Genomic DNA, 44060 nt, shown 5'->3' with positions numbered 1-44060 from the left:
CGCAGAATCCCAGGATCCCGCTACTTCAGGTGTCCACCAACAGAGGCTAACCCCAACGGCGGGAGCCGGGAAGGTGCCCAGCGCCGCCTCCAGTGGGTGGCTGGCTGCGTTCGGGGACGCCTCAGCGGCGTCGGCGCCGGGACGATGTGCCGAACACCCCGCGGAGCAGTTCCCGCCCGAGCTGGGTGCCCATGGAACGCGCCATGCTCTTGAGCCCGCCGCCCACCGCGCCACCCAGAACCGCCCCCAGATCGCCCATGCCGCCGGACTGCGGCTCAGGCTGGCGGGTGCGCGGTGCCCGCGGTGCCGGCGGTTCCTGGGACTGCGGCGCCGGCGCGGGCCTGCTGCTGGGCCGGCCCAGGATGTCTTCCTCGATCCGCCGGGCTTCGGCGTCGATGTCATAGCCGGCCGTGGGAGCGGGTGCGTCGGACGCCGGTGCGCCGGCTGCGGGCTCAGAAGCTGCCGGGCCGGTGGACGCCGCGGCCTTGCCGTTGAGCTTCTCGTAAGCCGACACGTTGTCCACCGCGGTCCCGTACTTGCCCAGCAGCGCAGAGCCGGCCACGGTGCTCCGGACGAGGGCCTCGTCGCTGGGGCCCATCAGGGACTCGGGGGCGCGAAGCCGGGTGAGGGCCACGGGGGTGGGCGCACCTTTTTCGTTCATGACGGTGATGACGGCCTCACCGATGCCCGCGGACGTCAGGGTTTCCTCGAGGTCGTAGTCGCTGACCGGGAACGTGGACACCGTGGCCTTGAGCGCTTTCGCGTCCTCGGGGGTGAACGCGCGGAGGGCATGCTGGACCCTGTTGGCCAGCTGGCCCAGGACGTCGGCGGGGACATCCTTGGGGGTCTGGGTGACGAAGAAGATGCCCACACCCTTGGACCGGATCAGCCGGACGGTGGTGGTGATCGCGTCCAGGAAAGCCTTGGTGGCCCCGTTGAAGAGCAGGTGCGCCTCGTCCAGGAAGAACACCAGCTTGGGCTTGTCCAGGTCGCCGGCCTCGGGCAGGTCCTCGAACAGGTCGGCCAGCAGCCACATCAGGAACGTGGAGAACAGCATCGGTTTGGTCTGCAGGGTGGGCAGCTCCAGGCACGTGACAACGCCGCGCCCGTCCGGAGCGGTCCGCAGCAGTTCCGCGGTATCGAACTCCGGCTCGCCGAAGAACTTCTCCAGCCCCTGCGCCTCAAGGTTTACGATCTCGCGCAGGATCACCCCCGCCGTCGCCTTGGACAGGCCGCCGAGCTCTTCGAGCTGGTCCTTGCCTTCGTCCGAGGCCAGGAACTGGATGACGGCGCGGAGGTCCTTGAGGTCGATCAGCTCCAGGCCGTTCTTGTCCGCGAAGTAGAAGACCAGCTGCAGGCTCGATTCCTGGGTGTCGTTCAGCTCCATGATGCGCGAGAGCAGGATGGGCCCGAAGGAGGTCACGGTGGCGCGGACCGGGACGCCGTTGCCGTCGCCGCCCAGCGCGAGGAACTCCACCGGGAATGTCCTGCCCTCCCACGGCTGGCCGATGCTGTCCGTGCGGGCTTTGAGTTTGTCACTGCCGGTGGCGGCAGTCGCCAGGCCGGAGAGGTCACCTTTGATGTCGGCCAGGAAGACGGGCACGCCGGCGGCGGACAGCTGTTCGGCCATCATGTGCAGCGTTACGGTCTTTCCGGTCCCGGTGGCGCCGGCCACCAGCCCGTGCCGGTTCATCATGGCCAGCGGCAGCCGCACCGGCGCGTCCTTGTGCAGCTCGCCGTCGATGATGGCGGCCCCCAGCTCGATGGTGGCACCTTCCAGCGTGTAGCCCTTCTGGATGGTGGCAAGCTTCTCTGCTGTGGTTTTCGTGGTCATGGCGCCAGCTTAGCGGCGGTCGGCCCTGCCGTCCCGGTACCTCAGTTTCCCGGCAGGTCCTTGGTGAATGCGAGCGGCCCGATGGTTTCCGGGTCTGCGTCGAGGTCGAACAATGCCTCGTAGCCGGTGTCCAGGTACAGGTGTTTGGCCTCCGGCTGCCGCGGCCCGGTGGTGAGGTACAGCCGGGTGTAGCCGCGGTCGGCGGCCAGCGCCTCGAGCTCAGCCAGGACCAGCCGGCCCAAACCACGACGGCGGTGTGCCGAGGAGGTCCAGATGCGTTTCAGTTCCGCGGTGGTGGCGTCATACCGGCGGAACGCGCCGCCGGCGATCGACTCGCCGCCCTCCTGGATCACCAGCAGGGCGCCGTGCGGTTCCTCGAACTCGGCCGCGGGGTAGCGGTTCAGTTCCTCGGCGGCAGCGGTCCGCCCGAACAGGTCCCCGTAGCGGGTGTCGTATTCGACGGCGAGTTCGTCCAGGAGCGGCCGCACGCGGGGATCGTGCATGGGCAGGTTCAGGACTGACAAGGCGGCGCGGTCCAGGGGAACACGGTTCAGGGGCCGGCGGCGGAGATCGGGTTCTGCGGTCATGGTCTTAGGTCCTTCCGGCGGCGGCTGGTTCCAGGGTTGCCGCCAGCTCCCGGGCGGCGCGCAGCAGGGTCCGGGCCAGCGCGTCGTTTTCCCGGAACGGTGCCGCGTTGGTGTTGGGACGCGCGAAGGCACCGGCACCCCAGCCCGAGGTTCCCGGGCCGACGGCGAAGAGGGTGGACCGCGGGTTCCCGCCGGCGTCCACCACCTGGCGGCGCGACGAGACCAGCAGCTTCCCGGTGGAATGGATCCCGTCCGCGGCCAGCAGCTGCTGCTCGCTGCCCAGCCCGCTCCGGTAGAGCGAAGAAAGCACCGGATTGAGCGAGCGGGCCACCGACGTGGACGGCAGCCGGGCCTCGATCAGCGCCTTGGCCGATACGGACACTTCCGACTGCGGGGACGATGCACGGAACGTTCCGGTGGCTTCGTCGGCGGTGACCTCCAGGCCCGGGCCCAGGAACTGCAGCAGGCCGGCCCGGTGCAGCGCAATCATCTGGCGCAGCCGGTGCGGCGGAGGCCCGGAGTCCACGAAACTGAAGAAGCCGTGCCACCAGCCGTGCACCGTCTGCTGGGACCGTGCGTTCAGCCTCTCCGGCGGAACCACGCGGCCCACCTCCATGTACACGTGCAGCAGGGCAAGGAACAGGGCGAGCGTCTCGGGATGGTCGGGGCTGTCCCGCAGCGCCAGATCCTGCCCGATGTATCCGGCCACGGCATCCTGCAGGTCCTGGTGGCCGGCAAAGCGGACGCCGTCGAAGGGCCGGTCCAGCCGCTCCAGGTCCAGGTGCAGGCTGGAGTCGGGGACCGCCGCCGCAACGAGCGATGCACGCCCAGGGCTGTACCAGTCGAGCCCTTCATACGAGGCGGCGAACTCCTCCCACCCCATGGCACCCCGTTCCGGGCTGCCGGTCAGGATTTCGCGGTAGTAGCAGTACCCGGCCTCCTTGGCGATGAGCGGCCAGAGGTGCTCCCGGAAGTCCAGTTCGCCGTGCTGCTGCAGCAGCGACTGGACGGCGTCCGCGGTGAAGAACCGCAGCGGCCCCGGAGCCTGGCCGCGCAGGGAAGCCGAAATCTTGGAATGGTAGGGAACGCCGCGGCGCGACCCGGCCCACAGCCGCGGTTCCCGTCCGGACGGAAGGTAGCGCAGCCCGCCGTCGGACGCCTCCTGGAACCTTCCGCCGCGTCCCTCCATGAGCAGGACCAGCAGGTCCACGAAGGCCAGGCCCATGCCGGAGACGATCACGTCCTGGCCCGGGGCAAGGGGGGAGTAGTCGACGTCGGTGGTATAGCTGGGTGCCGCGTGGTAGCCGCCGTGCCGGCCGGCGAAGTCCGCGTACCCGGCGGACACGGCATCCGGCCGGGAATCGGTGTGGCCCAGGGCGGTCACCACGACGTCGGCATCGAGGGTCCGCCCGTTGGCCAGCTCCACGCCGTGGCCGCCGCCGTCCCGCGCAGTGATGCCGGTGGCGGTGGTGCGGTGGACCGTCACGCTGCGGCCCAGCGACCGGGACGCCCGGCGGAAGAACCACTCCAGGTACTGGCTCTGCAGCTGCCGGGTGGGGAAGGTGGCGCCGTTGAGGGACCGCAGCTGGTCCCACAGCTGCTGCGGGAAATCCGGAACATCGGTGATGGACCCGTCCAGGACGCCTGCAGCCCATTCGGCCAGGCCCGGTCCCGGTACGGCGGGGCCGGCGCAGTCCACGGACCCGTCGGTGAACATGGTGATGTCCGCGGCCATCGAGTTCAGCAGGAGCCCGGGGTCCTGGTCGTACCGCCAGATCCGGCCCGATCCGGGGACGTACGGCTCCACCACATGGATCTGCAGCGGCCCGTTGAAGACCTCCGGCCGGTTGGCGGCGATCCGTTCCAGCACGCCCGCGGCGCGCGGTCCGCCGCCGATGAAGACGAGGGCCGGGACGTTCGCTGGCATGGGTACTCCTGACGGCGGGGGCGGGGGTTGAGTGCCCATGCTAGGCAGCCGTGACGACGGCGGTCGAGCACCTGGTCACGGCCGTTAACTCCGCGTCACAGCGCGTCAAGGGACGCAAAAAACCGACGCATGACGCCGTGCGAAGCCGCGTGAAGTATTGCAACCTGGCGCCTTGCTGGTCCGTTCCGGCCGGTCCTAGATTTGCAGCCAGCAACCCGGGGCACGCGGCTCCGGCCCAACCACAGAAGCGAGGTGGCACATGAGTTCAACGGCAACGAAGGTGGCGCAGTCAGCAGAGCCGGAACAGTCAGCACAGCCAGCCGCCCGCCCCGCGGTGGATTACTCCGGCTATCCCGTGGTGGCAGCCAGGCACCCGTGGCGCTGGGTGGGGACGGCCGTCGTCGCGCTCGGTGTCCTGGCCGTGGCATGGTCGCTGGCCACCAACCCGCGCTGGGAGTGGGGCGTGGTGGCGCAGTGGTTCACCGCGCAGTCCGTGGTCAAAGGGCTGGTGGAAACACTGAAGCTGACCGCCATCTCCGGCGTCCTCGGGTTCGTGCTGGGCTTCATCCTGGCGCTCATGCGGCTCTCCGCGTCACCGCTGCTGGTCTCGGTGTCCTGGACGTTCTCCTGGATCTTCCGGTCCACGCCTCTGCTGGTCCAGATGCTGCTCTGGTACAACCTGGGCTACCTCTACGAGAAAATCAGCCTGGGAATCCCGTTCACGGACGTGCGGTTCTTCGAGGTGCAGACCACCACACTGATCAGCCAGTTTGCGGCAGCAGTGCTCGGCCTGACCCTTAATCAGGCCGCCTACTCGGCCGAGATCATCCGCGGCGGCATCCTCTCCGTGGACCAGGGCCAGCTGGAAGCCGCTGCCGCCCTGGGCATCCCGGCATGGCGCCGCTCCACCCGGATCGTGCTTCCGCAGGCCATGCGCGCCATCCTGCCCACCGCGTTCAACGAGGTTATCGGCCTGGTCAAGGGCACCTCGATCGTCTACGTCCTGGCCTACTCCGAGCTCTTCTACACGGTCCAGGTCATCTACAACCGCACCCAGCAGGTCCTGCCGCTGCTGCTGGTGGCCACGCTCTGGTACATCGTGATCACGTCCGTGCTGAGCGTCTTCCAGTACTACATCGAACGGCACTACTCCAGGGGCGCCGTGCGGAACCTGCCGCTGACGCCCCTGCAAAAGGCCCGCAAGTTCTTCGCCACCCATGCGGCGGCCCCCACCCGGAGGAATCCCTGATGACTGACACGCTTACCGCCACCCGCGGCCTGGTGGAGATCACCGCGGTCCGCAAATCCTTTGGCACCACAGAAGTCCTCAAGGGCGTCAGCCTCACGGTCGAACCCGGCGGCGTGGCTGTGATCGTGGGCCCCTCCGGCTCCGGCAAATCCACCCTGCTGCGCACCATCAACCACCTGGAAAAGGTGGATGGCGGGCACATCACCATCGATGGACAGCTGGTGGGCTACAAACTCCGCGGTGACCGGCTGCACGAGCTGCGCGAAAAGGAGATCCTGAAGCAGCGCACCGAAATCGGCATGGTGTTCCAGAACTTCAACCTGTTCCCGCACTTCACGGCCCTGGAGAACGTGGCGGAAGCCCCCGTAGTAGCGCAGGGCAAGTCCAGGGAGGAGGCCCGCCGCCGGGGCATGGAACTCCTGGACCGGGTGGGCCTCAAGGACCGCGCCGGCGCGTACCCGCGCCAGCTCTCCGGCGGCCAGCAGCAGCGCGTCGCGATTGCCCGCGCGCTGGCCCTGGACCCGAAGATCCTGCTGTTCGATGAGCCCACCTCCGCATTGGACCCGGAGCTGGTCAACGAGGTCCTGGACGTCATCCGCGAACTCGCCACCTCCGGCACCACGCTGATTATCGTCACCCACGAGATGGGCTTCGCCCGCGACGTGGCGGACACCGTGGTGTTCATGGACCAGGGCCAGATCGTGGAACAGGGCACCCCGCAGGACATTTTCAGCAACCCCCAGGAACCGCGCACCCGGAGCTTCTTTTCCAAGGTGCTCGAACCGGCCTTCAACATCTAAAGGACCACCCCCATGGCTTACCCAACCCGCGGCGCACGCCGCAGCCGCGCACTCGCGGTGCCTCCCGCCGTCGTACTTGCCGGCACTGTACTCCTTGGCGCAGCCGCGCTCGCAGGGTGCGCCGATCCCGGGGCCTCCGCCGCCGGCAACCCCAGCGGAGGGGCGCAGACGGCGGCGCGCAACGGCGTCGTGTACAACACCTCCCCGGACCAGCAGCGGATCCGGGCAGGGAAAGACGCGGCGCTCGCCGCCAAGGTCCCCGCGCTGATCGGCCAGGACGGCAAGCTGACCGTGGCCACCACCGCCGGGTCCATTCCGCTGTCCTTCCACGCCACGGACGACAAGACGCCCATCGGCTCCGAGCTGGACATTGCCCAGCTGGTGGCGGACAAGCTGGGCCTGGAGCTCGACGTGCAGGTGACATCCTGGGAGAACTGGCCGCTGAAGACCCAGTCCGGCGACTACGAGGCCGTGTTCTCCAACGTGGGCGTCAACAAGGAGCGGGTGAAGCTGTTCGACTTCGCCAGCTACCGGGCCGCGTACATGGGGTTCGAAGCGAAGAAGACCGCCACCTATGACATCAAGGGTGCGGATGACATCTCGGGGCTCAAGATCTCCGTGGGGTCCGGAACCAACCAGGAGAAGATCCTGCTGGCGTGGAACAAGGAGCTTGAGGCAAAGGGCAAGCCGCCGGCCACGCTGCAGTATTACTCGTCCGACGCCGACACCATCCTGGCGCTGTCATCCGGCCGGACTGACCTGAACATCGCGCCGTACCCGTCCACGGTGTACCGGGAAAACACCCGCGATGACCTGAAGGTGGTGGGCAAGGTCAACGCCGGCTGGCCCTCAGAGACCCTGGTGGCCGCCACGACGCTGCGGGGCAACGGGCTGGCACCGGTCATCTCCGAGGCCCTGAACTCGGTGATCACGGACGGCTCCTACGGGAAGGTGCTGGAACGCTGGGGCCTGTCCGAGGAGGCGCTGCCGGAATCCAAGACCATTACCCAGGAAACGTTTGGAGTTGCGAAATGAGCACGTCTACTGACACGGCACTTAAGGCCTTCGACACCGACTGGCAGGAATGGCACGCAGCGCACGAGCGGCAGCGGGCCCACCCGCACGGTTTCCTGGCCGTGACCCACCTGCACTGGCTGGGCAGCGAATCCGCGCGGCTGGACGGGGCCCCGGGCACCTGGAGCGTGGAGGCCGACGTCGTCCGCGTAGTTTTGAAACCCGGTGACAGCCTGCAGCAGGACGGCGAGGAGTTGAACACCGCCGCCGGGGCCACGCTGGAGTTTGGCCCCATCGAGGAGCGCGGCGGGATCAACCTGGCGTCCGGCGATACGGTGATCGAGCTGGCCAAGCGGGGCGGTGAGTACATCGTGCGGCCGCGTCACCCCGAAAACCCGCTGCTGCAGGCCTACCAGGGGACGCCCGCCTACACGCCCGACGCGGCCTACGCGGTGCGGGGGACGTTCGTGCCGTTTGAGGCGCCGCGGCCCACCACGGTGGGTGCCGCCGTCGAAGGAATCCAGCACGTCTACGAGGCGCCGGGCGAGATCCGCTTCAAACTGGCCGGGCAGGAACTGGCGCTGACCGCGTTCAACGGCCATGCCCCGGGCTCGCTGTCCGTGCTGTTCACGGACCAGACCTCGGGCAGGACCACGTACGCGGCCAACCGCTCGCTTTCGGTGGTGCCCTCCGCGGACGGCTCCGTGCTGCTGGACTTCAACCGGGCCGTGAACCTGCCCTGCGCCTACACCGATCTGGCCACCTGCCCGTTGCCGCCCGCCGAAAACCGGCTGCCCGTGTCCATCGAGGCCGGCGAAAAGATTCCCTACGAACGTCAGGACCAGCAGTGAGTACCTCTTTTGCCAGGCCAGGTTTCCTTGCCATCGAACTCGACGGCGCCGGCTGGGAGGGCGCTGACCTCGCCCGTGCCGTGCTGGCCGCGGAGTCGGCTGGCTTCCACGCCGCAACCTTCACTGACGCGCCGGTGCCCGGCCGGGTGAATGCCGTCCAGCGCGCAGCCTTTGCGGGACCACTGACCCGCACCATTGCCCTGGTGCCGGAGGCGGATACCGTCTATACGGAGCCATTCCACATTTCCACCCAGCTGGCCAGCCTGGACTACGTGTCCGGTGGCCGGGCCGGGTGGATCGCCACCGCCGCCGAGGACCCGGAAGCGGGCGCCGCCGTCGGGCGTTCTTCCGTCACCGGTGCCGCGCTGGGCCACGAGGCTGCAGCATCCATCGAGGTGTCCCGGCGGCTGTGGGATTCGTGGGAGGACGACGCCGTGATCCGCGACGTTCCCACCGGGCGGTATATCGACGTGGACAAGCTGCACTACATCGATTTTGATACGGCGGTGGATTTCGAGACGTCCGCCGGTTTTGCCGGTGCCGCCTATTCCGTGAAGGGGCCGTCCATCATTCCGCGGCCACCGCAGGGGCAGCTGCCGGTGCTGGCTCCGGCCTCGTTGGTGGGGGAGGAGGTTCCGGTGGAGGCCCTGGACGGCGTGCTGGTCACCGCACCCACGGTGGAACTTCTTGCGGCCGAAGTCCGCGACGTCCGGGCCCGGGTGGGTGCGTCCGTTGCGGTTGTCGCCGAGTTCGGCGTCGTGCTGGATTCCCGCGGGCAGGCCGCGGCGTCCAGGGATGCAGCGTCCGACCACGCGGCTTTTGCCGGAACGGCGGCGGCGCTCGCAGACTTCCTTGCCGACCTCCTCCGGGAGGCCGACGGCGTGCGGCTGCATCCGGCGTCGCTCTTTGTTGAGCTCGAGGAACTGGGCCGCCTGGTGCTGCCGGAACTGCGGCGCCGCGGGGCGCTGCGCCCGGTGGTTCAGGACGGGACGTTCCGTGACCTGCTGGGGCTGGAGCGTCCGGCCAGCCGCTACGCCACCGTGTCCGCCGTGTCCGCCGCGTCCGCCGGCGCCGCAAAGTAAGGGGAAAATTCATGACAAAGCACACCCGTGCTAAATCCGACCCGGCAATGCCGGATGTGTTCAAACCCACGGGGCAGATCCAGTTCGGTGTCTTCTTCCAGGGCGTGAACTCGGGCACCATCTGGAAGGCGCCGGAATCCGGCTCGCAGACGGACTTCGAATCGTTTCGCCGGATTGCCCAGACCGCCGAACGGGGCCTGTTTGCCGCGTTCTTCCTGGGGGAGGGGCTGCGCCTGCGTGAACACCTGGGCCGGCCGCATGCGCTGGACGTGGTGGGCCGGCCGGATGCGCGGACCATGCTGGCCGCGCTGGCGTCGGTGACGACGAACATCGGCCTGGTGGCCACCCAGAACACCACGTACAACGATCCCGCAGACCTGGCGCACCGGCTCGCCTCGCTGGACCTGATCTCCGGGGGCCGCGCTGCATGGAACATCGTGACGACGGACAACGCCTGGACCGGAGCGAACTTCCGGCGCGGGGGCTACCTTGACCACGCCGACCGGTACAGGCATGCCGAGGCATTCGTGGAGACGGCCAAGCGGATCTGGGATTCGTGGGAGACGCCGGACGGGGCCGCTCGGCGGGTGGTCCACGAGGGGCAGCACTACACGGTGGACGTGACGCCGCGGCTGCCGCGCAGCCCCCAGTACCGTCCGGTGCTGTTCCAGGCCGGCGACTCGCCCGAGGGCCGGAACTTCGCGGCCCGGCAGGCGGATTTGATCTTCTCCGCCCACCCGAAGTTCGACGACGCGGTGGAGTTCCGCAAGGACCTGGTGGAGCGGTCGCTGGCTGCCGGCCGCGGCGCGAATGCGGTGCAGATCATGCCGGCGAGCGAGTTCATCCTGGCTTCCACCGCTGCCGGGGCTGCGGAGAAGAAGGAGTGGGTGCGGAGCCTGCAGATCGGCCCGCAGCAGGCCATCGCCTACCTGGAGCAGTTCTGGGGCCGCGAACTGTCCGGGTATGATCCTGACGGCCCCCTGCCGGAGATCGATCCGGTCGTGGAGGAGACCTCCGAGACCCGCGGCAGCGGTTTCCACGGGGCGAAGGCGCGGCAGCTGGCGGACCAGTGGCGGGCGGAGGCCAAGGACAAGGGTCTCTCCATCCGCCAGTTCGTCACCTCACGCACCGCGCGGATCGATTCCACGTTCACTGGCTCCTACTCGGCGGTTGCGGACCATCTGGCGGAGTACGCCCGGGTGGGCGCCGTGGACGGGTTCAACATCTCGCCGTGGCTGGTTCCCACCGGCCTGGATGACATCGTGAACCACCTGGTGCCGGAACTGCAGGAACGCGGCGTGTACCCCACCGAGTACCGGGGCAGTACGCTCCGCGAGAACCTTGGGCTGGAAACGCCGGTGCGTTCATCTGATGTGGCTGCTGAGGCGGTGCGCGCCTGATGCGGTGGGCCGGTTTCGCTGGGAGGGACGACGACGGCGCTGAGGTGAGTGCCGCCGTCGACCCTTCCGTGGGTGGTGTCACGCTGCAACTGACGGTGTGGGAGCAGTGGTTGTAGCGCCTTGTGCTGTTGCCAGGGGATGCACAGCGTCTTCACAGTGACGGACCATCAAGGGCATATGGTCGTAGGGTTTCATCGGAGCATGACCCTTTCACGCAAGCCCGGCCAGGTTGGAATACGACCAGCCGCATCCCGACCACGACCGGGGGCTGGAGTTTGATCTGTCGTTGCCCTATGGTTGGGGCAGCTACGGTCATTGGCCGGGTGAAGCTCCGTTGCGGAGGCGCATCATGGGAATAGTTTCTTCTGGTTTTCGTGGACGGCGGTCCGGGAATCCTTCATTGCCGCCCGGTCAGCATGAAACGCAGGATTTCCCTGTCCTGACGGCGGGGCCCGCTCCGCTGATCTCCCTGGATAAATGGGAGTTCTTCATCACCACGGAGAATGGCCAGCGGCTCTCCTGGTCCTGGAATGAATTCATGGCGTTGCCGCAGGAGCAGATCACGGAAGACATCCATTGCGTGACGAGCTGGTCAAAACTCGGAACAGTGTGGCGCGGAGTTTCGCTGGACACGTTCTTTGAAGACGTGGAAACCACCAGTGACTTCGCCACTGCCCTTTCCTTCGGCGGCTACACAACCAATGTTCCGCTGTGGGATTTGTTGGGCGGCAAGGCGTGGGTGGCCTGGGAGTTCGACGGCAAGCCCCTGGAAAGGGCCCACGGCGGACCGGCCCGGCTGTTGGTGCCGCACCTGTATCTATGGAAAAGCGCCAAGTGGATTCACGGCCTGGAACTGACTGGGGAGGACGTTCCCGGTTTCTGGGAATCGAATGGCTACCACCTCCACGGCGATCCCTGGCGTGAGGAACGCTACTCATGAGGCACGTGCGGTGAGCTCCGTATGGCATGTCGCTGAAGTGGTTGGCGGGGTCCCGGAAAACGCCACAGCCCGCACCATTAGGCTGCGCGTGGACGGCCTGATGGGCAATCTGGCGGGCCAGCACATTGACGTCCGCCTCACCGCGGACGACGGGTACACCGCGGTCCGCTCCTACTCCGTGGCAACCGCGGGCATGGATGAGCTTCTGGAAATCACCGTTGATGAACTGCCCGACGGCGAAGTGTCGCCCTACCTCGTCAGGGACCTGGCCGTCGGGGACAAGTTGGAAATCCGGGGGCCGGTGGGCGGCTGGTTTGTCTGGCGGCCCAGCAACGTGAAGCGGGTGCAGCTGATCGGGGGAGGATCCGGTGTGGTGCCGCTGATGTCGATGATCCGCGCCCACCAGGCTTCCGGGAACGAGTCCCCTTTCAGGTTGCTCTATTCCCTCAAGTCCCCCGACACGTCGCTCTACCGGGATGAACTGCGCCGCCTGGGCCAGGAGTCAGCCAAGCTGACGGTCGACCACGTCTATACGCGTTCGACGCCGGAAGGCTGGCCGGTGGCGCCGGCGCGCCTTACTGCAGAGACCCTGCTGGGCAAGGTCTTTCCTGCCGAAGAGAATCCGGACGTATTTGTCTGCGGGCAGACAGTTTTCGTGGAGACTGTCGCGGACTGGCTGGTGACGGCCGGATATCCGCCGGAGTCGATCAGGACCGAACGCTTTGGCGGGACGGGAGGCATCCGGTGAACGGCCCCGAGAACTTCGCAGTCCCCGACGACGAAGACCAGGACGTTGCAGCAGCGCCGCACAACCCCGTTGTGCATCTCGACGGGAACGCCGCGGCCGGCGCCTTGTCCGAAGTGTTCCGCATCGACATCATTGCCGCGCTCGGACGCTGCAGGCACTGCGGCTCGGTGAGGGCTTTTGGCGAGGCCATGGTCTTCACCGACGCGCCCGGCATCGTCGTGCGCTGCCGCGACTGCCAAGGCGTGCTGCTGCGCCTGGTGGAAACACCAACGCGATATTGGCTTGATCTGAGCGGCCTTAGCTATTTGGAGATCGACCGCGAGGAGTAGGCCTCGCGAGTCCCCCGTGTCGAACCCCCGGCCGCCGTGTGGCCAGCATGTTGGGCAGTCGTCACGGTGACCGTGCGCGGGGCTTGGAAGGACAAATGCCTGATCCATGCGGGATGCTGGTCGCCCAGTTGGACGTGAGGGAGCGCCGTGGCCGTTTCCTGCACGATGACGGCGGCTTCCAGTTCTGCGAGCTTGGCGCCGAGGCATCGGTGGATCCCGGAGCCGAAAACCAGGCCAGGTCCACGCAGTTCTCCCGTGATGAAGTTGCCGCTGAGCTCGAGGAGGATTTCGGTCCCGGCAGGCACGGCTTGATTACCGAGGTTTGTATCGTTGGCTGCCACCCGCCGCCAGGTTGGAACCGATGATTCGGCCATCAGTACGTCCCGGACCGCCTCCCTGGAGCCGTCGCGGGAGGCCGCGTCAGGCCAGCCTACCGGCGTGGAGCCCTCGACGAGGCGGAAGAGGGTGGTGCTGATCAGCTGGGTGGTCGTTTCCTGTCCGGCGATGAGCAGGAAGTAGCCGAGCGAGCAGATTTCGGGTGTGGACAGGCCGTGTGCTGACAAGGACTTGAACAGGTTCCGGCCGGGGGCCTCCCTGGATTCTCCAACCAGCTGTCGGAGCCAGACGTAGAACTCGGCGGCGCTGTGGGCCAGCCCTAGCTGCCGGTCCTCATCGGGCCAGCCCCAGAACAGTTCCATGGAGTCCCGGCCCCACCGTTTGAGGCGCTGAAGGTCCCGGACAGGCAGTCCGAGGAGTTCGAGCATCACCACTGCCGGTGGAAGGGCTGCCACTGCCTGCACCAGGTCGACGGCGCCGGAAGAGTCGAGCTGGCGGGCGGCGGTTTGTGCTGCCTTCCTTGCCAGTTCCCGGATCCGCGGTTCCATCGCGGCCACTGTTGCCGGCGTGAAGAAGCCGGCCACCACTTTCCGGATTCCGGCGTGCGTGCCGGTATCGTTGCTGGCCAGCACGGGAGGCAGGGCAAACCGGACGGCCTGCAGCACGCGCAGGGCAGGGCCGGCCAGCGGTGTTACGGCGACCAGGGCATTGGCAGGGCTGAAGTCGGCGGGCCGGTGCAACACGTCACGGACGTCGGCAGGGTCACGGACCACGAGGTAGGGGCACCCGCCAGGGCCACCGGTGTGCGTTCCCGTGGAGCTTTCCTCCGTTATCCGGCCAGCTGCTGCCGGTGTTGGCGCCCGGTTCACGCCGTGGGTCCGTCAAGCCAGCCAGCGGCGCCTGCCCGGAAATCTGCCGGGGACAGTTCTGCGGCCCCCTCGGGGACGGCGCCGAGGAAGGGTACGCGCAGTGCTCCGAGGACCTGCCGGTTGCTGTGGTGCACCAGGCTGGGGCTACTTGGCCAGCTTCCGAGCACCACCCCGATGACATGCAGGTTCCGTACGGCGAGTGCTTCGAGGGTCAGCACGGTGTGGTTCAGTGTTCCCAGCCCCGGACGGGCAACGAGCACGAAGGCCGCCGCCAGGTGGGATCCGAGGTCAGCCAAGGTGCGGCCGTCGGAATCCAATTCCACGAGCAGCCCGCCTGCGCCCTCGACCAGGACGTGCTGGTGCGATGCGGCGAGCCTGCGTATGCGGTCTGCGTGCAGCGCCAGTCCTGGCAGGGGTGTTCCTTCGGCGGCTGCAGCGGCGACAGGTGCGAGCGGCTCCTGCAGGGTTACCCCTGTTTCGGCTGTCAAGGGTCCGGCGAGCCGGGCAATTTCGGCGGTGTCGGAGTCGCCGTCGGCGGCTCCTGATTGGCACGGTTTGTAGACCGCGACGCTGCGGCCCGCCTTCTGCAGGACGGCGGCGAGGGCCGCCGTCGTAATGGTCTTTCCGACCCCTGTGTCCGTTCCGGTGACGAGGATGATCGCGGGCAGGTTCATGGGAGTTCCTCCAGGATGCGGCTCAGCGCTGCGCAGCTGTCGTCGATGTCCTTGGGTGTCAGGGTTGCGCGGGCGGTGAGCCGCAGCCGGGGAATGCCATCGGGGACCGACGGCGGGCGGAAGCAGCCGATGCGGACGCCTGCAGCCCGGGCTGCCGCCGTTACTGCCAGCGCCGATTCAACCGACGGCATGGGGATGGACTGCACCGCTCCCGTGGCCTGCATGGGCGCCGTCCGCCCGCCCGCCACGGCGGCTGGCCCGCCAAGTGCCGCCACGCTTGGTGCGAGTCCGGCTGTGAGCGCTGCCGCGTTGTTGCGCACTGCTTGGGCCCGCCATGGTTCGTCCCTGATGATCCGCGCTGCGGCCAGGGCTGCGGCCGCGGCGGCGGGGGCCAGACCGGTGTCGAAGATGAAGGTGCGTGCCCGGTTGACAAGGTGCTCCCGGAGCAGCCCTGATCCCAGCACCGCCCCGCCCTGGCTGCCCAGCGCCTTGGACAGTGTTGCTGTCACGATCACGCTGGGATGTCCGGCCAGTCTGGTTCCGGCCACAGCGCCTCGGCCCTCGAACTGGCCGGTGCCGGTGACGCCCAGGCTGTGCGCTTCATCGATGAGCAGCACTGCATCGTGCTCCTCGGCCAGGGACAGCAGCGCGCCCAAGGGGGCTTCGTCGCCGAGGACGCTGTAAACGGATTCGACGGCGATCAGCGCCCGCGGCTCGGACCGGCCGGCGAGCAGCCGGCGGGCATCCTGGACGCTGTTGTGGGTGAACGTTTCGGTGCGGGAGCGGCTGAGCCGGAAACCATCGATCATTGACGCGTGGCAGTGTTCATCGGCCACGATCAGGGTCCCCGGACCGCCCAGGGCTGTCAAGATCCCAAGGTTGGCCATGTAGCCCGAGGAGAACACGAGCGAGGCTTCCATCCCGGCCAGCGCCGCCAGTTCCTGTTCAAGGTCCAGGTGCACTTGTGTGGTGCCTGCGACCAGGCGTGACGAGGTGGCCCCTGCGCCCCACGCCAGCGCGGCGTCCGCGGCCGCCCCGGTAACCCGGCTGTCCGCGGCAAGGCCCAGGTAGTCGTTGCTGGCGAGGTCGATGAACTGTTCGTCCGGGGTGCGGGGGCGCAGTGTCCGGACCAGGCCGCGGCGCTCCCGGATGGCCGCCTGCCCCTCCAGCCACTGAATCATGGAGGTGCTCATGCAGGACCTCGGGATGGCGCCGGTATGCGGCCGTGGATTTCGGCGACGGCGGCCGTCATTGCCGAAGCGATCCGGTCAATGTCTGCGGCGGTGCTGATGTACGGAGGCATGGTGTAGACGAGGTTCCGGAACGGCCGCACCCAAACTCCATGCCTGACCGCGGCAGCGGTGACCGCGGCTACGTCCACGGCGTCGTGCATTTCGATAACCCCCACGGCTCCGATGGTACGGACGTCCCGTACCACCGCCAGGCCACGGGCGGGTGCCAGCCCGGATTCCAGTCGCGCGCTGATGCGTGCCACGTCTGCCCGCCATCCGCCATCGTCGATGATGCCGAGGGCCGCGTTGGCAACGGCGCAGGCGAGCGGGTTGCCCATGAATGTAGGGCCGTGCAGGAGCGCTCCGGCCTCGCCGCCAGAAACGGTGGCCGCCACTTCTGCCGTGCAGAGCACCGCTGCGAGGGTCAGGTAGCCGCCGGTCAGGGCCTTGCCCACGCACGTGATGTCCGGCACCACGCCGGCATGATCGGCCGCGAACAGCTCGCCGGTCCGCCCGAAACCGGTAGCGATCTCGTCGAAGATCAGAAGCAGCCCGGACCGGTCCGCCACTTGCCGCAGCACTGACAGGCACTCCGGGGGGTAGGCGTGCATGCCACCGGCCCCCTGCAGGACCGGTTCGACGATAATCGCGGCGAGCTGCCCGGCATGCGCAGCCGCGGTCTCCATCAGCTCGGCCGCCCAGACCCGAATGGATTCCGGCGTTGCTGACGCCGCGGCCGGGGGACGGGGCGCAAAGATGTTGCCGGCGAGCAAGCCAGGGAACGCCGAGTGCATGCCGTCCACGGGATCGCAAACGCCCATCGCCGCGAACGTGTCGCCGTGGTACCCGCCACGGATACTCAGGAAACGTTGCCGGTTCGGGTGCCCGGAGGCAGTCTGGAACTGTACGGCCAGCTTGAGCGCGACTTCCACGGCAACCGATCCCGAGTCGGCCAGGAATACCCGCTCCAGGCGCGGCTGCCCGGGCGCTGCCGGGGCCATGTCCACCAGACGCTCCGCCAGCTCAACCGCCGGGGCGTGGGTCAGGCCGCCGAACATCACGTGGCTGAAGCTCTGCAGCTGCCGCTTTACTGCGGCATCCAGCACCGGGTTGCGGTAGCCGTGGATTACCGACCACCACGAGGACATCGCATCCACCACCTCGTGGCGCGTGCCGTCCTCGGCGCGAAGCCGCAGCCTGACGCCGCCGGCCGCCTCCACCTCCCACAGCGGGAGGTCCGTGGACGCCGGCGCGTAGGGATGCCACAGCCGTGCCCGGTCGCGCTCGATCACGCTCCCGCCGCTCATGATGTTCGCACCCCATGGCGGGAGCACCCGGCCGCCCAGCCCAGGGGTGTCACCTGGACTTTCATCCGGCGGCCGCAAGCGGTGCAGTACCGCGGCGGTTCCAGGGCCAAAAGCTTGGCGCAGCGTTGGTGGGCGTACGACGGCGGGCCGTCGCCGCCGTCGTACGCCTCACCGCAGTGCCCGCAAAAGTCCCCGACGGGGAGCGAAACGGAGCTCATAGCGTCTTCTGGAGTTCCTTGATGGGCATGTTGAGGTCCACGAGCAGGTTCAGGTCGGCGGTGGCGGGGCGGCCGAGGGTGGTGAGGTAGTTGCCGATGATGACGGCGTTGATGCCGCCGAGCAGACCTTCCCGGGTGCCCAGGTCGCCGAGGGTGAGTTCGCGGCCGCCGGCGTAGCGGAGCACGGTGCGGGGCATGGCCAGGCGGAAGGCGGCGATGGCGCGGAGGGCGTCCTTGCCGTCCATGATGCCCTGGTTTTCCAGCGGGGTGCCGGGGCGGGGGTTGAGGAAGTTAAGCGGCACTTCGTGGGGTTCGAGTGCGGCGAGCTGGGCCGCGAGTTCGGCCCGCTGTTCCAGGCTTTCGCCCATGCCGATCAGGGCGCCGCAGCACAGTTCCATGCCGGCGTCCTTGACCATGGCGCAGGTTTCCAGCCGCTCCTCGTAAGTGTGCGTGGTGACCACCTCGGGGAAGTAGCTGCGCGCTGTTTCGAGGTTGTGGTTGTACCGGTGGACGCCCCAGCTGGCGAGCTGGTCCACCTGCCGCTGGGTGAGCATGCCGAGGGAGCAGGCGATATTGATGTCCACTTCTTCCCGGATGCGGTCGATGGCGAACTTGATCTGGTTCATGAGCTTGATGTCGGGGCCGCGGACTGCAGCGACGATGCAGAATTCGGTGGCGCCGGTTGCCGCCGTTTCCTTCGCGGCCTTGACGAGTTCGGGGATGTCCAGCCAGACCCCCCGCACCGGGCTGTCGAAGACGCCGGACTGGCTGCAGAAGTGGCAGTCCTCCGGGCAACCGCCGGTCTTGATGGAGATGATGCCCTCCACTTCCACGTCCTCGCCGCAGTGGCGGAGCCGGACCTGGTGGGCCAGTTCGAGGGCGGCGGGGAGGGCGTCGCCGGGAAGCCGGAGGACCTCTTCGAGCTGGGCCTGCGCCAGGCCGATGCCATCCTCAAGGACCTGCCGCCGGGCTGTTTCAAGGATGTCGTAGCCAGCTTCTTCGTAAGTGGTTGTGGGGCCCGCGTTTGTTGTTCCGCCCGCCTGCATCGTCATCATTGGTCCTCTGCGCTTGCCGGATAAATTCCTCACAGCAGACGCTAGTGCTCGATCATGGGCCTGATTTTGTAGGGGTTCAACAAGCCGCAGTGCCCCTGCCTTGTTGCGGCGAGCCGCTTGATTGGTATCGTTGCACGACGAATACGAGGCTGCTTGAGGAGGTGAGTCCGGTTACTGCGACAGTCCACTGGACGCGCCAGCCCTCGGCCTCGCGCTCACTGCCCACGCGGTGAGGCCCGGTCCCGGCTTGCGCGGCACGATCCACGAAGGTGCCCCATGAATTCGTTTACCACTTCCCGCAATACTTCCCTGGGTTACGTCCGCTTGGGGGAGGGAACGCCCCTCGTCTGCGTCCCCGGTGGTCCGCTGCTTTCAGCCGCCTACCTGGCTGAGCTCGGCGGACTGTCCGGACATGCTGAACTGGTGATGTTCAATCCGCCGGGAAGTGCGGGTGAGACGGAGAGCAACGCCGCCGCCTACCGGTGCGACAGCATCGTCAGCGACCTGGAGGCACTGCGGCTGCACCTCGGCCTTGAACGCTTCAACCCGTGCGGCCGAGCCGTGGTACGAATATGCGGCGGCAGCGCTGCGCCGGATCCAGGCCGGAGCCACAGCGGACGCGGATTGGGATGCGATCGCCCCGTTCAGTTACGGCCGGTGGAACAAGTCAGCGGAAGACTTTGAGGCCAGGATGAACGCCGCCCGGCACCTCGTTCCCGCAGCGGCCTTTTCAGCGGGCGAAGCGTTCGATCCACCGGCAACCAGGGCTGCGCTCGCAGTGCTGGGGGCGCCCGTGACGATCATCGCCGGCGGCCTTGACCTGGCGTTGCCGCTGGAGGCCGCGCGGCAGCTCACGGGCCTTTTTCCATCGGCGGATCTGCACGTGGTACCGGGGGCGGGGCATTTTCCCTGGATCGATGATCCCGCGGCTTTCGTCGCCGCCGCACGGCGGGCGCTGGGCGTGAAGTAAGCGGGCAGCGAGGCACTGGCCGCGGGCCCGAAAGGGGGTCAGGGCCGGCGGCTCTTGGGGGGCGGCATCCTCGGTCTCCTGGATGCCATGGCCGCCGGCCCTGTTCCCATTTGGTAAGGCCCTGCCCCAGCAGCAGGATCTTGGCGACAACTCTAGGGCCGCTTCCCAAATCCCGGCCCACCGCCGGCGCAAGTTTCACTCAAGATTGTGCCCAAGCCCCAGGCAAGGGTTGTCCGGCTCAGGCGCAGTTGGCCGTCCGCGGCGGTTCGACGACGGCGAGCGGACTGGTGGTCAAGGGAGCACTCGGATGTGGCGCCGGGGCGGCCTCGCGGACCGCCGGTTGGCGCGGCGCCCGCATCCGGTACAGCGCAACGGCGGAGATAAGGAGCCAGGCAACGTTGCTGACAACGGACGGCCACGCCCCGTGAAACGCGCTGTTGATGATGAACGCGCAGGCCCCTACGAGGTTCGCGGCCTGGAAGGCCCTGCCGGCCTTCATCCACCCCATGGAGACCCCCATGAATGCGCCGAGAATCGCTACGGCACCGCCCCAACCAGCAACTTCCCACAGCAGTTCCATGATGTCCTTCCAGTGATTGTGCCTGCAGCTTCACTTGCCATGGTGGGGCTGACTGCTGCTTAAGTTCAATTGAATTTTTCTGCAGGTATGGTTTAGAACTACTTAACATGGACCTGGATCCGCGCCGCGTGCGCGTTCTTCTCGCTGTTGCCCGTACCGGCGGCGTCCTCGCGGCCGCCGATGAACTGGGGATTACGGCGTCCGCAGTGTCCCAGCAGCTGAACCGGCTGGAGGACGAAACGGGGCACGCCCTGGTTGTCCGTACCCCCAAGGGCTCGGTGCTGACTCCCGCCGGCCTGGCGATTGCCGAGGCCGGCGAAGAGATTGAGCGGGCACTTAGCGTGGCCCTCGCCCGCCTCGAGGGAGGAGCGCAGGTGGCCGGCGTCGTCCGGGTTGGCGGCTTCACCAGCTTCTTGCGGACAGTGGTGATTCCCCATCTTCGGCAGTGGCGCACGCAGTACCCCCAGCTGCAGATCCACGTCGTGGAGGACGACTACCCGGTCCTGATGCGGCTGCTGCGCCAGCGCCAGCTCGACGCCGTCGTCGTCGAACTGGACTCAACGACTTCCGACCAGCGCGGCCTTGCCGCAGGCCTGATCGAGGAGCCGCTCCTGGACGAGCCGTGGAGACTCGTGGTCCCGTCCGGAGCCCTGCTCTCCACCGAGACCATCGACCTTGGCCGCCTGCCGCTGCCGTGGCTGGGAGCCGAGCCGTCGGCAGCCAACGTCTCGGTGCTGGGACGGCTGGGCCGGTCCACGGGTTCCCCGGTGGAGACCGTGCACCAGTACGCCGACACCCTGACCGCGCTCGCCCTGGTCGCAGCTGGCGAGGGCGTCGCCATCGTGCCGACCCTGGCCTTGGCCGGCGTCGTCCAGGATGGGGTGGAAGTACTGGACGTTCCCGGCCTGGGAACGCGGCGCATCGTGCTGCGCCGCTTTGACCGGCGCCGGCCGACCAGCCTGCCTGTGGACACCGTGGCCCGCCTGCTGCGGGAATCCGCGGCCGCGTTCGACACGCGGTCCGCCTCCTGACGCTGGAAGGTTCGACGACGGCGGCGGGGCGAGTGCCGCCGTCGTACTTTGCTGCGGGGGCTCCTTAGCCGGGGACCGTCAGCGTGCAGCTGGCGGTGTGGGCGCAGGGGAGTCCTGCCGCTGCGCGACGCGCTGGATGAACTCGACCGTCTCGCGTTCCGTTTCTGCCCGTGTGGTTGGTTCGTTGTGCACCTCGTGCCGGACGCCCGGGAAGACGCGGGTGCGGACGTCGGCGTGGCCCGAATCGGCCAGCCGGTTGGCCACGTGGTAGGCGCCTTCACCGTAGTTGGTCACCGGGTCCTGGTCGCCGGCGAGGATCAGGACGGGCAGGTCAGCGGGGAGTTGTTTGTACCAGTCGTCGGAGGTGACCTGGTCGTAGAGGTCCACGAAGCCCTGGAGGAACCGGGCGCTCAGGGGTGCGCCGAAGTTGTTGAAGGGGTCCCGGCCGTGGTCGGCGACGACGTCGGCGTCCAGCGCCACCCAGGCGGTGGGGCCGGCACCTTCGCCGAGGCGGCCCAGGAAGCCGTCGAACAGCTGGGCCACCAGTTCCTGGGGTGCGGGTTCCGCGGCGCGCTCGCCGGAGGCAAGCCGTGCGAGTTCGGGCCGGTTGATCATCGTCTCGATGCCGCGCATCTGGGCGGCGATGCCGCAGAGGACCAGGCCGGCCAGCTGTGCGCGCGGATCGACGGCCAGGCCGCGGGCGATCATCGATCCCCAGCTGTGGCCGAACACGACGTACGGGAGATCGGGGAGGGCCTCCCTCGCTTTGGCCTGGAGGGTGGCCTCATCCGCGACCACCACCTTGGCGGCATCCTCACCGGCGTCACCCCAGGTGCCCTGCTGCATCGCCGTGCGCCCGTGTCCGGAGTGGTCGCCCGCCACCACGATGAACCCCGCGTCCACCAGGGTGGAGATGAGGTGGAGGTAGCGGCGGGAGTGCTCGCCGAGGCCGTGGATCAGCTGCACGATCGCCTCGGGTTGTCCGATGGGTTCGTAGACCCACGCCTGGATGGTGTCCCGGCCGTTGGCGGATGTGAACTCGATTTCCTGCAATGACATGTATTCCTCCCCTGCCGGCGCCGTCGCCGGCTCTCGGCGAGCCTAATCACAGTGCCGTCATAGTCGTCAATGATTGCTGGTTCATCCATGGGGCTTCCGCCTAGTCTGAAACCAGCCACGCCCCCGCTTTGAAGGAAACCGATGCCGCGTCCCGAACATCCCCTGCGCAAGCTGGGGTTCCTCACCATTGGGCTGTTCGATCCCGCTAATCCGGCCGCGGGGCATGAGTCCACGCTGCAGATCATCGAACTGGGGGAGCGGCTGGGGTTCGACAGTGCCTGGCTGCGCCACCGGCACCTGCAGTTCGGGATTTCCTCGCCCGTGGCGGTGATGGCTGCCGCCAGTCAGCGGACCTCCCGGATTGAGCTGGGTACGGCCGTGACGCCGCTGGGGTGGGAGAACCCGCTGCGCCTGGCGGAGGACCTGGCCACCGTGGACCTGCTGTCCGGCGGGCGGATCAACCCGGGGGTCAGCGTGGGGGAGCCGATGCAGTACGACACGGTGAAGCATGAGCTGTACCCGGACACGGCGGACGTGGAGGACTTCAGCTACGGCCGGGTGGAGCGGTTTGCGCGGTTGGTGGCGGGGGAGCGTGTGCGGGAGTTTTCGGGCAAGCAGGGCGTGGTGGAGGAGTTTTCCAACCGGGTGGAGCCTTTTTCCGCGGGCCTGCGGGAACGCCTGTGGTACGGGGCCGGCAGCACGAAGTCAGCGGTGTGGGCGGGTGCTCATGGCTTCAATTTGCTTTCCAGCAGCGTGATCTTCCCCGAGAAGGGGCAGGAACCGGACTTTGCCCTGGTCCAGCAGTCGCAGATCCGGGCATTCCGGGAGGCTGCTTTGGTCTCTGGGCATACTGGGGCGCGGGTTTCGCAGGGCCTGGTGGTGATCCCAACCGACTCCGCGACCCCGGCCCAGCGGGAGAAGTACCAGCGGTACGTGGATGAACGCACTCCCCGGACTGCTGCGCCGCAGGGGCCGCGGGGCATGATGTTCGCTCCAGATCTGATCGGGACGAGCGACGAGATCGCTGAGCAACTGTACGCGCACGCTGGTTTCCAGGAGGTGGACGAGGCGGCTTTCGCGCTGCCCTTCAGCTTCGACCACGAGGACTACGTCCAGATCCTGACGGACATTGCCGGGAAGCTGGGGCCGGCGTTGGGGTGGACGCCTTCGAAAGTCAGTCCGATGTAGAACTGGTTCGCGATTGGGACGGCCTGCCGGTGGCATCCCCGGCACGGTGCGGCGTCTTCGCTTGCCGAGCATTTCCAGCGGCGCATTGTTGTCAGATTTGAATCTAAGACTGTTCAGCGGCTCCGTCCGATAAATGCCTAACGGACCCTATTCTGACGGCTCAGTACACCCCGACCTGACGTCAGGTTGGGGTGTACGTCAGGCTGGCGAGCTGTCCCTGGCGTTGGATCTGTGATGGCGTCCCAGAGGTTGCCTCCCGTATCACTGGCCCACATGCCACTTCAGTCACAGGGATGGCACAGCAAGGCGACAGTGCTGCAAAAGGACCGCGTCTCAGGATGGTCTTACTACCTCGAGCACGTGGTGGTCACGACGCACAAGGAGCACGACCATGAATCAGGTCCGAAAAATCGCTGCCGGCGCGGCCCTGCTCGGCGCCATCATCGGAGGAGGGGCCCTGACGGCCGCGGCGTTGCCCGCCAACGCTGCCACGACCACTGACTCGTCCACCAGCAGCACGGCACCGAACAGCCACACCCACGGAAACGAAACCGCCCTGACCGGCGATACGGCTGACAAGGTCAAGGCCGCCGTCCTGGCCGCCAACGCCGGTGCCACCGTGGACGAGATGACCACCGAAGACGACGGCAGTGCCGCCTACGAAGCACACATCACCAAGACCGACGGGACCCATGCCACCGTCAAACTCGACGCCAACTACGCAGTCACTGCCACCGAAACAGGTGGCCCGGAAGGCCATGGACACCACGGCAACAGCAACGAAACCGCCCTGACCGGCGACACGGCTGACAAGGTCAAGGCCGCCGTCCTGGCCGCCAACGCCGGTGCCGCCGTGGACGAGATGACCACCGAAGACGACGGCAGCGCCGCCTACGAAGCACACATCACCAAGACCGACGGAACCCACGCCACCGTCAAACTCGACGCCAACTACGCAGTCACCGCCACCGAAACAGGCGGACACGGCCACTGACACAACACGAGCAGGCGGGCAGGGATCGCTTGATCCCTGCCCGCATATTCTGCTGGAATAATGCTCCAGTCGGCGAGGAGCCGGGGCTCCCTGTGCTCTAACGGCCCGCTCGTTCAGAAATTGCGTGCCCCATGTCAGGTTGGTGTACCGCACGCTGCATGGTCTGCGGGGATCGGGCGGGACTAGGTGACAGCGGTTGAGTAGAAGTCGTCGGATAAGAGTACGTACCCGTCGCTCTTGCCGAGGTATTGCCTGGAATGTGCGTTGTCTGCGGCAAGCCAGAGACCCGATCCGTCAGGCATGACCATGTCGACTATTCCATGACGATATAGCTGCTTGCCAAGTCGTATTTCGACGTATCGTCCGGTGAGGCGTCGCCAGTCAGTGCTTTGGTAGAGGTTTGCATTGCTCGTTGCAGTGGTGTCCATGGTGAAATCCCTGGTCGAACGTAGTTGCGGGCGTCGGGTGGAAGCAGCGGGCTTTGGGCTGCTCTTGTGCCCCAAGATCGCGTGTACGAGGGGAGAGGCGCGCACATCGGGCCTGTCCCTTTGATGCCATAAGAGGGTCCGATGTGCGCGCCCGGGTAGTCTGCGACGGTGGTCTTGGGTCTACCGTTCGGCTTTTTGTTGGGGCCGCTCAGGCCGACATTTGGTCTCCGCGTTCGCCACGTACCGCCGTTTCCACCCCGTCTGCATTCGAGGCAGCCGCAAGCAGTGCCCGTCGTGCGGAGGCGACGTGGTGGCGCATGGCGGCGCTTGCTGCTTCCGAGTTCCTGGTCTGAAGGGCGTACAGGATGGCCCGGTGCTCGTTGAGTGCGTCCCGCCGGGGGTGTTTGCGGGTGAGGCTCCTGTACTGCCTCATGACGAGTGCGTAGAGCAACTGGTCGGTAAAGCCCGACAGGGTGGGCTGCCGGGCTGCATCCCTTACCAGCTTGTGGAACCGCCTGTTCAGGTTGGAGTATTCGGCTTCCTGGCGGTCGTACTCGGCGGTGGCCATCTGCTCGCAGATGGTCCCGAGTTCCTCGAGCTCTTCGTCGGTGGCCCGCTCGGCGGCCTTGTCGGCCAGGGCTGATTCGAGGATTTCCCGTGCCTCGAGTATCTCGATGGCTTCTTCCAGGCTGAAGATCCTTGTACGCACACCCCGGTGGGGTTCGCTGGTGAGATAGCCCTCGGACACTAGCTTTGTCGTCACGGAACGTACTGTTCCGCGGGAAACGTCCAGCAGGGCCGTCAGCTCCGCGTCGGTCAGGCGTGCATTCGGTTTGAAATGCCCGGAAATGATGAGGTTCCGCAGATCCTCGTAAGCCTGAACGGTGCGGGTGGAAGAGAGGTCGCCGGTGACCGGTGTTAGCTCACTCATGTGCTGTGACCCTTTCCGTGTTACAGGTGGCGAATGTATCAGGTTGTGCCCAAGGCCGGGTAAAGCCGCCTGGTCGTGCCGCCGAAAATGCCCGCGCGGTTTTCCGGGGATACCAGACTCAGTACGCGTTCGGCCAGAGCGCGCAGCTCTTTCAGTGTTTGTTCTGCCGCGGGGCAGTTGGATCCCCACGAGATTCTGTCGGCACCGAATGCCTCAATGACGGGGTCCAGGAAATCGCGTGCGCGTTCTCCTATGTCGTCAAGGCCTTCCAGTGTCCGGTGGGTCAATTTTAGGTGGAGACCGGGATGGCCAGCCAGTGCTGTGAGGTCGTTGGCGGCCTTCGTGGGGGAGGTGCGCACATCCGGGTACCCGCAGTGGTCCAGGAGGATCGTGGCTTTGGGGTGGCGGGAGAGCAGGTCTTTGAGGACGGGGGCTGTGTCATCCCCAAGGCGCAGCTGCAGGCAGACGGGAATGTTTTCCTCGCTCGCTGCGGCCCAGAACTCATCGGTGGCTTCGTCCGCGAACCACATACCCTGTTCGGACACCGTGCTGCCGGTGGTGAACAGTCGAACGCCGGCCAGGCCGCGTTCGACGCCTGCCCGCAGCCGTCCGGCCGCATCGGCTTCGAGGGGGTCGAATGTTCCGACGGCCACGAAGCGTTCGGGCCAGCGGGCCGCTGAATCGAGGACGTAGCTGTTGTCGTAACCGTAGGCGGTGGTTGCCTGTACCAGGACGGCTTGGGCGATGCCGGTGTCATCCATCCGCTGGAGGAGTTGTTCGGCTGTTACGGGGCGTTCGCTGGCCCAGACGGATTGGTGGCCGCCCAGTGGGGCGCGGGGGTAGGTGTCTGTGTCGGACGCGAGGATATGGCAGTGGCTGTCGACGATGTCCATGGTTCTCCTTCGTGGTGGTGGGTTGTTCAGCAGTCCGGGTAGCTTCCGGCTGCGAAGATCGGGTCGCCGGGGTTTCCAACGGTCAGGCCTTGGTCGCGGCTGAAGCGCTGCAGTGCTTCGATGCTTGCTTTGTTGCTGTCGAGTCCGTAGGGAACAGGATCCGCGCCGGTCATTCGCGACTGCTTGGCAAGGCGTGGCTGGGCGGCCCATGTCGGGTCTTCGTCCAGCTGGAGCTGCTTGCTTTGGGCGAATGCCGCGTAAAGCTTTGTGGGCAGGCTGGGATCTTTTTCGACGAGTTCGCTGCGGACAACGATCACAGAGTGCAGTGGATAGATGCCGGTCCGCAGGTAGGAATCCCGCTCGATGATGGCGCTGTCCGGGAACAGAGGATAGGTTTCGCCACTGTCGGTGACAGGGGTTGCGGATTCCCATCCGGAAGTCGGGGCGCCGGCCCGTCCGGTGCCCGCGTTGCCTGTAAAGGCGGCGTCCACCTCACCGGCCAGCAGCAGTGAACCCAGTGAGCGGCCGTCCGTGACGCGTTCCACGTTCGATGGCACCTTGCCCTCGACGTGGTCATCGTCATCGATAACCCATGTGATCGAGGAGAGATCCACCCCGTAGTCCTCGTGCAGGGTGCCCCGTCCCCACACACCGGTGCTCACTGAATAGGCACGGACGCCGATCCGGCGGCCTTCAAGATCCTTGGGCACCACAACCCCTGACCCCGGTGCGCACTGAAGATCACCCTGGTGGAACCGGCGGTTGAGGAAGACGGGGATTGCTGTGATCGGCACCCCGGCCTCCCTCGCCATCAGGTAGGACACCGGAGCAAGCTCGCAGACATCGAATTCCAGGTCACGGATCATCCGCCGGTACGCCGCGATGATCGGCTTCACTTCGACCGGTTTGACGACATAGCCCTCAATGGGCGCGCGCCCGTCAAGAACTGCCGCTGAATGTGGATAGTCGCCCAAGGCGACGGTTAGCTGTTCCATCGATATCTCCATTGATTGTCATACAGTTCAACTACCGTAACACGACAGCGTCATCCGTGTCAGTAACCATTTGTTGCGGCACATGGGCGATGTAATGCCCTATATTTAGCGGATTATGCGCCTTCGATGGAAGCTGCCTGCGTCCCCCTTCACAAGCGTAGCCTGAGGGTGTACCGTCGAGTTTGTTATACAAAATGATTTCGCGGTTGTTTCTCACGCCCCCATTCCGCCGCTGACGGCAGGCTGGCCTCTGACTAGAACCCCACTCACCGAACCGGAGTTTTTTCGTGATCACCATTTCCCAGCGCGTTTCTGTTCCCCATCCCCCGGACGTCGTCTGGAGCGTCCTCTCTGATCCCCACAAAGTTGTGGGCTGTATCGATGGCTCCCGGCTGGGCGAATTCCACGAAGACGGTAGCTTTGACGCGCTGATGGCCGTTCGCTTTGCAGCGATCAAAGTCGCGTTCAAGGCACGGGCCAACCTTGTCCTTGATGAAGAAGCCCGGGCCGGGCGGCTGGAAGCGAAGGGCAGTGACAGCAGGGGTTCGACCCGTGTCCAGGGGCACGCTGACTACAGCGTCGAGCCCTCACCGGAGGGCTCGGTGGTCCTCCTTGACGGACAGATCGATATCGGAGGAGCACTCGCTTCACTGATCACCACCGGGGCCTCGATCGTCGTCGACCGCATGACGAAGTCATTCACCGAAAGCCTCATCACTACCTGTGCGCGCCTGGACCCGAACAGCGACAGCCTCCCGGAAGCAGAGTCTGAGCCGAAATCCCGACTTGGGAACTTGTTCAGGGGTGCTGGCTCACGGACGCAAACCACCACGGAAGGAAGCAGGAACTAATGCGACTCAACCGCATCATCGACAAGTTTGAAAAAGGCGAACGCGTCTTCGCCACCTTCGCCTCACCTGACCCCGCAGGAGCTATCGCGGTGCGCGACGCCGGCTACGACGCCCTCCTCTTCGAAGCAGAGCACAAGCCATGGGATGTCCCTCAACTCAAGGACGCCATGCAGTACCTGCTTGACCGCCGCCAGATATTCGAAGGCGACACACTGGCGCCCAAAACGACACCGCTGGTCCGCATCCCGCCCAACGGCGGAGAACGGTCACAGTGGCACGCCAAACAAGCCCTCGATCTGGGAGCCTACGGCATCGTCTGGCCACACGTGGACACCGTCGAAGATGCCCGTAACGCTGTGGCAGCCTGCCGGTACCCGAGCATCAACCAGGACGAAAGCCGTGAACCTTTCGGCCTGCGCGGCGACAGCCCCGCCTGGGCCACCCGTTACTGGGGCGTGCCGGTAGACGAGTACTACAAGCGCGCCGACGTGTGGCCGTTGGCTCCGCACGGGGAGATCCTGGTCGGGCTCATGATCGAAAGCGTCCGGGCCGTTGAGAACCTCGACACCATCCTCGAAGCAGTACCGGGCATCGGCTTGATCCTCGTCGGAGAGGGAGACCTGAGTCAGGAACTGGGCGTACCCCGCCAGTTCGAGCACCCCACCGTCCAGGCCTACCGGGACCGGGTTGTCGAAATCTGCAATGCCAGGGGAGTGCCCGTTGGCCACCCCCACGTGACCGAACGGAACGTCGACGAGGTCCTGGAAAAGGGATATCAGTTCCTCATGACGGCCCCGGTCGTGACCTATCCCGGTCTTACCCGCGGCCGGAACCTCGACGACGTGGTGGCCAAAGCCCCCGCCATCCGATGACCAGGAGAGCAGAGAAGACCATGTACATCGACATCCACGCCCATTTCACCACCGTCCCGGATGCCCTGAAGACCTGGCGCGACCGCCAGATCATCGAAATCGAGCAGCACGGCCGGCACCTGTCGGCCGACGAGCTGGAAATTTCCGATGACGAAATCGCGGCCGCGCTCACCACCGGGCAGCTGGCCCTGCAGGAACAGCACGGAATCGACCTTGCCCTGCTGTCCCCGATTGCCGGGAAGATGGCGCACCACTACGGTGACCAGGAAACCAGCCTCACCTGGAGCCGGCTCAGCAACGACACGGTCCACCGCGCATCGGTGCTCTTTCCCGACAGCTTCGCCAACGTGTGCCAGCTGCCCCAGTCCCCGGCCGGCGACATCGAAGTCTCCGTCGAGGAACTGCGCCGCTGCGTGGAGGAACTCGGGTTCGTCGGCTGCAACCTCAACCCCGACCATTCCGACGGCTACTGGCAGGCCCCGCCAATCACCGACCGATACTACTACCCGCTGTATGAGGCCATGGTCGAACTTGGCGTCCCGGCCATGGTGCATTCGTCCATGTCGGCCAACCCCGCAGTACACGGCACCTGCGCCCACTACCTCAACGGCGACACGACAGCGTTCATGCAGCTGTGCCAGTCCGACCTTTTCCGTGACTTCCCGGATCTGAAGCTCATCCTGCCGCACGGCGGCGGAGCCGTCCCGTACCACTGGGGCCGCTACCAGGGCGTGATGCAGGACCAGGGCCGCGGTGACCTGCTCGACATCATCGGTAACAACCTGTACTTCGACACCTGCGTCTACGGCGCCCGGGGCCTGCAGCTTTTGGTCGACACGGTGCCCTCAAAGAACATCCTGTTCGCCTCCGAGATGCTCGGTGCGGTCCGGGGGATCGACCCGGCCTCCGGACACCGCTACGACGACACCCGCTACCTGCTTGACTCCCTCGACTTCGCCGCACCCGCACAGCGGGAATCGATCGCTGCATCCAACGCCCTCACTGTCTTCCCGCGGCTGCGCCAGCGGCTCGAAGAGCGGGGACAGATCCCATCCACAACCGGCGCGCCCGTGGTCGCCGGCGCAGCAGCCAACTGACCAGGAGCAATGATGACAAAGGTTTATGAAGCGCTGGCGGACGCATTTATCGCCGAAGGAACAACCCACGTCTTTGGCATGACCGGCGACGCCAACATGCATTGGATGTACGCCATGGCCGAGCGCGGGGCGACGCTGTTCGAGGCCCGCCACGAAGGCTCAGGGCTCGCGATGGCCGACGGATGGGCACGGGGCTCGGGAAAACCCGGCGTGGCATCCACCACCAGTGGTCCCGGCGTCACCCAACTGGCCACCAGCCTGGTCTGCGCCAGTAGGGCCAGGACACCGCTCGTCATCTTCAGCGGCGAAGTGCCGCTCGGGGACCTGGGAGCAACGCAGTACCTCGACCAGGCAAAGTTCGCCGACGGCGTCGAGTGCGGATTCGTGCAGGTCAACTCACCGGCACGGGCGCAGGAAGCTGTGCAGCGGGCGTTCTGGCTGGCCCGGACCACGTCCCGCCCCGTCATGGTCAGCGCACCCACCAACATCCAGAAGGCAGAGTTCGACGGGGCACCCGTATATATTCCCTCGATTGACCTGATCGACACCGCCCTGGCGCAGCCGGCACCGGAACGCATCGACCAGGCTGTACAGATCCTCAGCGAAAGTGAGAAGGTCGTCGTCCTCGTCGGCAAGGGTGCCCGCGCCGCCGACGTCGGGGATCTCGTCCTGGAGCTGCAAACGAAAACCAACGCCCTCATCGCCACGACGCTGCAAACGAAAAACTGGCTGCGGGATCAGACGGAATACTTCGCCGGGATCTCTGGCCTTTACGGAACAGCTACAGCCCACGAACTGATGCAGGAAGCGGACTGCCTGGTCGCAATCGGTGCAAGCCTGAACCAGTACTCGACCGAACACGGCTACCTGTATCCAACGGCCAGGATCATCCACCTCGACCACGCCGAGCAGGTCGTGACCGGAACCGGCCAGCCCGTTGACTGCTACGTCCGGGGCGATGCCCGCCCTTCCCTGGAGGCAATCGTCAAGGCACTCCCGGACACCCCGGGCCGCGGCGAGGGCTACCACACCCGTGACGCCGCCGCCGCCCTCCTGGAAGCCGACACCATCAAAGAGGACTTCCACAGGGAGGACGGCCGGCTGGATCCGCGCGAAGTGATCCTCGCCCTCGACCGGGTGGCCCCGAAGGAACTGCCGCTCGTCATGGGCAGTGGCCACCAGACCGACTTCGGAACGATGTTGTTCACCCGGCCACGCGAAATCGTCTCCAACTACGGACTCTTCGGGGCGATCGGCCAGGCACCGCTGCTCACCATGGGGTGGAGCGCCGCCCGCACCCAGCCAACGTTTGTCGTTGAAGGCGACGCCAGCTTCATCATGCATTTGGCGGAGTTCGACACCGCATGCCGCTACCAGTGGCCAGTGCTGGTGGTCGTCATGAACGACGAGGCCCTTGGCGCCGAATTCCATAAATCGGCGGCACATGGGCTCAACCCTGCACTGACCGCTATCCCATCACCGGACCTAGGCGCCGCCGCCGTGGCCCTTGGCGGCAACGGGGCGAAGATCCACACCATCGCCGAGCTCGAGGCCGCCGTCCAGGCCTTCGTTGCGAACCCGGCCCCCACGGTCCTGGACGTCCGCATCACCCGTGAGGTCATCAGCATCCCCTACCGCCGCCTGTGGTACGCCGAGGAAGTGTGACCCGCCGACAGGCATCCCACCTGCGAGCACAGTGATGTGTTCGCCTCAAGAAAGGAAGGCGAGTCCAATGACGACAGCCGAAATTGAGTTCCTGATCAACGACAAAGAGCTGGCCGGCGCCGCCCTCGCCGCGCTCGAATCCCACGAATCCGTCGGCGGCGTGACAGCGTCCCCCCTGCGGCCGGTACACAACGGCTTCAAGCCGTTCGTCAGCGGACAAAACTACGAGGTCAGCGAAATCGCCATCGTCACCATGCTCCAGGCGGTGGCACACAACCGGCCGGTGCTGTTCCTCCCGCTCACCGCCCTGGGCCGCCACCAGCACCAGACGCTGATCAGCACCCAGGAGCTCTCCGTCGAGGAACTCCCGGGCCGCACCGTCGGCGTCAGGGCCTGGAGCCAGACCACCGGTATGTGGGTACGGGGTTTCCTGGCCCACCAGTACAAGATCGACTTGCGCTCGGTCCACTGGCGCACCTACGAGGACGGCCACGTCCCCGAGCAGGGCGAGCCCGCATGGGTCCAGCGGGCCGAGGAAGGCGCCGGCCTCGCCAAGGACCTGCTCCAAGGCCGCGTCGACTACGCCGTCATGGGCAACGACCGCCCCGATGATCCTTCGGTGCACAGCGTGATCAGCGACCCCGCGACCGCCTCCAGGGAATGGGCCGAAAGGGTGGGCTACGTCCCGGTCAACCACGTCTTCGCCGTTCGCGAAAGCGCCGCCCGGGAACTGGGCGGGGCCGTCTGCGGCATGTACGACGCCATCTCAGAACGCCTGGAAGCCCGCAAGGAAACCGGGCCGGGAATTCCCTTGGAACCGTACGGGTTCGCAGCGCTCCGCCCTGCCGTGACCGCCGCGGCCCAGTACGCGTGGGAACAGGAACTGCTTCCCCGCCCCGTCGACTACGACGAACTCATTGCTCGCACCTGCACCGCCCTCGGCGTCCCCGCCTCCCGGCTCGGCGGCTAAGAAGCGCGGATTGTTAGACGAAATGACCCGAAACGCCTTGTTTGTGACCGCCATCACTGATAGATTTGAGGCCAATTGTATAACAAAAGGTCATTCAGCAAAGGAGCTCCGATGACCCCGACATGGACTGTCGCACTGCGCGACTACGAACACACCCGGCCCCTGAAGGACGGCACCGTGGTCGCGGAGGGCGTCGACCTTGACTTCGTCGATGTCGAACCAATCCACCGGGCCTTCGCTCCCATGGTGCGGGAGGGCCGTTACGACGTCTCTGAACTGGCAATTGCCACGCTCTTCCAGGCCATCGAAGCCGACTGCCCGATCGTGGCGCTCCCGGTTGTCCTGCACGGCAACTTCCACCACCGTTCAATCTCCATCTGGAACGGACAGGACAGCGTCACCCCACACGACCTCGCCGGGCGCAAGGTTGGCGTCCGGGCTCACAGCCAGACAACGGGGCTTTGGGTGCGCGGCGTGCTGTCAGACACGTACGGCCTGCGCACCCAGGACGTCACCTGGGTCACCACCGAAGGCCCCCACGTCGCCACCGCCCCCGAGCCGGCCAACGTCGAACGCACCGAGCGCAAGCTCGTGGACCTTCTCACCGCCGGGGAACTGTCCGCCGTTGTCATGGGCGCCCGCTCGGCCGACCATGTTCCGGGCCTGGAGCCGCTGCTGCCGGACTGGAAGGCGCGCCAGGACCAGTACTACTCGGACCACGGCTGGGTGCCGATCAACCACCTTGCGGTCGTTCGGCGGGACCTGGCAGAGGAAAACCCGGACGGGGTCCGTGCGGTGTACCGCGCGCTGCAGCAAAGCATTGATGCCGCCCGCCCGGACGTTCCCGCCGGAACTACCAGGGAGAAAGTGATCCAGTACGGCGTCACCGACAGCCTGATGGCGACGCTGGAGACAGCCCTTCGCTACGCCCGCGAGCAGGACGTCATCTCCGGCGACCTGTCCGCCGGGAAGATCTTCGCCGACTTCGAGAAATTCGTGGGGGAGCCGTAACCGGGATTCGCCCGGACCGGACTCCCGCTTTTGAAACCACCGTCCCAGGAGGACCAATGCAGTACTTCGACACCCACACCCACGCCGTCTCGGCGGACACCGAAACCTACCCGCCCAAACCGTTGGGCGGCACCCGGTCGGAATGGTCCCAGACCCGGCACGTCGACGTCGACGGCCTTATCCGCAGCCTCGACGATGCGGGCATCGAGCGGGCGGCGCTTGTCCATGCCTCCACCGTCTACGGTTTTGATAACCGCTATGCCGCCGCAGCCATCGCCCGGTACCCCGACCGCCTTGTCGGTGTCGGCGCCGTTGACTTCCTCGCCGACTCCGCCGTGGAGGACCTGCGGCGGCTGATCGAGGAGCAGGGCTTCAGCGGTGTACGGATCCGGGTGTCCGACGGGACGACCAAAGTTCCCACCCCGGGCGCCGGCGTCACCGACGAACGAATGACCGGCGTCTGGGACTACGTGACCGAAAACGCTGTTCCTGTGTGCATCCAGATGCACTCCAAGGACGCGGCGAAGCTGGCCCAGGTTCTTGAGTCCCGTCCCACGATGACGGTTCTCCTGGACCACGCCGGCCGGCCGAACGCCGCAGGCGGACCGCCCTACGAACACCTTGGTGAACTCGGCCAGCTCGCCCGCTTCGCCGGAGTCCACCTCAAGATCACCCCGCCGGCGATCAAGAGGCTCAAGGACGAACCGCACGTCAACGTCACCGACGTCCTTGGCAGGCTGGTTGAAACCTTTGGGGCGGAGCGCCTGATGTGGGGCTCCAATTTCCCCGCCTCCGCAGGAACCCTGGACGAGCTTCGCCGCTCCATTGAGGGATACCTGCCAGAACTCGACGACACCCAGCGGGCAGCGGTTCTCGGCGGCAATGCGGCCCGAATCTACAGCGCGGCAGTGATCGCGCGCTAAACGTCCGCGCCGTCAAAGCCGCCGGCGCGCAGACTATAACCAGGAGGACTCTCATGAAGAACACGACAACCACCAAGGCACCCGCCCTGCACGCCCAGCGCCGGACACGTTTTAGGCTGCTGGCTGTGCTCGCGGTCGTGACCGTTACGGCCTCCGCATGCGGCGGGACCGGAGGCGCTGCGTCCAAGCTCCCTACATCAATGGATGACCTGGTCAAGCAGGCGACCAGCGAAGGCCAGGTTGCCTGGTCCGCGCCCAAGCCGCAGGAGCAGATGCAGCCTGCCATTGATCTGTTCCAGAAGAAGTACCCGGGCATTGAGGTCAAGTACACCAACACCAAGGCACCGGACCAGGTCAGCCAGCTCAAGATGGAGCAGGCCGCCCGCAAGGTGTCCGTTGACGTCGCCGCTGCCGGCGAACTGACCGTGCCTCCCTCGCTCGACCTCGCCGATGACGTGGACTGGGCCGCCTACGGCATCAAGCCGGAGAACATCTTCGAGAACAACGCCGTGTACATCTGGGCCGCACCGAAAGTCTGGGCCTACAACAAGCATATGGTCTCGCCGGCGGACGTGCCCAGCACGTGGGAGGACCTGCTCAAGCCGCGCTGGAAGGACGGCCAGATCGGTGCAGAGTCACGCGCATCGTTCATGACGGTCTGGAACGTCGACCCCTCGCTCGGCCAGGACAAGGCCCTCAGCTGGGCTGAGCAATTCAAGGCCCAAAAGCCGCATTTCACCCCGAATACAACCCAGTCCGAGGGATTGATCGAAAGCGGCCAGGTTGCCCTCGGCACCAGCCTGATCAACCTCGTGCTGCAGGCACAGAAGTCCGGGGCCCCGGTCGAGATAGCACCCCTTTCACCGACCAACACGAACGAGACCTTCCTCTACGTTCCCAAAGGCGCTCCCCACCAGGCCGCGGCCGTGCTGCTGACATCCTTCCTCTCCTCCGACGAGGCCCAGGCCGCATTGGCGACGACCTACAACTCACGCATCCCCAAGGAAACCGACTGCTCGCAGCCGGACCAGAGCCCCGTCGTGAAGGCACTGTGCACCGCAAAGATCACCTGGCACTCGACGGGGTCAATCGACAACTACAACGCCCTTGCAGATTTCTTCCCCAAGGCCCAAAAGGCCCTCGGAACGGACCTGGGGTAGGCGACTCCCATGACTCTTAACGCCACTGAGGCGCCCGCCATCGGCGATGCGCCGCCGCCACCCGAACAACCAAAACGCGTCAGCCGGACCCGCCATGGACTGGGCAGCAAAGCGCTGAACATAGCCATGATCCTGCTCGTGGGATACCTGATCGTTGTCCCACTCGCAGTCCTCTTCTACAGCAGCTTCAAAGCCTCAACAACCAAACTGCCCTTCGACGTCAAGGGGTTCTCCTTTGACAACTACATTCACGTCTTCCAGTCCAGCCGGCTCCTCGAAGTCACGCTCAACACCGCCATCTACGTCGTCGGTTCGGTGCTGATTGCCCTGGTCCTCAGCGTGTCCCTGGCCTACCTCTTCGAACGCACCGACATCCCCGGCCGCAGGATCCTGGCCCCCATGGCCCTGGCACCCATGGCCGTGCCCGTTGTCGTCATGGCCATCGCGTGGGCCCTCGTCGCCAACCCGGCCAACGGACCACTGGCCATCCTGATCCGCCAAACCCTCGGGCTCTCCATCGACATCTACTCGCTGCCCGGAATGATCGTTGTGATGGGAATCTTCGGGGTCCCCAGCATGTATTTGATGATCGCACCGGCGTTCGCCAGGCTGAACCCGGAACTCGAAGAGGCCGCGGCAACCGTCGGCGCGCCCCTGTGGCGCCGGTTGCGGCTCATCGTTTTCCCCCTGATCGGGCCGGCCGTTTCCGCCGCCTCGATGCTGTTCGTCGTCGTGGTCCTGGAAGGGTTTGCCATCCCGGCCCTGCTCGGCCTGCCCAAACAGATCTTTGTCTTCAGCAGCCTGATCCAGCATTCCCTGGAGCCACCGACGGGATCGCCGAACTACGGCCAGGCCACCACATATGGTGTGCTGATCCTCGTGCTGTGCTTCGCCATGCTGCTGGTCTACCGACGCCGCATCAAGGACACCCACCGGTTCAAGGTCGTCGTAGGGAAGGCCTACCGCCAATCCCGCACACCGCTGGGCAAGTGGCGCATCCCGGTCTTCACCGTCATCGCCCTGTACATGCTCATCGGGATCGTGCTGCCCATCCTTGCCCTTCTCTGGACCAGCCTGTCACCGTTCTCACGACCCATCACCTGGGACGGCATCGCCGACCTGAGCTTCACCCAGTTCGCCAAGATCCTCACCGATCCAGGAATGGGCGAAATCATGCTGAACACGGCGGTCGTGGTACTCATAACAGCGACTGCCACCACGGCGATGTCGGTGTGGATCGCCGTTGCTGCCCACCGCCGCAGCTTCCGCGGCAGCGTCGTGTTGTTCGAATCCACTTACCTCGTCTTTGGCGTCCCCAGCGTCGTGCTCGGAGCCGCGGTCCTGTTCCTGTACCTGTTCGTTCCCATCCCCATCTACGGAACCGTCTGGATCATCATCGTCGCCCTCGTGACACGCTTCCTTCCCCGCGGATCCCGGCTCGTGCAAACGGCCCTGCTACAGCTGGACGAAGGCCTGATCGAAGCCGCTCGCGTCACCGGGGCATCGCCCTTCACAGTCACCGTGAAAATCCTGCTGCCCCTGCTGCGCCAGGCGTTGTGGAAATGCTGGCTCTGGGTCTTCGCCCACGCCCTCGGCGAACTCCCCATCGCCCTGCTGCTCACCAGCGCAGACAACCGAACGCTCGTAGTGGCGGTCTGGGACTCGTTCACCTCAAGCGTCAACTACCCGCAAGCAAGTGCGCTGGCCGTCATCATCCTGGTGATTTCAATGATTGCGGTCCTGTTGGTCAACCGGCGCGGGACCTCCGAGAAAGAAGCATGAGCAACATGACACGTACAACAGAAAGCTCAATCACCATCCACGAGCTTCGAAAGAGCTACGGCCGCTCCCGCCACGGTGAGCTGCCGTACGCCGTCGACGGAATATCGTTCGAAGTGCCCAAGGGCCAGTTCGTGACTCTCCTCGGTCCCAGCGGCTGCGGCAAAACAACCACCTTGCGATGCATCGCCGGGCTCGAACAGCCCGACGAAGGCAAGATCATCATGGCCGGACAGACCGTGTTCGACGGAGGCCAGAACATCCAGATCCGACCGGAAGACCGGCCCATCGCGATGGTGCCGCAGTCCTACGGCATTTGGCCGCACATGACGGTCCTTGATAACGCAGCCTTCCCGCTTCGGCACGGACGCAACCGCAAGGGCCAGCAAAACATCAAGCAGCGGACCCTGGACATGCTCAACCAAGTCGGACTGGCACAGTATGCAGACCGCTGGTCCACCCAGCTCAGCGGTGGCCAGCAGCAGCGCCTTGCCCTTGCCCGGGCCCTCCTCTCCGAACCCGAGGTGTTGCTGCTCGACGAGCCCTTGTCGAACCTGGACGCCAAACTGCGTGCCAAACTCCGGCTGGAGCTCCGCGCCTTCCAGGAACAGTTCGGCGTGACATCCGTATACGTGACCCACGACCAAGCCGAGGCTCTGGCCCTTTCGGACATTGTTGTCGTCATGAGCCAAGGGCGGATCGAGCAGATCGACCGTCCGGAGCGGCTCTACCAGCAGCCCCGCTCAGCATTCGTCGCCGACTTCATCGGCAGCGCAAACCTGGTTCCGGTGCGCGAGGCGACCATCGTTGCCGGCGGCGTGCTTGTCAAGACCGACGTCGGGCAGTTGCTGTGCGCAGGCGAAGGACAGGAAACGAACCTCGCCTCGCAGGGCGGAAACGTCTGCATACGGCCTGAGAACCTTGAAATTGACGCAACACCATCATCCGAGGGAAGCCCGTCGCGGAACGAGGTAGCAGGACGTGTAATTGGAGCCGAGTTCCTCGGCGACCGGCTGGAACTGGTCATCGATGTCGACGGGACAAAGCTGACAGCATCCGCTCCCGCAAGCCTGACAGCACGGCCAGGGGATTCCGTGAGCGTACGGATCCACCCCCTCCACGCACGCTACCTCGCCAACTGACAAGGAGACGACGAGACCTGCAGCGCAGCCCGCCAGGTTCGGATTGCCCAAAGGAACAGCCGAGGGACCACGGAGGAGTGCGAGCTCCCCGTGGTCCCTCCCAACGCCAACCAAGTATTTCCAGCAGCCAATGGCCAAACAGCACCAGGAGCAACATGTCACTGTCTGCGTTCAATCCTCCCGTCCGGCCCCAGGCGGCAGCGAAACTTTGCAGCATCGACCCGAGAGTCGACGCCTTGCGCCTAACGATCACCCGGCTGGCCCGCCTGCTGAGGAAGCACTCCGGTGCGGGGCTCACCCCGGCGCAGCTGTCCGCGCTCGACAGCGTCGGGCGGCACGGGCGAATCAGGGCCGGGCGACTCGCCCAGATCGAAGGCATCAGCAGGCCAACCGCAGCACGCCTAACGGGCAAGCTGGAGGAAATGGGACTGGTCAAAAGGACCCAGGACGACACGGACGCCCGAAGCTGGCAGGTGGCCCTAACGCCAGTGGGTGAGCATCTCCTTTACGTCGCCAGCGTGCACGCCCACGAGTTCCTGGCCGACAGAATCTCGGCCATGCCGCACAGCGACCAACGCAGGCTTCTCGAATCGCTGCCCGCGCTGGTGCGGTTACTGGACACGAAGGCATGAGGCGCTACTTTCGCGCAACCTTCAGCTCCCTGCAAAGCCGGAACTTCAGGCTCTACTTCTTCGGCCAGTCCATGTCCCAAATCGGCACATGGACCCAGAAGATCGCCCAAGCCTGGCTTGTTCTTGAGTTGACGGACTCCGGGGCGCTGCTCGGCGTGACCCTGGCGCTACAGGCGCTCCCAACACTGCTGTTCACCGCATGGGGTGGCCTGCTGGCGGACCGCATGGACAAACGCCGAATCCTGCTATGGACGCAGACAGCCTCCATCCTTCCCGCGATCGTCCTGGGACTGCTCACCGCTACCGGCACCACCTCGTTATGGATGGTGCTCGTCACAGCTGTGGTTCTCGGAACGATCGAGGCATTCGATAAACCGGCACGACAAACCTTCATTGCCGAAATCGTAGGCCGCCAATATCTGACGAATGCGCTCACGCTGAACAACATCACGATCAATTCCGGCAAGCTGGTGGGGCCCGCCATCGCGGGCGTACTCATTACCAGCGTCGGCCTGGCGGCCAGCTTCTTTGTGAACGCAGCGTCGTTTGGCATCGTGCTTATTGCACTTATTTTCGTCAGAGCGGACCACCTAACACCCACCACCCACGCCGCCCGCACAAAAGGACAACTGCTCGAAGGAATGCGCCACGTGCTCAGCAGGCCCCGGCTGCTGGGACCGCTGCTCCTACTCACCGTCACCGGATTGCTCGCCTGGGAATGGACAGTAACCCTGCCCCTGCTCGCGCGCGACGTCTTCCATGGCGACGCCCAAGTCGCGAGTTCAATGTTTGTCGCCATGGGAGCGGGCGCAGTCGTAGGCGTCCTCGCGATTGCCGGAATCCTTAAAGCAACCACCGGCAGGCTAATCATTGCAAGCTTCATTTTCGGAAGCCTGCTCCTTGCCACCGCCTTCGCACCCGTCATCCAGACAACCCTTGGCCTGCTGTTCCTCCTGGGCGCGGCAGGCGTCGCATACAGGGTCATCACCACATCCTTGGCCCAGCTCGAGGCAGACCCAACAATGCGGGGACGCACAATGTCACTCTTCGTTATCGCAGTCGGCGGAACCTCCCCGATCAGCGCGCCCCTGCTCGGCTGGCTATGCGAGGCCATAGGAGTCCAGGCCACGTTGGCTGCAGGTGGCATCGGAACAGCCCTGGCATCAATGGGAACGTGGATCTATATGCGGAATCACAAAGCGCCGCTTGAAGAAATTTCTGAAAAGGTCGATGGTGAAGTACCCCGGTCTTTCAACGTATGAGTCGAGATCTCACTTTGTCGAGACTCGATCGAGGGCGCTGGCGGTCTCTGCAATCCTTGAATCGCACGGCCCACATTTGATCACTGCCCTCCCACTGCCCACCGGAGCCACGAGCCCGCAAGCCAGTGCAGGCCACACGGCGGTCGAGTCAATGTTCGTTCGCTCTGGACCCTAGTCCCCCAGGCTCACAACACTTGAGGTGGCACCTGCCACTTTGGTGCAGATGCTGGCCGTTCCGCTTTGACTCACGCTCAGGTTTCCTCAGTTCGGCAGCCGTTCAAGCCGGTCGCATGCGTTAAAGGCATGCCCAGCATTTGAATTTCCGTACGACCGGCGGCGTCAGATTAGGGCAAAATTCCGTTTTATTGACAGTGGCTCACGATGTTCTCAGAGTCCACCTTGATAGTCGGGGGAAGGAAACGAGGGTGAGGGTATCTCGAGAACAGCCGAAATAGTCCAAAGATTCTGGACCTAATGAATACCCTCGGTGCAGGGGGTGGGGATGACACCTGTTGTGGTTTGGCGGTCATTCGAGAACAAGACGGAGATCCGTCCACAGGCCAGATCCTCCCTGGTCAGACGCATTGACGTCAGGTTGGGGTGTACCTTCACCTTGCTGCGTCGTATCCCGCCTCCTGGCGCACATAGAGTTCGGTCCCGCGTGTTGCGCTCCATAGTGGTGGCGAATTCTGTGACGAATCCGTGCCATGCCAGTGGAAAGACGCGCGCTACAGTGGTGCTGTTTCACGGCTTGGGCCTAGTCAACTTCGGTTCCTTTACAGCTGCGAGGAGTTGCCGGGCTTGGCTGGCGGGAGTTCCTGATCCAGTGTCCATGGTTATGTCCGCCATGGCGGCATATATCGGTCTGCGCTCTTCGTAAAGTGTCATCCACTGCACGGCCGGGTTGCCCCGCAGGAGGGGCCGTCCCGGGTTTTGGAGCAGCCGGGGAATTACAGTCGCCGGGTCGGCGGTCAGGGCCACCACGGTCAACGTGTTTAGGTGGCGTCGGTTCTCTTTCCGCAGGACGGCACCGCCTCCCACGGATAAGACGTAGGGCGGGTGGGTTGACTGGATGATGGTGGCAATGATGTCAGCTTCATAGGTTCGGAACGCTCCTTCTCCGTGTTCCCGGAATAGGGTCGGGATGTCACCGTGGCGGTCGGTGATCACATGGTCGCTGTCTAGGAACGGCCAACCGAGCAGGCGGGCGAGTTCGCGGCCCACGGTGCTCTTTCCGGTTCCGGTGTGTCCGATGAGGACGACAGGCCGCATGAGTGTCCTCGTCCCTGCTCCTGCATGGGCTTCCTCATCGGCGTGTGGTTCGTAATTGCTATACGTGTGCACGCTGCTGCCACCTGTCATTCGTACGTGTCCTCGTTTTGCCTCAGTACCTCGTACTAAAACCCCTGAAAGGCTTGCTGAAGGTGTTTGACGTTGGGCGGTGCGGCCACGTGTGGTCCGATGAGTTCGCGCCATTGCTTGAATTCGCTGGATTCCCGGAAGCCCACTATGTGGTCTTCGAGAGTGGTCCAGCCGACGGTGAGAGTGTACTCATTGGGCGTTTCGATGGTGCGGTCGAGGCGGAAGCTGAGGGCTCCGGGTGATTTTTGGAATAGGGGCACAGCTTGTGCTGCTGCTGCTTCGAAGCTTGCTTCTGAGCCTGGGGTAATTGTAATGGTGGCCATTTCGTGGATCACGGGTTTATTCCTCGGTTGAAGGTTCTTAGGGCTTGGGCTGATCAGCAGTGCGGCCCCGGAGCCGGGGGAGACGGCTTCGGGGCGTATCTGGAGCAGGGGTTACTTCCTGGCTGACACCACGGGCGGGGCTGTGCGGGACATTGCTGCCGCGGTTGCTGCCAGCAGGCAGGTGGCGGCGATGGCGGAGGCTACCAGTATCCAGTTGTCGTTATCGCCGAGGAGCAGGTAGCAGAGGGTGGGTGCGAATCCGGTCAGAAGGAAGCTCAGCTGTGTTGAGAGGGCCACGCCGGTGTAACGCACTTCGGGGGTGAACATTTGGGCGAAGAAGGACGGCCACAGGGCGTTTGGTGCCGCGTAGAGGACGCCCTTGAGGACGAGGGTCGCCATGACGATCAGGACGGTGTTTCCTGTGGTGATTGCGCCCAGGAAGCCAAAGATTCCTATTGCGCAGAGGATGCTGCCGGTGACGTAGACCTTCTTGAAGCCGATTTTGTCTGCAAGTGTTCCGAACAGTGGGTGGAAGAAGAGCGCGACGATTTGGCTGATGGAGAGCGCGGCAAGCATGGTGGGCCGGTCAACTCCGTGTGTCTGGGTGGCGTAGGAGAGTCCGAAGACGAGGACCACTGTTGAGATGACGATGGTGAAGGCGGAGACGAAGACGGACAGGAATGCAAGGGGTTGGTTGCGTAGGACAGTGCCGAGGGGAAGTTTCGCTACGCGGCGGATCTGCTTTGCTTTGACGAAGTCCGGGGACTCGTCGACTCCGTGGCGGACGATGAACGTTATGAACACCATGACGAAGCTGAGCAGGAATGGCACGCGCCAACCCCAGGTTTCGAGTTGATCATGCGGGAGGGCGCCGATGGGGATGAAGACGGCGGTGGCCAGGAGGGAGCCCATGGCGGCTCCGTTGAGGAGCCAGCTGGTGTAGAGGCCGCGCTTTTTGGCGGGGGCGTGTTCCATGGTCAGCAGGCTGGCGCCGACCTGTTCGCCGCCGGCCGAGATGCCTTGGAGGAGCCGGCATAGGACGAGCAGGGCAGGGGCCCAGGCGCCGATGGTGCTGTAGGTGGGCAGGACGCCAATGACGAAGGTGGAGGTTCCCATGAGCAACAGGGTCGCGAGCAGGATGTTTTTGCGGCCGAGCTGGTCTCCGAGGTGACCGAAGAGCAGTGCGCCGAGGGGCCGGGCGATGTAGGCCGCGCCGAAGGTGGCGAGGGAGGCGAGCATGGCCGCGGTCTCGTCTGCGCCGGGGAAGAAGAGCTTGTTGAACAGCAGGGCCGCGGCCGTGCCGTAGACGAAGAAGTCGTAATATTCGACGGCGCTGCCCAGGAAGCTTCCGAGCGCGGCGCGTCGGGCCATTTTGGTTTGGTTGGGAGCGGCCGAGGGGGTAGTGCTGGTTTCGGTGGCTGTCATCGCATCCTCGCTGGGGTTGCCCGCAAGTCGTGGACAGTTGATCAGGCGGCTTGTGCCGGCTGAGG

42 protein-coding genes are annotated in these 44060 nt (G+C 65.6%); 25 read left to right on the top strand and 17 right to left on the bottom strand.

The window, feature by feature from the left end; translation table 11 throughout:
• Positions 1-121 precede the first annotated feature (121 nt).
• Genes ACYSM9_RS18495 through ACYSM9_RS18485 form a run of 3 tightly spaced genes read right to left on the bottom strand, consistent with a single transcriptional unit; the run spans position 122 to position 4348 of the window.
• Positions 122-1834 (bottom strand): helicase HerA-like domain-containing protein, encoded by a 1713-nt coding sequence (locus tag ACYSM9_RS18495; RefSeq protein WP_461858414.1) that lies wholly within the window; start codon positions 1832-1834, stop codon positions 122-124.
• 41 nt (positions 1835-1875) lie between these two features.
• On the bottom strand, positions 1876-2421 hold the full coding sequence (locus ACYSM9_RS18490; RefSeq protein WP_461858413.1) for a GNAT family N-acetyltransferase: 546 nt from the start codon (positions 2419-2421) through the stop codon (positions 1876-1878).
• Positions 2422-2425: 4 nt separating this feature from the next.
• Positions 2426-4348 carry an FAD/NAD(P)-binding protein gene (locus ACYSM9_RS18485; RefSeq protein ID WP_461858412.1) on the bottom strand — a complete coding sequence of 641 codons (1923 nt, stop codon included), beginning with the start codon at positions 4346-4348 and terminating at the stop codon, positions 2426-2428.
• Positions 4349-4607: 259 nt separating this feature from the next.
• Between ACYSM9_RS18485 and ACYSM9_RS18480 the strand changes: the two genes are divergently transcribed.
• The 9 genes from ACYSM9_RS18480 (at position 4608) to ACYSM9_RS18440 (ending at position 12761) form a co-directional block, all read left to right on the top strand.
• A complete protein-coding gene (locus ACYSM9_RS18480; RefSeq protein ID WP_461858411.1) occupies positions 4608-5597 on the top strand; it encodes an amino acid ABC transporter permease in 990 nt (329 codons plus the stop codon).
• The gene (locus ACYSM9_RS18475) at positions 5597-6397 is read left to right on the top strand and encodes an amino acid ABC transporter ATP-binding protein (protein ID WP_461858410.1); all 801 of its coding nucleotides are present in this window, start codon (positions 5597-5599) and stop codon (positions 6395-6397) included. Before ACYSM9_RS18480 ends, ACYSM9_RS18475 begins: the two co-directional genes overlap by 1 nt.
• A gap of 12 nt (positions 6398-6409) precedes the next feature.
• On the top strand, positions 6410-7432 hold the full coding sequence (locus ACYSM9_RS18470; RefSeq protein WP_461858409.1) for a transporter substrate-binding domain-containing protein: 1023 nt from the start codon (positions 6410-6412) through the stop codon (positions 7430-7432).
• A complete protein-coding gene (locus ACYSM9_RS18465) occupies positions 7429-8262 on the top strand; it encodes a DUF1684 domain-containing protein (protein WP_461858408.1) in 834 nt (277 codons plus the stop codon). Before ACYSM9_RS18470 ends, ACYSM9_RS18465 begins: the two co-directional genes overlap by 4 nt.
• On the top strand, positions 8259-9344 hold the full coding sequence (locus ACYSM9_RS18460; protein WP_461858407.1) for an LLM class flavin-dependent oxidoreductase: 1086 nt from the start codon (positions 8259-8261) through the stop codon (positions 9342-9344). The genes ACYSM9_RS18465 and ACYSM9_RS18460 overlap by 4 nt, the downstream gene beginning before the upstream one ends.
• Before the next feature lie 11 nt (positions 9345-9355).
• Positions 9356-10744, top strand: coding sequence for an NtaA/DmoA family FMN-dependent monooxygenase (locus ACYSM9_RS18455; protein ID WP_461858406.1), 1389 nt, complete (start codon positions 9356-9358; stop codon positions 10742-10744).
• Between the two features lie 349 nt (positions 10745-11093).
• A complete protein-coding gene (locus ACYSM9_RS18450; protein WP_461858418.1) occupies positions 11094-11684 on the top strand; it encodes a molybdopterin-dependent oxidoreductase in 591 nt (196 codons plus the stop codon).
• A 10-nt stretch (positions 11685-11694) separates the two neighbouring features.
• The gene (locus tag ACYSM9_RS18445) at positions 11695-12432 is read left to right on the top strand and encodes a ferredoxin reductase (RefSeq protein WP_461858405.1); all 738 of its coding nucleotides are present in this window, start codon (positions 11695-11697) and stop codon (positions 12430-12432) included.
• The gene (locus ACYSM9_RS18440) at positions 12429-12761 is read left to right on the top strand and encodes a DUF6510 family protein (protein ID WP_461858404.1); all 333 of its coding nucleotides are present in this window, start codon (positions 12429-12431) and stop codon (positions 12759-12761) included. Before ACYSM9_RS18445 ends, ACYSM9_RS18440 begins: the two co-directional genes overlap by 4 nt.
• Here ACYSM9_RS18440 and ACYSM9_RS18435 read toward each other — a convergent pair.
• The 6 genes from ACYSM9_RS18435 to bioB are packed head-to-tail and all read right to left on the bottom strand — an operon-like array spanning position 12734 to position 18443.
• Entirely contained in the window at positions 12734-13930 is a 1197-nt protein-coding gene (locus ACYSM9_RS18435; protein ID WP_461858417.1) for a cytochrome P450 family protein, read from the bottom strand. The two genes, ACYSM9_RS18440 and ACYSM9_RS18435, sit on opposite strands and share 28 nt — an antisense overlap.
• 32 nt (positions 13931-13962) lie before the next feature.
• Positions 13963-14640, bottom strand: a complete 678-nt coding sequence (gene bioD, locus ACYSM9_RS18430; RefSeq protein WP_461858403.1) for a dethiobiotin synthase — start codon at positions 14638-14640, stop codon at positions 13963-13965.
• Positions 14637-15821, bottom strand: a complete 1185-nt coding sequence (locus ACYSM9_RS18425) for an 8-amino-7-oxononanoate synthase (RefSeq protein WP_461858416.1) — start codon at positions 15819-15821, stop codon at positions 14637-14639. Before ACYSM9_RS18425 ends, bioD begins: the two co-directional genes overlap by 4 nt.
• Before the next feature lie 8 nt (positions 15822-15829).
• On the bottom strand, positions 15830-17179 hold the full coding sequence (locus ACYSM9_RS18420) for an adenosylmethionine--8-amino-7-oxononanoate transaminase (protein ID WP_461858402.1): 1350 nt from the start codon (positions 17177-17179) through the stop codon (positions 15830-15832).
• Complete coding sequence (gene bsaP, locus ACYSM9_RS18415; RefSeq protein WP_461858401.1) at positions 17176-17397, bottom strand: biotin synthase auxiliary protein BsaP; 222 nt, start codon at positions 17395-17397, stop codon at positions 17176-17178. The genes ACYSM9_RS18420 and bsaP overlap by 4 nt, the downstream gene beginning before the upstream one ends.
• Entirely contained in the window at positions 17394-18443 is a 1050-nt protein-coding gene (gene bioB / locus ACYSM9_RS18410) for a biotin synthase BioB (RefSeq protein WP_461858415.1), read from the bottom strand. Before bioB ends, bsaP begins: the two co-directional genes overlap by 4 nt.
• Before the next feature lie 541 nt (positions 18444-18984).
• On the opposite strand from bioB, the gene ACYSM9_RS18405 reads away from it, so the two are divergent.
• Positions 18985-19422 (top strand): alpha/beta fold hydrolase, encoded by a 438-nt coding sequence (locus ACYSM9_RS18405; protein ID WP_461858400.1) that lies wholly within the window; start codon positions 18985-18987, stop codon positions 19420-19422.
• 238 nt (positions 19423-19660) lie between these two features.
• Here ACYSM9_RS18405 and ACYSM9_RS18400 read toward each other — a convergent pair whose 3' ends face one another.
• On the bottom strand, positions 19661-20002 hold the full coding sequence (locus tag ACYSM9_RS18400; protein ID WP_461858399.1) for a CBU_0592 family membrane protein: 342 nt from the start codon (positions 20000-20002) through the stop codon (positions 19661-19663).
• A gap of 107 nt (positions 20003-20109) precedes the next feature.
• Here ACYSM9_RS18400 and ACYSM9_RS18395 point away from each other — a divergent pair, with 107 nt between their 5' ends.
• Positions 20110-21033 (top strand): LysR family transcriptional regulator, encoded by a 924-nt coding sequence (locus ACYSM9_RS18395; protein ID WP_461858398.1) that lies wholly within the window; start codon positions 20110-20112, stop codon positions 21031-21033.
• A gap of 78 nt (positions 21034-21111) precedes the next feature.
• On the opposite strand, the gene ACYSM9_RS18390 is transcribed toward ACYSM9_RS18395, so the two are convergent.
• Positions 21112-22092, bottom strand: coding sequence for an alpha/beta fold hydrolase (locus ACYSM9_RS18390; RefSeq protein ID WP_461858397.1), 981 nt, complete (start codon positions 22090-22092; stop codon positions 21112-21114).
• Positions 22093-22233: 141 nt separating this feature from the next.
• On the opposite strand from ACYSM9_RS18390, the gene ACYSM9_RS18385 reads away from it, so the two are divergent.
• Positions 22234-23280, top strand: a complete 1047-nt coding sequence (locus ACYSM9_RS18385) for an LLM class flavin-dependent oxidoreductase (protein WP_461858396.1) — start codon at positions 22234-22236, stop codon at positions 23278-23280.
• Between the two features lie 391 nt (positions 23281-23671).
• The gene (locus ACYSM9_RS18380) at positions 23672-24274 is read left to right on the top strand and encodes a hypothetical protein (RefSeq protein WP_461858395.1); all 603 of its coding nucleotides are present in this window, start codon (positions 23672-23674) and stop codon (positions 24272-24274) included.
• A gap of 636 nt (positions 24275-24910) precedes the next feature.
• Here ACYSM9_RS18380 and ACYSM9_RS18375 read toward each other — a convergent pair.
• Genes ACYSM9_RS18375 through ACYSM9_RS18365 form a run of 3 tightly spaced genes read right to left on the bottom strand, consistent with a single transcriptional unit; the run spans position 24911 to position 27521 of the window.
• A complete protein-coding gene (locus tag ACYSM9_RS18375; RefSeq protein ID WP_461858394.1) occupies positions 24911-25633 on the bottom strand; it encodes a GntR family transcriptional regulator in 723 nt (240 codons plus the stop codon).
• Positions 25634-25671: 38 nt separating this feature from the next.
• Entirely contained in the window at positions 25672-26526 is an 855-nt protein-coding gene (locus tag ACYSM9_RS18370) for an amidohydrolase family protein (RefSeq protein WP_461858393.1), read from the bottom strand.
• Between the two features lie 26 nt (positions 26527-26552).
• Complete coding sequence (locus tag ACYSM9_RS18365) at positions 26553-27521, bottom strand: substrate-binding domain-containing protein (protein ID WP_461858392.1); 969 nt, start codon at positions 27519-27521, stop codon at positions 26553-26555.
• A gap of 287 nt (positions 27522-27808) precedes the next feature.
• On the opposite strand from ACYSM9_RS18365, the gene ACYSM9_RS18360 reads away from it, so the two are divergent.
• From ACYSM9_RS18360 to ACYSM9_RS18305, 12 genes are all read left to right on the top strand, one after another.
• A complete protein-coding gene (locus ACYSM9_RS18360; protein ID WP_461858391.1) occupies positions 27809-28372 on the top strand; it encodes an SRPBCC family protein in 564 nt (187 codons plus the stop codon).
• A complete protein-coding gene (locus tag ACYSM9_RS18355; protein ID WP_461858390.1) occupies positions 28372-29244 on the top strand; it encodes an HpcH/HpaI aldolase family protein in 873 nt (290 codons plus the stop codon). The genes ACYSM9_RS18360 and ACYSM9_RS18355 overlap by 1 nt, the downstream gene beginning before the upstream one ends.
• Complete coding sequence (locus ACYSM9_RS18350; RefSeq protein WP_461858389.1) at positions 29241-30341, top strand: amidohydrolase family protein; 1101 nt, start codon at positions 29241-29243, stop codon at positions 30339-30341. Before ACYSM9_RS18355 ends, ACYSM9_RS18350 begins: the two co-directional genes overlap by 4 nt.
• A 9-nt stretch (positions 30342-30350) precedes the next feature.
• Positions 30351-32006, top strand: a complete 1656-nt coding sequence (locus tag ACYSM9_RS18345) for a thiamine pyrophosphate-binding protein (protein ID WP_461858388.1) — start codon at positions 30351-30353, stop codon at positions 32004-32006.
• A gap of 67 nt (positions 32007-32073) precedes the next feature.
• Positions 32074-32976: a hypothetical protein gene (locus ACYSM9_RS18340; protein WP_461858387.1), complete on the top strand. Its 903-nt coding sequence runs from the start codon at positions 32074-32076 to the stop codon at positions 32974-32976.
• A gap of 111 nt (positions 32977-33087) precedes the next feature.
• Positions 33088-33987, top strand: a complete 900-nt coding sequence (locus tag ACYSM9_RS18335; protein ID WP_461858386.1) for an ABC transporter substrate-binding protein — start codon at positions 33088-33090, stop codon at positions 33985-33987.
• A gap of 56 nt (positions 33988-34043) precedes the next feature.
• On the top strand, positions 34044-34910 hold the full coding sequence (locus ACYSM9_RS18330) for an amidohydrolase family protein (RefSeq protein ID WP_461858385.1): 867 nt from the start codon (positions 34044-34046) through the stop codon (positions 34908-34910).
• Positions 34911-34963: 53 nt separating this feature from the next.
• Positions 34964-36070: an ABC transporter substrate-binding protein gene (locus ACYSM9_RS18325; RefSeq protein WP_461858384.1), complete on the top strand. Its 1107-nt coding sequence runs from the start codon at positions 34964-34966 to the stop codon at positions 36068-36070.
• A gap of 9 nt (positions 36071-36079) precedes the next feature.
• The gene (locus ACYSM9_RS18320) at positions 36080-37852 is read left to right on the top strand and encodes an ABC transporter permease (RefSeq protein WP_461858383.1); all 1773 of its coding nucleotides are present in this window, start codon (positions 36080-36082) and stop codon (positions 37850-37852) included.
• 5 nt (positions 37853-37857) lie between these two features.
• Positions 37858-38991, top strand: a complete 1134-nt coding sequence (locus ACYSM9_RS18315) for an ABC transporter ATP-binding protein (RefSeq protein WP_461858382.1) — start codon at positions 37858-37860, stop codon at positions 38989-38991.
• A gap of 155 nt (positions 38992-39146) precedes the next feature.
• On the top strand, positions 39147-39623 hold the full coding sequence (locus ACYSM9_RS18310) for a MarR family winged helix-turn-helix transcriptional regulator (RefSeq protein WP_461858381.1): 477 nt from the start codon (positions 39147-39149) through the stop codon (positions 39621-39623).
• Complete coding sequence (locus tag ACYSM9_RS18305; protein WP_461858380.1) at positions 39620-40885, top strand: MFS transporter; 1266 nt, start codon at positions 39620-39622, stop codon at positions 40883-40885. Before ACYSM9_RS18310 ends, ACYSM9_RS18305 begins: the two co-directional genes overlap by 4 nt.
• Before the next feature lie 744 nt (positions 40886-41629).
• Here ACYSM9_RS18305 and ACYSM9_RS18300 read toward each other — a convergent pair.
• The 3 genes from ACYSM9_RS18300 to ACYSM9_RS18290 form a co-directional block, all read right to left on the bottom strand.
• Positions 41630-42247: a shikimate kinase gene (locus ACYSM9_RS18300; RefSeq protein WP_461858379.1), complete on the bottom strand. Its 618-nt coding sequence runs from the start codon at positions 42245-42247 to the stop codon at positions 41630-41632.
• A gap of 35 nt (positions 42248-42282) precedes the next feature.
• A complete protein-coding gene (locus ACYSM9_RS18295) occupies positions 42283-42582 on the bottom strand; it encodes an antibiotic biosynthesis monooxygenase family protein (RefSeq protein WP_461858378.1) in 300 nt (99 codons plus the stop codon).
• Positions 42583-42681: 99 nt separating this feature from the next.
• The gene (locus ACYSM9_RS18290; protein WP_461858377.1) at positions 42682-43995 is read right to left on the bottom strand and encodes an MFS transporter; all 1314 of its coding nucleotides are present in this window, start codon (positions 43993-43995) and stop codon (positions 42682-42684) included.
• Between the last annotated feature and the right edge of the window lie 65 nt (positions 43996-44060).

It is taken from the genome of Arthrobacter sp. C152 (genome assembly GCF_054890965.1).
The sequence above is the reverse complement of the archived record's forward strand: the minus strand, read 5'-3'. Positions and strand labels throughout refer to the sequence as shown.

Coding starts and splice junctions, on each gene's coding strand:
- ACYSM9_RS18495 (WP_461858414.1), bottom strand. CDS start 1,834: ATGACCACGAAAACCACAGCAGAGAAGCTTGCCACCATCCAGAAGGGC.
- ACYSM9_RS18490 (WP_461858413.1), bottom strand. CDS start 2,421: ATGACCGCAGAACCCGATCTCCGCCGCCGGCCCCTGAACCGTGTTCCC.
- ACYSM9_RS18485 (WP_461858412.1), bottom strand. CDS start 4,348: ATGCCAGCGAACGTCCCGGCCCTCGTCTTCATCGGCGGCGGACCGCGC.
- ACYSM9_RS18480 (WP_461858411.1), top strand. CDS start 4,608: ATGAGTTCAACGGCAACGAAGGTGGCGCAGTCAGCAGAGCCGGAACAG.
- ACYSM9_RS18475 (WP_461858410.1), top strand. CDS start 5,597: ATGACTGACACGCTTACCGCCACCCGCGGCCTGGTGGAGATCACCGCG.
- ACYSM9_RS18470 (WP_461858409.1), top strand. CDS start 6,410: ATGGCTTACCCAACCCGCGGCGCACGCCGCAGCCGCGCACTCGCGGTG.
- ACYSM9_RS18465 (WP_461858408.1), top strand. CDS start 7,429: ATGAGCACGTCTACTGACACGGCACTTAAGGCCTTCGACACCGACTGG.
- ACYSM9_RS18455 (WP_461858406.1), top strand. CDS start 9,356: ATGACAAAGCACACCCGTGCTAAATCCGACCCGGCAATGCCGGATGTG.
- ACYSM9_RS18450 (WP_461858418.1), top strand. CDS start 11,094: ATGGGAATAGTTTCTTCTGGTTTTCGTGGACGGCGGTCCGGGAATCCT.
- bioD (WP_461858403.1), bottom strand. CDS start 14,640: ATGAACCTGCCCGCGATCATCCTCGTCACCGGAACGGACACAGGGGTC.
- ACYSM9_RS18425 (WP_461858416.1), bottom strand. CDS start 15,821: ATGATTCAGTGGCTGGAGGGGCAGGCGGCCATCCGGGAGCGCCGCGGC.
- ACYSM9_RS18420 (WP_461858402.1), bottom strand. CDS start 17,179: ATGAGCGGCGGGAGCGTGATCGAGCGCGACCGGGCACGGCTGTGGCAT.
- bsaP (WP_461858401.1), bottom strand. CDS start 17,397: ATGAGCTCCGTTTCGCTCCCCGTCGGGGACTTTTGCGGGCACTGCGGT.
- bioB (WP_461858415.1), bottom strand. CDS start 18,443: ATGCAGGCGGGCGGAACAACAAACGCGGGCCCCACAACCACTTACGAA.
- ACYSM9_RS18400 (WP_461858399.1), bottom strand. CDS start 20,002: ATGGAACTGCTGTGGGAAGTTGCTGGTTGGGGCGGTGCCGTAGCGATT.
- ACYSM9_RS18395 (WP_461858398.1), top strand. CDS start 20,110: ATGGACCTGGATCCGCGCCGCGTGCGCGTTCTTCTCGCTGTTGCCCGT.
- ACYSM9_RS18390 (WP_461858397.1), bottom strand. CDS start 22,092: ATGTCATTGCAGGAAATCGAGTTCACATCCGCCAACGGCCGGGACACC.
- ACYSM9_RS18385 (WP_461858396.1), top strand. CDS start 22,234: ATGCCGCGTCCCGAACATCCCCTGCGCAAGCTGGGGTTCCTCACCATT.
- ACYSM9_RS18380 (WP_461858395.1), top strand. CDS start 23,672: ATGAATCAGGTCCGAAAAATCGCTGCCGGCGCGGCCCTGCTCGGCGCC.
- ACYSM9_RS18375 (WP_461858394.1), bottom strand. CDS start 25,633: ATGAGTGAGCTAACACCGGTCACCGGCGACCTCTCTTCCACCCGCACC.
- ACYSM9_RS18370 (WP_461858393.1), bottom strand. CDS start 26,526: ATGGACATCGTCGACAGCCACTGCCATATCCTCGCGTCCGACACAGAC.
- ACYSM9_RS18365 (WP_461858392.1), bottom strand. CDS start 27,521: ATGGAACAGCTAACCGTCGCCTTGGGCGACTATCCACATTCAGCGGCA.
- ACYSM9_RS18355 (WP_461858390.1), top strand. CDS start 28,372: ATGCGACTCAACCGCATCATCGACAAGTTTGAAAAAGGCGAACGCGTC.
- ACYSM9_RS18350 (WP_461858389.1), top strand. CDS start 29,241: ATGACCAGGAGAGCAGAGAAGACCATGTACATCGACATCCACGCCCAT.
- ACYSM9_RS18345 (WP_461858388.1), top strand. CDS start 30,351: ATGATGACAAAGGTTTATGAAGCGCTGGCGGACGCATTTATCGCCGAA.
- ACYSM9_RS18340 (WP_461858387.1), top strand. CDS start 32,074: ATGACGACAGCCGAAATTGAGTTCCTGATCAACGACAAAGAGCTGGCC.
- ACYSM9_RS18335 (WP_461858386.1), top strand. CDS start 33,088: ATGACCCCGACATGGACTGTCGCACTGCGCGACTACGAACACACCCGG.
- ACYSM9_RS18330 (WP_461858385.1), top strand. CDS start 34,044: ATGCAGTACTTCGACACCCACACCCACGCCGTCTCGGCGGACACCGAA.
- ACYSM9_RS18325 (WP_461858384.1), top strand. CDS start 34,964: ATGAAGAACACGACAACCACCAAGGCACCCGCCCTGCACGCCCAGCGC.
- ACYSM9_RS18320 (WP_461858383.1), top strand. CDS start 36,080: ATGACTCTTAACGCCACTGAGGCGCCCGCCATCGGCGATGCGCCGCCG.
- ACYSM9_RS18315 (WP_461858382.1), top strand. CDS start 37,858: ATGACACGTACAACAGAAAGCTCAATCACCATCCACGAGCTTCGAAAG.
- ACYSM9_RS18310 (WP_461858381.1), top strand. CDS start 39,147: ATGTCACTGTCTGCGTTCAATCCTCCCGTCCGGCCCCAGGCGGCAGCG.
- ACYSM9_RS18305 (WP_461858380.1), top strand. CDS start 39,620: ATGAGGCGCTACTTTCGCGCAACCTTCAGCTCCCTGCAAAGCCGGAAC.
- ACYSM9_RS18300 (WP_461858379.1), bottom strand. CDS start 42,247: ATGACAGGTGGCAGCAGCGTGCACACGTATAGCAATTACGAACCACAC.
- ACYSM9_RS18290 (WP_461858377.1), bottom strand. CDS start 43,995: ATGACAGCCACCGAAACCAGCACTACCCCCTCGGCCGCTCCCAACCAA.